The 55967-nt window shown below is 64.5% G+C and carries 52 protein-coding genes and 11 tRNA genes (2 of these 63 cut by a window edge); 9 read left to right on the forward strand and 54 right to left on the reverse strand.

The annotated features are described in order from the left end of the window. Window positions 1–612 carry the 3' portion of an AraC family transcriptional regulator gene (locus L6D75_RS19060; RefSeq protein ID WP_176512274.1) on the forward strand. The gene continues 429 nt to the left of window position 1, outside the view, so 612 of the gene's 1041 nt are visible here — the last part of the coding sequence; its start codon lies off the left edge, out of view; the stop codon is at window positions 610–612. Window positions 613–849: 237 nt separating this feature from the next. On the opposite strand, the gene L6D75_RS19065 is transcribed toward L6D75_RS19060, so the two are convergent. The 21 genes from L6D75_RS19065 to leuC form a co-directional block, all read right to left on the reverse strand. Next, window positions 850–1668: a DUF2242 domain-containing protein gene (locus tag L6D75_RS19065; protein WP_176512273.1), complete on the reverse strand. Its 819-nt coding sequence runs from the start codon at window positions 1666–1668 to the stop codon at window positions 850–852. A gap of 188 nt (window positions 1669–1856) precedes the next feature. Beyond that, window positions 1857–1933 (reverse strand) — tRNA-Asp (locus tag L6D75_RS19070). Window positions 1934–2073: 140 nt separating this feature from the next. Next, a tRNA-Asp gene (locus L6D75_RS19075) sits at window positions 2074–2150 on the reverse strand. Window positions 2151–2249: 99 nt separating this feature from the next. Further along, a tRNA-Asp gene (locus tag L6D75_RS19080) sits at window positions 2250–2326 on the reverse strand. A gap of 80 nt (window positions 2327–2406) precedes the next feature. Beyond that, window positions 2407–2482, reverse strand: a tRNA-Val gene (locus tag L6D75_RS19085). A 147-nt stretch (window positions 2483–2629) separates the two neighbouring features. After that, window positions 2630–3400 carry an SDR family oxidoreductase gene (locus L6D75_RS19090; protein WP_176512272.1) on the reverse strand — a complete coding sequence of 257 codons (771 nt, stop codon included), beginning with the start codon at window positions 3398–3400 and terminating at the stop codon, window positions 2630–2632. Continuing rightward, the gene (locus L6D75_RS19095; protein WP_176512271.1) at window positions 3400–4611 is read right to left on the reverse strand and encodes an O-succinylhomoserine sulfhydrylase; all 1212 of its coding nucleotides are present in this window, start codon (window positions 4609–4611) and stop codon (window positions 3400–3402) included. Before L6D75_RS19095 ends, L6D75_RS19090 begins: the two co-directional genes overlap by 1 nt. Before the next feature lie 15 nt (window positions 4612–4626). Continuing rightward, window positions 4627–6132 carry an amidophosphoribosyltransferase gene (purF, locus tag L6D75_RS19100; protein WP_176512270.1) on the reverse strand — a complete coding sequence of 502 codons (1506 nt, stop codon included), beginning with the start codon at window positions 6130–6132 and terminating at the stop codon, window positions 4627–4629. 42 nt (window positions 6133–6174) lie between these two features. Further along, complete coding sequence (locus L6D75_RS19105; RefSeq protein WP_176512269.1) at window positions 6175–6732, reverse strand: CvpA family protein; 558 nt, start codon at window positions 6730–6732, stop codon at window positions 6175–6177. Window positions 6733–6913: 181 nt separating this feature from the next. Further along, window positions 6914–7585 carry an SPOR domain-containing protein gene (locus L6D75_RS19110; RefSeq protein ID WP_176512268.1) on the reverse strand — a complete coding sequence of 224 codons (672 nt, stop codon included), beginning with the start codon at window positions 7583–7585 and terminating at the stop codon, window positions 6914–6916. A 4-nt stretch (window positions 7586–7589) separates the two neighbouring features. Next, a complete protein-coding gene (folC, locus tag L6D75_RS19115) occupies window positions 7590–8876 on the reverse strand; it encodes a bifunctional tetrahydrofolate synthase/dihydrofolate synthase (RefSeq protein ID WP_176512267.1) in 1287 nt (428 codons plus the stop codon). Then, window positions 8876–9769, reverse strand: coding sequence for an acetyl-CoA carboxylase, carboxyltransferase subunit beta (gene accD, locus L6D75_RS19120; RefSeq protein WP_176512266.1), 894 nt, complete (start codon window positions 9767–9769; stop codon window positions 8876–8878). Before accD ends, folC begins: the two co-directional genes overlap by 1 nt. A gap of 223 nt (window positions 9770–9992) precedes the next feature. Then, window positions 9993–10613: a phosphoribosylanthranilate isomerase gene (locus tag L6D75_RS19125; RefSeq protein WP_176512265.1), complete on the reverse strand. Its 621-nt coding sequence runs from the start codon at window positions 10611–10613 to the stop codon at window positions 9993–9995. A 60-nt stretch (window positions 10614–10673) separates the two neighbouring features. Continuing rightward, a complete protein-coding gene (truA, locus tag L6D75_RS19130; protein WP_176512264.1) occupies window positions 10674–11528 on the reverse strand; it encodes a tRNA pseudouridine(38-40) synthase TruA in 855 nt (284 codons plus the stop codon). Between the two features lie 100 nt (window positions 11529–11628). Beyond that, window positions 11629–14358 carry a FimV/HubP family polar landmark protein gene (locus tag L6D75_RS19135; protein ID WP_176512263.1) on the reverse strand — a complete coding sequence of 910 codons (2730 nt, stop codon included), beginning with the start codon at window positions 14356–14358 and terminating at the stop codon, window positions 11629–11631. 72 nt (window positions 14359–14430) lie between these two features. Continuing rightward, window positions 14431–15435 (reverse strand): aspartate-semialdehyde dehydrogenase, encoded by a 1005-nt coding sequence (locus L6D75_RS19140; RefSeq protein ID WP_176512262.1) that lies wholly within the window; start codon window positions 15433–15435, stop codon window positions 14431–14433. 170 nt (window positions 15436–15605) lie between these two features. After that, window positions 15606–16718: an aspartate-semialdehyde dehydrogenase gene (asd, locus tag L6D75_RS19145; protein WP_176512261.1), complete on the reverse strand. Its 1113-nt coding sequence runs from the start codon at window positions 16716–16718 to the stop codon at window positions 15606–15608. Between the two features lie 63 nt (window positions 16719–16781). Then, entirely contained in the window at window positions 16782–17864 is a 1083-nt protein-coding gene (leuB, locus tag L6D75_RS19150) for a 3-isopropylmalate dehydrogenase (protein ID WP_176512260.1), read from the reverse strand. Window positions 17865–17919: 55 nt separating this feature from the next. After that, entirely contained in the window at window positions 17920–18684 is a 765-nt protein-coding gene (locus L6D75_RS19155; protein WP_176512259.1) for a class I SAM-dependent methyltransferase, read from the reverse strand. A 66-nt stretch (window positions 18685–18750) separates the two neighbouring features. Then, on the reverse strand, window positions 18751–19395 hold the full coding sequence (gene leuD / locus L6D75_RS19160; protein ID WP_054885742.1) for a 3-isopropylmalate dehydratase small subunit: 645 nt from the start codon (window positions 19393–19395) through the stop codon (window positions 18751–18753). Next, window positions 19392–20825 (reverse strand): 3-isopropylmalate dehydratase large subunit, encoded by a 1434-nt coding sequence (leuC, locus tag L6D75_RS19165; RefSeq protein ID WP_176512258.1) that lies wholly within the window; start codon window positions 20823–20825, stop codon window positions 19392–19394. Before leuC ends, leuD begins: the two co-directional genes overlap by 4 nt. 130 nt (window positions 20826–20955) lie before the next feature. Here leuC and L6D75_RS19170 point away from each other — a divergent pair, with 130 nt between their 5' ends. Both L6D75_RS19170 and L6D75_RS19175 read left to right on the forward strand, forming a co-directional pair. After that, window positions 20956–21834 (forward strand): LysR family transcriptional regulator, encoded by an 879-nt coding sequence (locus L6D75_RS19170; protein WP_176512257.1) that lies wholly within the window; start codon window positions 20956–20958, stop codon window positions 21832–21834. A 58-nt stretch (window positions 21835–21892) separates the two neighbouring features. Next, on the forward strand, window positions 21893–25189 hold the full coding sequence (locus tag L6D75_RS19175; RefSeq protein ID WP_176512256.1) for a bifunctional diguanylate cyclase/phosphodiesterase: 3297 nt from the start codon (window positions 21893–21895) through the stop codon (window positions 25187–25189). 49 nt (window positions 25190–25238) lie between these two features. On the opposite strand, the gene L6D75_RS19180 is transcribed toward L6D75_RS19175, so the two are convergent. From L6D75_RS19180 to gltX, 12 genes are all read right to left on the reverse strand, one after another. Next, window positions 25239–25682, reverse strand: a complete 444-nt coding sequence (locus L6D75_RS19180; RefSeq protein ID WP_176512255.1) for an Hsp20 family protein — start codon at window positions 25680–25682, stop codon at window positions 25239–25241. A 216-nt stretch (window positions 25683–25898) separates the two neighbouring features. Then, window positions 25899–26870 (reverse strand): tRNA dihydrouridine synthase, encoded by a 972-nt coding sequence (locus L6D75_RS19185; RefSeq protein ID WP_176512254.1) that lies wholly within the window; start codon window positions 26868–26870, stop codon window positions 25899–25901. Window positions 26871–26921: 51 nt separating this feature from the next. Then, window positions 26922–27356 carry an acyl-CoA thioesterase gene (locus tag L6D75_RS19190; RefSeq protein ID WP_176512253.1) on the reverse strand — a complete coding sequence of 145 codons (435 nt, stop codon included), beginning with the start codon at window positions 27354–27356 and terminating at the stop codon, window positions 26922–26924. 43 nt (window positions 27357–27399) lie between these two features. Further along, window positions 27400–28233 carry an alpha/beta fold hydrolase gene (locus L6D75_RS19195; protein ID WP_176512252.1) on the reverse strand — a complete coding sequence of 278 codons (834 nt, stop codon included), beginning with the start codon at window positions 28231–28233 and terminating at the stop codon, window positions 27400–27402. Window positions 28234–28256: 23 nt separating this feature from the next. After that, entirely contained in the window at window positions 28257–28796 is a 540-nt protein-coding gene (locus L6D75_RS19200) for a TetR/AcrR family transcriptional regulator (RefSeq protein WP_176512251.1), read from the reverse strand. A 174-nt stretch (window positions 28797–28970) separates the two neighbouring features. Beyond that, window positions 28971–29046, reverse strand: a tRNA-Glu gene (locus L6D75_RS19205). Between the two features lie 43 nt (window positions 29047–29089). Then, a tRNA-Ala gene (locus L6D75_RS19210) sits at window positions 29090–29165 on the reverse strand. Window positions 29166–29229: 64 nt separating this feature from the next. Continuing rightward, window positions 29230–29305: transfer RNA gene (locus tag L6D75_RS19215), tRNA-Glu, on the reverse strand. A gap of 42 nt (window positions 29306–29347) precedes the next feature. Next, window positions 29348–29423, reverse strand: a tRNA-Ala gene (locus L6D75_RS19220). A 52-nt stretch (window positions 29424–29475) separates the two neighbouring features. Next, a tRNA-Glu gene (locus L6D75_RS19225) sits at window positions 29476–29551 on the reverse strand. Between the two features lie 72 nt (window positions 29552–29623). After that, window positions 29624–29699 (reverse strand) — tRNA-Ala (locus L6D75_RS19230). 325 nt (window positions 29700–30024) lie between these two features. After that, complete coding sequence (gene gltX / locus L6D75_RS19235; RefSeq protein ID WP_176512250.1) at window positions 30025–31506, reverse strand: glutamate--tRNA ligase; 1482 nt, start codon at window positions 31504–31506, stop codon at window positions 30025–30027. A 143-nt stretch (window positions 31507–31649) separates the two neighbouring features. Between gltX and L6D75_RS19240 the strand changes: the two genes are divergently transcribed. Beyond that, the gene (locus L6D75_RS19240) at window positions 31650–32705 is read left to right on the forward strand and encodes an HlyD family secretion protein (RefSeq protein WP_176512249.1); all 1056 of its coding nucleotides are present in this window, start codon (window positions 31650–31652) and stop codon (window positions 32703–32705) included. Then, a complete protein-coding gene (locus L6D75_RS19245) occupies window positions 32695–34245 on the forward strand; it encodes an MDR family MFS transporter (protein WP_476748324.1) in 1551 nt (516 codons plus the stop codon). Before L6D75_RS19240 ends, L6D75_RS19245 begins: the two co-directional genes overlap by 11 nt. Before the next feature lie 111 nt (window positions 34246–34356). Here L6D75_RS19245 and uvrB read toward each other — a convergent pair whose 3' ends face one another. Then, a complete protein-coding gene (gene uvrB / locus L6D75_RS19250; RefSeq protein ID WP_176512248.1) occupies window positions 34357–36372 on the reverse strand; it encodes an excinuclease ABC subunit UvrB in 2016 nt (671 codons plus the stop codon). A gap of 287 nt (window positions 36373–36659) precedes the next feature. On the opposite strand from uvrB, the gene L6D75_RS19255 reads away from it, so the two are divergent. Both L6D75_RS19255 and L6D75_RS19260 read left to right on the forward strand, forming a co-directional pair. Then, the gene (locus L6D75_RS19255) at window positions 36660–37856 is read left to right on the forward strand and encodes an amino acid aminotransferase (RefSeq protein WP_176512247.1); all 1197 of its coding nucleotides are present in this window, start codon (window positions 36660–36662) and stop codon (window positions 37854–37856) included. Between the two features lie 73 nt (window positions 37857–37929). Next, window positions 37930–38005: transfer RNA gene (locus L6D75_RS19260), tRNA-Asn, on the forward strand. 56 nt (window positions 38006–38061) lie between these two features. On the opposite strand, the gene L6D75_RS19265 is transcribed toward L6D75_RS19260, so the two are convergent. From L6D75_RS19265 to L6D75_RS19285, 5 genes are all read right to left on the reverse strand, one after another. Continuing rightward, a complete protein-coding gene (locus L6D75_RS19265; protein WP_176512246.1) occupies window positions 38062–38478 on the reverse strand; it encodes a cupin domain-containing protein in 417 nt (138 codons plus the stop codon). Between the two features lie 89 nt (window positions 38479–38567). Continuing rightward, the gene (locus L6D75_RS19270; protein ID WP_176512245.1) at window positions 38568–39128 is read right to left on the reverse strand and encodes a DUF1285 domain-containing protein; all 561 of its coding nucleotides are present in this window, start codon (window positions 39126–39128) and stop codon (window positions 38568–38570) included. A gap of 10 nt (window positions 39129–39138) precedes the next feature. Beyond that, entirely contained in the window at window positions 39139–39744 is a 606-nt protein-coding gene (locus tag L6D75_RS19275) for a DUF4823 domain-containing protein (RefSeq protein WP_176512244.1), read from the reverse strand. 65 nt (window positions 39745–39809) lie between these two features. Next, on the reverse strand, window positions 39810–40778 hold the full coding sequence (locus tag L6D75_RS19280) for a GTP 3',8-cyclase MoaA (protein WP_176512243.1): 969 nt from the start codon (window positions 40776–40778) through the stop codon (window positions 39810–39812). A 107-nt stretch (window positions 40779–40885) separates the two neighbouring features. Beyond that, window positions 40886–41521, reverse strand: a complete 636-nt coding sequence (locus L6D75_RS19285) for a TetR/AcrR family transcriptional regulator (protein ID WP_085675550.1) — start codon at window positions 41519–41521, stop codon at window positions 40886–40888. Between the two features lie 72 nt (window positions 41522–41593). Here L6D75_RS19285 and L6D75_RS19290 point away from each other — a divergent pair, with 72 nt between their 5' ends. Further along, a complete protein-coding gene (locus tag L6D75_RS19290; protein ID WP_176512242.1) occupies window positions 41594–42727 on the forward strand; it encodes an aminotransferase class V-fold PLP-dependent enzyme in 1134 nt (377 codons plus the stop codon). Window positions 42728–42946: 219 nt separating this feature from the next. On the opposite strand, the gene L6D75_RS19295 is transcribed toward L6D75_RS19290, so the two are convergent. The 12 genes from L6D75_RS19295 to L6D75_RS19350 all read right to left on the reverse strand — a co-directional run bounded on the left by L6D75_RS19295 (window position 42947) and on the right by L6D75_RS19350 (window position 52764). Then, entirely contained in the window at window positions 42947–43732 is a 786-nt protein-coding gene (locus tag L6D75_RS19295; RefSeq protein WP_176512241.1) for a TatD family hydrolase, read from the reverse strand. A 30-nt stretch (window positions 43733–43762) separates the two neighbouring features. Next, window positions 43763–44749, reverse strand: coding sequence for a DNA polymerase III subunit delta' (locus L6D75_RS19300; protein ID WP_176512240.1), 987 nt, complete (start codon window positions 44747–44749; stop codon window positions 43763–43765). Further along, window positions 44742–45374, reverse strand: a complete 633-nt coding sequence (gene tmk, locus L6D75_RS19305; protein ID WP_176512239.1) for a dTMP kinase — start codon at window positions 45372–45374, stop codon at window positions 44742–44744. The genes L6D75_RS19300 and tmk overlap by 8 nt, the downstream gene beginning before the upstream one ends. Window positions 45375–45383: 9 nt before the next feature. Then, window positions 45384–46529 carry an endolytic transglycosylase MltG gene (gene mltG, locus L6D75_RS19310; RefSeq protein ID WP_176512238.1) on the reverse strand — a complete coding sequence of 382 codons (1146 nt, stop codon included), beginning with the start codon at window positions 46527–46529 and terminating at the stop codon, window positions 45384–45386. 4 nt (window positions 46530–46533) lie between these two features. Beyond that, window positions 46534–47349 carry an aminodeoxychorismate lyase gene (pabC, locus tag L6D75_RS19315; protein WP_176512237.1) on the reverse strand — a complete coding sequence of 272 codons (816 nt, stop codon included), beginning with the start codon at window positions 47347–47349 and terminating at the stop codon, window positions 46534–46536. Continuing rightward, window positions 47349–48593 (reverse strand): beta-ketoacyl-ACP synthase II, encoded by a 1245-nt coding sequence (gene fabF, locus L6D75_RS19320; protein ID WP_176512236.1) that lies wholly within the window; start codon window positions 48591–48593, stop codon window positions 47349–47351. Before fabF ends, pabC begins: the two co-directional genes overlap by 1 nt. A gap of 173 nt (window positions 48594–48766) precedes the next feature. After that, on the reverse strand, window positions 48767–49003 hold the full coding sequence (gene acpP, locus L6D75_RS19325; RefSeq protein WP_008096410.1) for an acyl carrier protein: 237 nt from the start codon (window positions 49001–49003) through the stop codon (window positions 48767–48769). A gap of 203 nt (window positions 49004–49206) precedes the next feature. After that, on the reverse strand, window positions 49207–49947 hold the full coding sequence (gene fabG / locus L6D75_RS19330; protein ID WP_176512235.1) for a 3-oxoacyl-ACP reductase FabG: 741 nt from the start codon (window positions 49945–49947) through the stop codon (window positions 49207–49209). Between the two features lie 16 nt (window positions 49948–49963). After that, entirely contained in the window at window positions 49964–50902 is a 939-nt protein-coding gene (fabD, locus tag L6D75_RS19335) for an ACP S-malonyltransferase (RefSeq protein WP_176512234.1), read from the reverse strand. 124 nt (window positions 50903–51026) lie between these two features. Further along, a complete protein-coding gene (gene plsX / locus L6D75_RS19340) occupies window positions 51027–52037 on the reverse strand; it encodes a phosphate acyltransferase PlsX (RefSeq protein WP_176512233.1) in 1011 nt (336 codons plus the stop codon). A gap of 3 nt (window positions 52038–52040) precedes the next feature. Further along, window positions 52041–52223 (reverse strand): 50S ribosomal protein L32, encoded by a 183-nt coding sequence (gene rpmF, locus L6D75_RS19345; protein ID WP_003247154.1) that lies wholly within the window; start codon window positions 52221–52223, stop codon window positions 52041–52043. Window positions 52224–52236: 13 nt separating this feature from the next. Next, window positions 52237–52764: a YceD family protein gene (locus L6D75_RS19350; RefSeq protein ID WP_176512232.1), complete on the reverse strand. Its 528-nt coding sequence runs from the start codon at window positions 52762–52764 to the stop codon at window positions 52237–52239. A gap of 96 nt (window positions 52765–52860) precedes the next feature. Between L6D75_RS19350 and L6D75_RS19355 the strand changes: the two genes are divergently transcribed. Next, a complete protein-coding gene (locus tag L6D75_RS19355; protein ID WP_176512231.1) occupies window positions 52861–53439 on the forward strand; it encodes a Maf family protein in 579 nt (192 codons plus the stop codon). A 98-nt stretch (window positions 53440–53537) separates the two neighbouring features. On the opposite strand, the gene L6D75_RS19360 is transcribed toward L6D75_RS19355, so the two are convergent. The 3 genes in view from L6D75_RS19360 to rluC are tightly spaced (at most 23 nt apart) and all read right to left on the reverse strand, a layout consistent with a single transcriptional unit that may run on beyond the window. Continuing rightward, a complete protein-coding gene (locus L6D75_RS19360; protein ID WP_176512230.1) occupies window positions 53538–54527 on the reverse strand; it encodes a S49 family peptidase in 990 nt (329 codons plus the stop codon). A 23-nt stretch (window positions 54528–54550) separates the two neighbouring features. Then, window positions 54551–55210: an HAD family hydrolase gene (locus tag L6D75_RS19365; RefSeq protein ID WP_176512229.1), complete on the reverse strand. Its 660-nt coding sequence runs from the start codon at window positions 55208–55210 to the stop codon at window positions 54551–54553. Window positions 55211–55213: 3 nt separating this feature from the next. After that, window positions 55214–55967, reverse strand: the 3' portion of a protein-coding gene (gene rluC, locus L6D75_RS19370; protein ID WP_176512228.1) for a 23S rRNA pseudouridine(955/2504/2580) synthase RluC. Its footprint extends 203 nt past the window's final position; only the last 754 of its 957 coding nucleotides appear in the window; the start codon falls outside the window, past its right edge — the gene reads right to left on this strand; its stop codon occupies window positions 55214–55216.

Genomic DNA, 55967 nt, shown 5'->3' on the forward strand with positions numbered 1-55967 from the left:
CGCTTCGTGGTCGACTCGCTGCTGGCCGGCTGGCTGGCTCAACTGGGCGCACTGGCCGGTGCCCCGCTGCAGGCCGAGCGGCTGGAAATGGAGTTCGAAGCGCCGGACTACGCCAGCCATTATCAGCCGCTGTGCAGCAGTGCCGTGCAATTTGGCGCCAGCGGCAACCAGCTGCGCCTGAGCCGCGCCACCCTGGAGCTGCCCAACCCGCAACACTGCCCAAGCACCTGGCAGCACTTGCTGCAACTGTGCGAAGCAGAAATGCTCCAGCGCACGCGGGTGCGCAGCCTGGGCGAACGCATCACCCATCTGCTCGGCCCGCTGCTCAATGGCGGCCGTGAACCGGACCTGGAAGAAGTGGCGCTGCACCTGCAACTGCCCACCTGGACCTTGCGGCGCAAATTGGCCGAGGAAGGCACGCGCTTTCGCAACCTGCTCAACGACACACGGCGCGACCTGGCCGAGACCTATATCCGCGATACGGAACTGGCCTTTGGCGAGATCGCTTATCTGTTGGGGTTTGCATCGGCAGAAGCCTTCCAGCGCGCATTCAAGCGCTGGACGGGCGTCACGCCGGGGGAGTTTCGCCGCAGCCAGCGGCGGGTAGGCTAAAGCTCGGTGGCGTCGTCGGCTGGCTCCGGGGTGTCCAGCTCATAGGCCTGGTATTCGAGCAACTCTTCCTGATAGTCATCCATCGCCTGCGTCCTCTTCACGCTTTGTCTACGTTTGTCATGCCTCCACGCTAGGCGAGCGGGATGAAGGCATGATGACAAGCACACAAGTGGTAAACGTAGCAGGTGGCAGGGAAGTTATCCCCCGCTCATCTGTAACACCGGATGTTTGCGCGCTTCACGGCGAAGGTGGCGCGGCTTCGGCGGGCGGTGCGTCCTGCTGCACCTGGATCGGCGCAGCCTCCGACGGCGGCGCAACTGGCTGCGAGCCCTGGCTGTCATCCACCGCCGGTGCTGGCACTGCCTCGCTCGCGGGCGCAGCTGGCGCAGGGGCCGGCTCGGGCGCTGCGGGGGCGACAGGTGCGGGGGCAGCTGGCGCTATCGAGGCCTGCTCGGGCAAGCCCAGGTCAGGCGCAGGTTTTTCCGGTTTCGGCGCAGGGGCCTCGACCTTGGCTTTGCTGACCTTCTTCGGCTTGGGCAGGTAGCTTTCCACCAGGGCAAAATAGCGCTCGTAGAACTGCGGCGCGGTCACCGTTTCGCTGGCGACCTTGACCATGGAGTCGTCGCTGGAACCGATCGGCATCGACACCGACCCCAGAATGCCCACGCCCAAGCTGGCCGAGGTATTCGACTTCTTGAGCGCATAGCGATCCTGCAGGGCATTGGCGAACACCGTCGAGCGCTGCTCGTCGCTGCTGTCGGGTGCGCAGGTCACGCTGAAGCTGATCTGCAGGTGGTTCTCGTTGTTCTGCTGGAAACTCTTGTTACCGGCAATCTGGTTGGCGCCACTGCTGGTGATGATGTAGCCCTGGCTCAACAGCGCGCGGCGTGCGGCCTCGCAGGAGCCTGCCTCGGTGACGGGGAAACTGCGCGAGTAGGTGCCCGAGTCATCGAAGTTCTCGTGCTCGTAGATCGCCGCTTTTTTCGAGGAGCAACCGGTCACGCCCGCCAGCACCAGGGCCAGCCCGAGCGCACCAAAGACGGATGATCTGGTCATTGCCAATTCCGGGTATGTCGAGAGGTGCCTATTGTGCATCACTGCACCCGATCACTGAAACCGTTCATCAGTGAAGAGTCTGTCAGCTTCGTGTAAAAGTGGCCTGGGTGGCCCGGAAACGAAAAAAGCGACCCGAAGGTCGCTTTCTCGTTGTGCTTCGAGGCGTTCAAGGGGCCTCGAGGCGAAGATGGCGCAGCGGACGGGACTCGAACCCGCGACCCCCGGCGTGACAGGCCGGTATTCTAACCGACTGAACTACCGCTGCGTATCATCCAGGCTTGCGCCCGGTTGAAACCTGGGGCTGCCCTTGCGGCTCGATGGCCTCGGGGCAGGCACAAAAAAAGCGAAACAGGTTCGCTTCTTTTGTGTGTGCTTCAAGGCGTTCATGGGGCCTCGAAGCGAAGATGGCGCAGCGGACGGGACTCGAACCCGCGACCCCCGGCGTGACAGGCCGGTATTCTAACCGACTGAACTACCGCTGCGTATCGTTCAGGCTTGCGCCCGATTGAAACTGGGATCAGCCTCAGGCATGTTTGCCCTTGGCTTCAGACCGGTGCCAGGCACCCATCTGTTACTAAAAATGGCGCAGCGGACGGGACTCGAACCCGCGACCCCCGGCGTGACAGGCCGGTATTCTAACCGACTGAACTACCGCTGCGCAGTGTGGACTTGCGTCCTATTCCTCTCTGGCATTTGGCTTCTTGCGAAACCGCCTGCGTCAGGAACAACCTCAGGAAGTGGTGGGTGATGACGGGATCGAACCGCCGACCCTCTGCTTGTAAGGCAGATGCTCTCCCGGCTGAGCTAATCACCCTCGCGATGTTGCTTGTTGCGTTTGCTTCGCTGAGGCCGCGAAATTTACGCAGGTACCGATGCTAAGTCAATAGCCCCGTTGAATTTTTTTCAAAAAGGCTGAAAAAAGAAAAGGGACCTTGCGGTCCCTTTGCTCACAGCTGGCAACTCAGGTGTAGATCATCTTGCGGGTCATGCCGCCATCGACCACGAACTCCTGGCCAGTGACGAACGCCGCCTGGCGCGACAGCAACCAGGCGACCATGGCCGCCACATCTTCCACGGTCCCTACCCTGCCCGTCGGATGCTGGGCATGGTCGGCCTCGCTCAGCGGTTCGGCGCGGCGCTGGGACGGATCACGCGCATCGATCCAACCCGGGCTCACCGCATTCACACGAATCTCCGGGCCCAGGCTCATGGCCAGGGCATGGGTCAAGGCCACCAGGCCACCCTTGCTCGCCGCATAGGCCTCGGTGTCCGGCTCGGACTGCCGGGCGCGGGTCGAGGTCAGGTTGACGATCGCGCCATTGTGCGCCCGCAGGTACGGCGCGCAGTGCTTGGCCAGCAGCATCGGGCCATTGAGGTTGACCGCCAGCACCCGGTTCCATTGCGCCAGGCTCAGGCTTTCCAGGGTCTGGTTGTGCGGGTTGGCGATGGCTGCGTTGCACACCAGCGCGTCCAGCCGCCCAAACTGCCCGAGCACTTGCGAAACACCGGCGCTGACCTGGGCCTCGTCGGCCACGTCCATGGTGATGAACCAGGCATTGTCGCCCAGGGCCTTGGCCACCTTGGCCCCGCGCGGGCGGTCAAGGTCGCTGAGCACCACCTGCCAGCCTTCGCAGATCAGCCAGGCGGCGATGCCCAGGCCGATGCCGCGGGCGGCACCGGTGACCAGGGCAACCCGGCCATTATGGCCCGGCACACCGCCCCTGATTTCCATCACAGCACCGCCAGCCCACGGGCGAGGTCCGCCTGCAGGTCGGCCACGTCTTCAAGGCCCACGGCAACCCGGATCAAGCTGTCGCGAATCCCCGCAGCCTCACGCTCCTGCGGCGTCAGGCGACCGTGGGAGGTGGTGGCCGGGTGAGCGATGGTGGTTTTGCTGTCGCCCAGGTTGGTGGTGATGGAGATGACCCGCGTGGCATCGATGAAGCGCCAGGCGCCCTCTTTGCCACCCTTGACCTCGAAGCTGACTACCGCACCGAAACCGCTCATCTGGCGCTTGGCCAGTTCGTGCTGCGGGTGGCTCGGCAGGCCGGCGTAATGCACCTTCTCCACGCCTTCCTGCTGCTCCAGCCATTCAGCCAGCAACTGGGCGCTCTCGCAGTGGGCACGCATGCGCAGCTTCAGGGTTTCGAGGCCCTTGGTGAAGATCCAGGCATTGAACGGGCTGAGCGTAGGGCCTGCGGTACGCAGGAAACCCACCACTTCTTTCATCTGCTCGGCGCGCCCTGCGACTACACCGCCCATGCAACGGCCCTGGCCGTCGATGAACTTGGTGGCCGAGTGGAACACGATATCGGCACCGAGCTTGAGCGGCTGCTGCAAGGCCGGGGTGCTGAAGCAGTTGTCGACCACCAGCATGGCGCCGCGGGCGTGGGCGATTTCGCTGAGCGCAGCGATATCGACCAGCTCGGCCAGTGGGTTGGACGGCGATTCGACGACCAGCAGCTTGGTGTTGGCCTTGATGGCCTTTTCCCAGCCGTTGAGGTCGACCAGCGGCACGTAGTCCACCTGCACGCCAAAGCGCTTGAAGTACTTTTCGAACAGGCTGATGGTCGAGCCGAACACGCTCTGCGACACCAGCACATGGTCGCCAGCGCTGCACAGCGACATCACCACGGCCAGCAACGCTGCCATGCCGGTGGAGGTCGCCACGGCCTGCTCGGCACCTTCCATGGCGGCCAGGCGCTCTTCGAACACCCGCACCGAGGGGTTGGTGTAACGCGAATAGACGTTGCCCGGCGTTTCGCCGGCAAAGCGCGCAGCCGCATCGGCGGCCGTGCGGAACACATAGCTGGAGGTCAGGAACAGCGCTTCGCTGTGCTCTGCTTCCGGTGAACGGCTCTGACCGGCGCGCACCGCGAGGGTGTCGAAACCGACACCTTCGAGGTCACTGTCCAGTCGCCCGGCATCCCATTGATCCGTCATGCCGCTGCTCCCTGATCAGTTGTTGTAGAGGTCGATGATCGCGCTGACGGCCTGGTTCTTCACCTTGGCCAGGTCGTTACGGGCCTGCTCGATGCGATCGAGGTAGGCTTCGTCGATGTCGCCGGTGACGTATTCACCGTTGAACACCGCGCAATCGAAATGCTCGATCTTGATCTTGCCGCCACCGACCGAATCGATCAGGTCAGGCAGGTCCTGGTAGACCAGCCAGTCGGCGCCGATCAACTCGGCCACCTGTTCGGTGGTGCGGTTGTGGGCGATCAGCTCGTGAGCGCTCGGCATGTCGATGCCGTAGACGTTGGGGTAGCGCACCGCGGGGGCCGCGGAGCAGAAGTAGACGTTCTTGGCACCGGCTTCACGGGCCATCTGGATGATCTGCTTGCAGGTGGTGCCGCGCACGATCGAGTCGTCGACCAGCATCACGTTCTTGCCGCGGAACTCCAGCTCGATGGCATTGAGCTTCTGACGCACCGATTTCTTGCGCGCGGCCTGGCCGGGCATGATGAAGGTACGGCCGATGTAGCGGTTCTTGACGAAGCCTTCACGGAACTTGACGCCCAGCCGGTTGGCCAGCTCCAGCGCGGCGGTGCGGCTGGTGTCCGGGATCGGGATGACCACGTCGATGTCGTGCTCCGGGCGCTCGCGCATGATCTTGTCGGCGAGTTTTTCGCCCATGCGCAGACGCGCCTTGTACACCGAGATACCGTCGATGATCGAGTCAGGGCGGGCCAGGTAGACGTGCTCGAAGATGCAGGGCTGCAGTTTCGGGTCTTGCGCGCACTGCTTGGTGTACAGCTGGCCTTCTTCGGTGATGTACACCGCTTCGCCCGGCGCCAGGTCGCGAATCAGGGTGAAGCCGAGCACGTCCAGGGCCACGCTTTCCGAGGCGATCATGTATTCCACGCCTTCGTCGGTGTGGCGCTGGCCGAACACCACCGGGCGGATGCCGTTGGGGTCACGGAAGCCGACGATGCCGTAGCCGGTGACCATCGCCACCACCGCGTAGCCGCCGACACAGCGGCTGTGCACGTGGGAAACCGCAGCGAACACGTCGTCTTCGGTCGGCTGCAGCTTGCCACGCACCGCCAGCTCATGGGCGAACACGTTCAGCAGCACTTCGGAGTCGGAGTTGGTGTTGACGTGGCGCAGGTCGGACTCGTAGATCTCCTTGGCCAGCTGCTCGACGTTGGTCAGGTTGCCGTTGTGCGCCAGGGTGATGCCGTATGGCGAGTTGACGTAGAACGGCTGGGCTTCAGCCGAAGTCGAGCTGCCCGCGGTCGGGTAGCGCACGTGGCCGATACCCATGTGGCCCACCAGGCGCTGCATGTGGCGCTGCTGGAAGACGTCGCGCACCAGGCCATTATCCTTGCGCAGGAACAACCGGCCGTCGTGGCTGGTCACGATACCGGCAGCGTCCTGGCCGCGGTGCTGGAGGACCGTAAGCGCGTCATACAGCGCCTGATTGACGTTCGACTTACCGACGATACCGACGATGCCACACATGCGACGCAACCCCTACATTGATGAAACTTGAACGAAAGGTACTCAAGGCCTTGCAGGCCCGAGCAGCTGTTCCTTGAACGGAAGATCAGCCGGAGTGCTGATCACCCCACTGGACATCCACTGGCTGGTGAAACCCAGGATCAGGTTCTTCGACCAGTCAGCGACCAATAGAAATTGTGGTATCAGGCGCGATTCCTGCCACCAGGTATCTTGTTGCACCGGCCCCAGGCTGAGCAGGCCGATGGCCACCACTACCAGCAAGGCACCGCGTGCGGCGCCGAAGGCCATGCCGAGGAAACGATCGGTGCCGGACAGCCCGGTCACGCGGATCAGTTCTCCGACCAGGAAATTGACCATGGCCCCCACCAGCAAGGTGGCGACGAACAGAATGGCGCAGCCGGCGATGATGCGCATCGACGGGGTCTGGATATAGCTTTCAAGGTACACCGAGAGCGACCCGCCGAACATCCAGGCGACTGCACCGGCAATGATCCAGATGAGCAGCGACAGGGCTTCCTTGACGAAGCCGCGTTTCAGACTGATCAGTGTGGAAACGGCGATGATCGCAATGATCGCCCAATCAACCCAGGTAAATGCCACGGTGCTGCCTGCAGACGTTTGAGGCGGCGCATTTTACCAGAGCGGCGGGCTGGGGGTAAGCAGAATGTCAGCTCGTTTGACAGCGCCCGTTTGCGGCGCGAGCCCGCTCCCACGGGCTTTTCGTGGACTTTGAAGTCAAGAAAACCCAGCGGGAGCGACGCCGTGAAGATCTGCCTGGGCCTCAGCCGCGTTCCGGCTGGAAGCGCACCACGATACCCTTGAGGTTCTGCTGCCGATTGATCACATCGCGAAGCCTTTCAGCCTCGCTACGCTCGATCAACGGGCCGACATACACCCGATTCAGCCCACCTGCCGAACGGATATAGGCGTTGTAGCCCTGGCTGCGCAGGGTCTTCTGCAAGCTTTCGGCACCCGCCCGGTTAGACAGGCTGGCCAGCTGGATCGACCAGCTCACCGGCAAGCCGTTGGCATCGATCTTCGACGGTGCACTGGCGGTAGCCGCTGGCGCAGGCGTTGCAGCCGGCCGCGTTTCGGCCTTGGCCGCCGGCGCAGGGGTCGGCACCGGCGTCTGCGGCTTGGGCTGGACCTGTGCCTGGGTCTGTGGCGACGGGGTGATCGGCTGGCTCGGCGTGGCCACCGGTGCGTTCGATTCGTTGACCACCACCGGCGGCTGTTGCGGCTCCTCCGGCAGTGGCTGCGGCTCGGGCACGGCAACCGGGTCTACCTTGACTTCAGGCAGGCTCGGCATCGCCGGCGCCTGCGGGGCCTCGACGCGCACCTGGCGCATCTCGTCCTCGCGGGTGAACAGCATCGGCAGGAAGATCACCGCCAGCGCCACCAGCACCAACGCACCCACCATGCGCTGTTTCATCCCTTTATCCAGCACTGCCATCTACTCACCCCTCCAGGGCCTGCCGCTCCAGCCACTCCAGGGCCTGGGCGACACAGAAAAACGAACCGAACAGCAGGATCTGGTCATCCGCCGTCGCCTGCGCGCATTGCCCTTCGAGGGCGGCGTCGACGCTGGCATAAGACTTCACCGAGGCACCACAGTTCGTCAAGGCACTGGCAAGCTCAGGGGCCGGACGGCTGCGCGGCGTGTCCAGCGGCGCCACCGCCCAATCGTCGACCAGTGCCTGCAGCGGTGCGATGACGCCCTCCAGGTCCTTGTCGGCGAGCAGGCCGAACACCGCCAGGCGGCGGCCTTGCAGTGGGCGCGCCGCCAACCGCCGCGCCAGGTATTGCGCGGCATGGGGGTTGTGCCCGACATCCAGCAGCAGCTCCACCTGCTTGCCCTGCCAGTACACCACGCGCCGGTCCAGGCGCCCGGTGATGCGGGTGGCAAGCAACGCCTGGCGCAACTGCGCGGCATCCCATGGCAGCCCCATCAGCAGGTAGGCCTGCAGCGCCAGGGTGGCGTTTTCCATCGGCAGGTCGAGCAGTGGCAGGTCACGCAACTGCACCGCGGTACCGTCCTGGGTGACCCCACGCCAATGCCAGACACCCTCTGCGCTTTCCAGGTCGAAATCACGCCCGCGCAGGAACAACGGCGCAGCCAGTTCGGCCGCCTTGTCCAGCAGCGGCTGGGGCGGATCGAGGTCGCCGCACAGCGCAGGCTTGCCCGGGCGGAAGATGCCGGCCTTCTCGAAAGCCACCAACTCGCGGGTATCGCCCAGATAATCGACATGGTCGACGCCGATGCTGGTCACCAGGGCAAGGTCCGCATCGACCACATTGACGGTATCAAGCCGGCCGCCAAGGCCCACTTCAAGCACCACGGCATCCAGCTGGGACTGATGGAACAACCAGAACGCCGCCAACGTGCCCATCTCGAAATAGGTCAGGGAAATCTCGCCCCGCGCCGCCTCGACGGCAGCAAAGGCTTGGCACAGGCGCTCATCGCTGGCTTCCTGGCCGTCGATCAGCACCCGCTCGTTGTAACGCAGCAGGTGAGGCGAGCTGTACACGCCCACCTTGAGGCCCTGGGCCCGCAGCATCGACGCCACGAACGCACAGGTCGAGCCTTTGCCGTTGGTGCCGGTGACGGTAACCACACGTGGCGCCAACTTGCCCAGCGCCAGCCGGGCAAGCACCTTCTGCGAACGCTCCAGGCCCATGTCGATGGCCGACGGATGCAATTGTTCGAGGTAGGCGAGCCACTCGCCCAGGCTACGCTCCGTCATCACGCGACCGCAGCCGCCTCACGCGCCTGCTCTGGCGTTTCCTGGCCGGTCATCTGCGCCAGCAGGCGGGCCAGGCGCGGGCGCAGTTCGCTGCGCGAGATGATCAGGTCGATGGCGCCGTGCTCCAACAGGAACTCACTGCGCTGGAAGCCTTCTGGCAGTTTTTCGCGCACGGTCTGCTCGATCACGCGCGGGCCGGCGAAGCCGATCAGCGCCTTCGGCTCACCGACGATGACGTCGCCGAGCATCGCCAGGCTGGCGGAAACACCACCGTAGACAGGGTCGGTCAGCACGGAGATGAACGGGATGCCTTCTTCACGCAGGCGCGCCAGCACGGCCGAGGTCTTGGCCATCTGCATCAGCGAGATCAGCGCTTCCTGCATGCGCGCGCCACCGGAGGCCGAGAAGCAGACCATCGGGCAGCGGTTTTCCAGGGCATAGTTGGCGGCGCGCACGAATCGCTCGCCGACGATGGCGCCCATCGAACCGCCCATGAACGAGAATTCGAAGGCGCTGACCACGATCGGCATGCCCATCAGGGTACCGCTCATGGAGATCAGCGCGTCCTTCTCGCCGGTCTGCTTCTGCGCAGCGGTCAGGCGGTCCTTGTACTTCTTGCCGTCGCGGAACTTCAGGCGGTCGACCGGCTCCAGCTCAGCGCCCAGCTCGGCACGGCCTTCCGGGTCGAGGAAGATATCGATACGTGCACGTGCGCCGATGCGCATGTGGTGGTTGCACTTGGGACAGACATCCAGGGTCTTTTCCAGCTCCGGACGATACAGCACGGCCTCGCAGGATGGGCACTTGTGCCACAAGCCTTCTGGCACCGAGCTCTTCTTCACCTCGGAACGCATGATCGAAGGGATCAGTTTGTCGACTAACCAGTTGCTCATGCTTTATTTCTCCAGTATTGGCGGGCGGGGACCGGTCTGGCCGGCCAAGCCCTGCCCTTTGAGCTCAAATTCTTCTATGAAACGATGACGGCCCGGCCGCAGAGGCTGCCTGCGCAGCGCGCCGTCTTCAATGTGTGCGCTGGCTGCCCGGCACGCCGGCAGCCGCCCCGCAGGGCTGCGATAGCTATGGACGATGGCGCGCAGCCAGCCGTCACATCTGCTGTCACGCCTGTTTCACCGCGCGCATGAATGCCTCGATCCGGGCGGCATCCTTGATGCCCTTGGCCTGCTCCACGCCGCCACTGACATCCACCGCATAGGGCCTTACCTGGGCGATCGCCTGGCCGACGTTATCGGCCGACAAGCCACCGGCAAGGATGATCGGCTTGCTCAACCGCGCCGGCACCAGCGACCAGTCGAAGGCCTCGCCGGTGCCCCCCGGCACGCCGGCCACGTAGGTGTCGAGCAGGATGCCACGGGCACCGGCATAGTGCTGGCAGGCGGCTTCCAGATCGTCACCGGGGCGTACCCGCAGCGCCTTGATCCAGGGGCGATGGTAGCCCTCGCAGTCGGCCGGGGTTTCGTCGCCGTGGAACTGTAGCAGGTCCAGCGGCACCACTTCGAGAATCTCGTTCAGCTCGCAGCGCGAGGCATTGACGAACAGCCCGACGGTGGTCACGAACGGCGGCAGCTCGGCGATGATCGCCCGTGCCTGGCGCACGTCCACGGCACGCGGGCTCTTGGCATAGAAGACGAAGCCGATGGCATCGGCACCGGCTTCGGCGGCGGCCAGCGCATCCTCGATGCGGGTGATGCCGCAGATCTTGCTGCGTACGTTGCTCATGGACTGCAAACCCTGAGTGGACAGTGAAAGGCTCGATGGTAGCAAATGCCTTTTCGCCCGTCAGTCGGCCAACGCCTCGTAACCTGTCAGAAAGTGTGGGCCGATGTAACGCTGCGGCAGCTGGAATTCTTCCGGGTACTCCACCTGCACCAGGTACAGGCCATAGGGGTGGGCGGTCACCCCGCCCTCGCGGCGGTTGCGCCCCTCCAGCACTTCCCGGGCCCAGCTCGCCGGGCGTTCGCCCGCACCGATGGTCATCAGCACCCCGGCGATGTTGCGCACCATGTGGTGCAAGAACGCGGTGGCGCGCACGTCCAGCACGATCATCTGGCCATGGCGGGTGACGCGCAGGTGATGGATATGCTTGATCGGCGACTTGGCCTGGCACTGGCTGGCGCGGAAGGCACTGAAGTCATGGGTGCCGAGCAGATACTGGGCGGCCTCGGCCATGCGCTCGACATCCAGCGGGCGATGGTTCCAGGTCACCTCTTCGGCCAGGTGCGCCGGGCGGATCGGGTCGTTGTAGATGACGTAGCGGTAGCGCCGGGCGCAGGCCTTGAAACGGGCGTGGAAGTCGGCCGGCATTGGCCGCGACCAGACCACACTGATGTCGTGGGGCAGGTTGAAGTTGGTGCCCAGGGTCCAGGCGCGCTCGTCGCGCACGGCGCGGGTGTCGAAGTGCACGATCTGGCCGCAGCCATGCACGCCGGCATCGGTACGGCCGGCGCACACCACGCTGATCGGCTCGTCGGCCACTTTCGACAGCGCTTGCTCCAGGGCCTGCTGGACGCTGGGCACGCCGCTGGCCTGGCGCTGCCAGCCGCGGTAGCGCGAGCCCTTGTATTCCACGCCCAGGGCGATGCGGGTGAAGCCTGCGGCGGCGGATTCGGAGGGGGCGGTGTCGATGATGTCCAAGCGCGTGAAACCTGTGGGGCAATACGGAATGGCGGGATTATAACGACAACGGCAGCCTTGTTGGGCTGCCGTTGGTTTGGCGCGGAGGTGGAGGACGTTTTCAGACCAACCGGGAAAGCATCTCCTCGGCTTCCAGGCGCTGGGTGTCGTCGCCATCCTTGACCACTTCATCGAGGATGTCGCGCGCCCCCTGGTGGTCGCCCATGTCGATGTACGCCCGCGCCAGGTCGAGCTTGGTCGCCACTTCGTCACTGCCGGAGAAGAAGTCGAAGTCCAGGTCGTCCAGCGGCTCCGGCTCCTGGGCGGCGTCGACGGCGGTGAAGTGCGGCTCCAGCGACGGCGACTCGAGGCTCTGCGAGAGCTTGTCCAGCTCGGCGTTGACGTCATCGAGCTCGGAGGCAAAGCTCTTGGCCGCCGGCGACTCGTCGTCCAGCGACAACGACAGGTCGAAGTCTTCCGGCAGCTCCAGTTCGGAAATCGGGTCGAATTCCGGGATTGCGTCGAAAGCGGCCAGCTCGGCGGCGACGTCCACAGGCTCTTCGGGCGCTTCGACCGGGCTGACGGGCTCACCGACGTCCAGGTCGAAATCGGCCAGGTCATCGATGCTTTGCGGCTCGGCCTGGGCCTGGGCGAGCAGGGCTTCGAAATCTTCGTCAGCGTCGGTCTGCGGCGTGGCGTCGATTTCAGGCTCAGGCTCCGGCACAGGTGCCTCATCCAGCACCGGCACCTCGAGCGGGTCGGCTTCCGTCAGCTCATCGTCCAGGCTCAGGTCGAAAGCGCTGTCCAGGTCGTGGTCATCCAGCACCGAGGTCTCGACGAAGGCTTCAGCGGCCGCATCGAGGTCCGGCTCAGGCTCAGGCTCGGGTTCGAGCTCAGGCGCTTCAAGTTCAGGCTCTGGCGCGTGCTGGTCGAGCTCAGGCGCAGGGGTATCGAGCGGGGCCGGTTCAGCCTCGGTGACCGCTGGCAGCTCGGTTTCAGCCGGCGCCTCAGGTTCGTCCTGCAGCAGTTCCTGGACGTACTGGTGGTCCATTTCCGCCGCCAGCGCGGCAGCCCCCAGGCCAGCGGCAGCGAGGCCGAGCATGGCCGGGAAACGTTCCTTGAGCGTGCTGACTTGCGCAACGTTCTCTTCGCTGGCGGGCAGTTTGCGTTCCTGCTCGACGAAGGCGCTTTGATCGCCCTGACGGGCATAGACTTCCATCAGCTTCAGGCGCAGGTCATCTCGCTCGGGCTGCGCGGCGATTGCCGTTTCCAGCAGGTCGGCGGCGTGATTGAGACGCCCGCGCGCCAGGCTCTGCTCCACTTCGGCCAGCAGTTCGGCGTTGGCATCCTGCTCCGGAGCTACAGCAGCCGGGGCAACAGGTTGTTCGGCAGCGACCGCCGCTGCCGCCGAAGCGGCAACCACGGCCGGCGACAAGGTGACGCTCGGCGCGGCAACGTCCAGCTCGTCGAAGCTGCTCGGCGGCAAGTCGAGGTCAGGGCTGCGCTCGCCCTCCTCGGCCAGTGCGCGCGCCATGCGCAGGTGCTTTTCAGCTTCCTGCTGGGCTTTGCGCTTGCGGGCCAGCAACAGCAACAGCAGCAACAGCACCAGGAAGGCGGAGCCTGCGATCAGGCCGAGCACCACCGGGTTGCCCAGCATCTCGTCCAGTGCGCTGGGTTTCTGCGCCACAGGTGCAGGTTCGCTGGCCGGGGCCGCTGCAGGTGCGGTATCGGCGGCGGCAGGTGGCGGGGCAATGACCGGCTCGGCCGGTTGCGCCGGGGTATTGTCTGCCGGTTGTGCCGGGGCCGCTTCGCCCGGCAAGGTGGCTGCGGCCGGCGCCTCACCGGCCGTGCCTTGCGCTTCCAGGCGGGCAAGCTGGTCGTTCTTCAGCTGGATCAACTTCTGCAGCTTGTCCAGCTGGCTCTGCAGGTCGGTCATCCGGCTCTTGAGTTCTTCATTGTCGCGACGGCTGGTGTCCAGGCTTTCCTGGGCCACGGCCAATTTGTCGTTGATCGCCTTGGCGCCGCCAGCGCCTGCCTGGTTGCCCGGGCTGACCAGGCGCAGGTTGTCGCCCTGGGCGATACGCTCGGGCGCCGCATCGGCGGCGCCGCGGCGGGTAGCATCGAGCTGGCGGGCACGCGGGCCCAGGCGCCGGCCTTCACGCCAGGCCGCGTACTGTTCGGCCACTTCGCGGTTGGCCTCGCCCTGGGGGATGCTCTGGATCTGCTGCTGGTCGGGCAGGCGCAACACTTGGCCGACCTTCAGCTGGTTGATGTTGTTGCCGATGAAGGCATCCGGGTTGAGCGCCTGGATGGCGATCATGGTCTGCTGCACCGAGCCGCCACCCTGAGTATTGCGCGCGGCAATCTGCCACAAGGTATCGCGGCGCTTGGTGGTGTAGCTGCCGGTGACGGCCGGGGTGACATTGCCTGCCGCCGGCTGCTGGCCCTGGGCCTTGGCCTGGTCGAGCAACACGCTGTAGTCGCGCAGCAGGCGGCCCTGGGGCCACATCACCTGGACCAGGAACTTGACCACTGTGCCTGGCAGCGGCTGGCTGGAGGTGACGCGCAGCACGCTCTTGCCGTTGGGGTTGATCACCGGGGTGAAGGTCAGGTCTTCGAGGTAGGTCGGATACGCCACCCCGGCCTTGCTGAACTCTTCCGGCGGCGCCAGGCTCGGCGCCACTTCGGCAGCGGTCAGGTCGCGCACATCGAGCAATTCGATCTCGGCGTCCAGCGGCTGGTTCTGCGCCGACTTGAGCGTCAGCTCACCCAACCCCAGGGCATTCGCCATGCCAGACGACAGCGCCGACGCTGCCGCCACGGCCAGAACCAGTTTGCGAATTCGAAGCATGACCTCTTCCCTTGTATGAATCGTCCCGGAAACCTGCAGGCAGAGCGGGACAAAAGTGCTCGCCAGTATCTTTTACGCTATCTGTTTAATCAACAATTGTGCCACCTGCACGGCATTCAGCGCGGCGCCCTTGCGCAGGTTGTCGGTGGTCAGCCAGAGGTTGAGCTGTTGCTGCTCGTCAATTCCATGGCGCACACGACCAACATAGACCACGTCTTGCCCCACTGCGTCACCGACCGGTGTCGGATAGTCATCACGCTCGACCAGCTCGACGCTGTCGGCGGCCTCGAGGGCGTCGTTGACGGCGGCCAGGTCCACCGGCGCCCGGCTTTGTACCGCCACACTGAAGCTATCGCCGAAAAACACCGGGACTTGAACGCAGGTCACGGAAATCTTCAGTTCCGGCATCTCCAGCAGCACCCGCAGCTCGCTCACCAGGCGCTGCTCCAGGGGCGTATGGCCGTGGGCGTCGGCGGCGCCGACCTGGGCCAGCAGGTTGAAGGCCACCTGACGGTCGAAGAAACGCGGCTCCAGCGGGCGGGCATTGAGCAGCTCGGCGGTCTGCCGGGCCAGTTCGTTGACCGCTTCACGCCCCTGGGCAGACACCGCCAGGGCAGCCATGACCTGCACGCGCTCGATGGCCAGCTGGCCCTTGAGCGGCGCCAGGGCGACGGCCAGGGCAACGGCGGCGGAGCTGGGGCTGGCCAGGCGTGCCGGCAGCTGGAGGTTGGCAATGCGCGCGGCATTGGCCTCGGGCACCACGGCGAGGGCATCGTCCAGCCCGCCGGAGAGGTCGATGATAGTGCAGCCGGCCTGTTCGGCCTTGCTGGCGAAGCTGCGGCTGACGGCCGGGCTGGCGGCGAAGAAGGCCAGCTTGACCTGGCTGAAGTCGAAGCTGTCCACCTCGCGGACCTTGATCTTCTTGCCGGCGAACATGACGCTGCTGCCCGCCGATTCCATGCTCGCCAGAAGATGCAGGGTGGCGACCGGGAACTGCAGTTCTTCGAGGATCTGGACGAGGGTTTCACCGACGCTACCGGTAGCGCCGACAACGGCGATGTCCAAGGGTTGGGTCATGGTGGGGATCCTTTTGCTGAAACGGCGGGGGGCGGCACTTTACTTGGATTGTAGAGTTTTGTCTGTGCTGGCCCAGCTGTGTTGTTCTCAGTGCGCGAACAACGGCAAGCGCAAGCGCATAAAAAAACCCGCGCTGTCTCCAGCACGGGTTCTTGGCTAGCGCAACGCGATCAACGCTCCAGCAGAATCCGCAGCATGCGACGCAGCGGTTCGGCAGCGCCCCACAGCAACTGGTCGCCAACGGTGAACGCGCCCAGGTACTGGGAGCCCATGTTCAGCTTGCGCAGGCGGCCAACCGGCACGTTCAAGGTACCGGTCACCTTGGTCGGCGCCAGTTCCTGCATGCTGATCTCGCGCTGGTTCGGCACCAGTTTCACCCAAGGGTTGTGCTGGCTGATCATGCCTTCGATGTCGGCCAGTGGCACGTCCTTGTTCAGCTTGATGGTCAGCGCCTGGCTGTGGCAACGCATGGCGCCGATGCGCACGCAGATGCCATCGACCGGGATCGGGTTCTTGAAGCGGCCGAGGATCTTGTTGGTTTCGGCCTGGGCCTTCCACTCTTCACGGCTCTGCCCGTTCGGCAGCTCCTTGTCGATCCACGGGATCAGGCTGCCGGCCAGCGGCACGCCGAAGTTCTCGGTCGGGAACGCATCGCCACGCATGGCTTCGGCGACCTTGCGGTCGATGTCGAGGATGGCGCTGGCCGGGTTGGCCAGGTCATCGGCGACTGCCGCGTGGATGCCGCCCATCTGCTTGATCAGCTCGCGCATGTTCTGCGCGCCGGCGCCGGACGCCGCCTGGTAGGTCATGGCGCTCATCCACTCGACCAGGCCCGCTTCGAACAGGCCGCCCAGGCCCATCAGCATCAGGCTGACGGTGCAGTTGCCGCCGATGTAGTTCTTGGTACCGGCATCGAGCTGCTGGTCGATCACCTTGCGGTTGACCGGGTCGAGCACGATCACCGCGTCGTCCTGCATGCGCAGCGACGAGGCGGCGTCGATCCAGTAACCCTGCCAGCCGGCTTCACGCAGCTTGGGGAAGACCTCGTTGGTGTAGTCGCCGCCCTGGCAGGTCAGGATCACGTCGAGGGTCTTGAGCTCTTCAATCGAATAAGCGTCCTTGAGCGGCGCAATATCCTTGCCCACGTTCGGGCCCTGGCCACCGACATTGGAGGTGGTGAAGAACACCGGCTCGATAAGGTCGAAGTCCTGCTCCTCCAGCATCCGCTGCATGAGCACGGAACCGACCATACCGCGCCAACCGATCAGACCTACACGTTTCATCGCAACTACACCTTTGCTAAAAGTGGGCCGCCACCGACCAAAAACGGTGGCGGGCCAGAGAGATTACAGATTCCGCAGCGCTGCGACTACTGCGTCGCCCATTTCCTGCGTGCCAACTTTGTTACAGCCCGCCGACCAGATGTCACCGGTGCGCAGGCCCTGGTCCAGCACCAGGCTTACCGCCTGCTCGATGGCTTCGGCGGCGGCGTGCTGGTTGAAGCTGTAACGCAGCATCATCGACACCGACAGGATGGTCGCCAGCGGGTTGGCGATACCCTGCCCGGCGATGTCCGGCGCCGAGCCGTGGCACGGCTCGTACATGCCCTTGTTGTTGGCATCCAGCGAGGCCGAAGGCAGCATGCCGATGGAACCGGTGAGCATGGAAGCTTCATCCGACAGGATGTCACCGAACATGTTGTCGGTCACCACCACGTCGAACTGCTTGGGTGCGCGCACCAGCTGCATGGCGGCGTTGTCGACGTACATGTGGCTCAGTTCGACGTCCGGGTAGTCCTTGGCCACGCTTTCGACCACTTCACGCCACAGCTGGCTGGAGGCGAGCACGTTGGCCTTGTCTACCGAGCACAGCTTCTTGCCGCGTACGCGGGCCATGTCGAAGCCGACGCGGGCGATGCGGCGCACTTCGCTTTCGCTGTAAGGCAGGGTGTCGTAGGCCTGGCGCTCGCCACCTTGCAGCTCGCGCTGGCCGCGCGGCGCACCGAAGTAGATGCCGCCGGTCAGTTCACGGACGATGAGGATATCCAGGCCCGAGACGATTTCCGGCTTCAGCGAGGAAGCATCGGCCAGTTGCGGGTAGAGGATGGCCGGGCGCAGGTTGGCGAACAGGCCCAGTTGCGAACGGATCTTCAGCAGGCCGCGCTCGGGGCGGATGTCACGCTCGATCTTGTCCCATTTCGGGCCACCGACCGCGCCCAGCAGCACGGCATCGGCCTGGCGCGCACGCTCCAGGGTCTCGTCGGCCAGGGGCACGCCGTGCTTGTCGATGGCGGCGCCACCGATCACATCGTGCGCGAGGCTGAAGCCGAGCTGGAACTTGTCGTTGGCCAGCTCCAGCACCTTGACCGCTTCGGCCATGATTTCCGGGCCAACGCCATCACCTGGGAGAATCAGAATCTGCTTGCTCATGCTTTCCTCTATTCATTCAAGCGGCGCGGCCGGCTCGGCCCCACCGTAAAAAAACTCAGCGCTCGGCCCACAGCACGATGACATCGGTGCTGAACGAACCATCGGCTTCGATCTGGTAATACTCCCGCACTTCCTCGCCCATGGCCTGCTGCAACTGGCGAATCGCCACGCGCAATGGCTCGGGCGTGCGCATGCGCTCCACCCAGGACGCCCACTCCAGGCGCAGGCGCTGGCGCGAATGGCTGCGCACGTGCAGGCCGGCTTCACTCACCAGGCGCTGCCACTGGGCAGCAGAATAATCGCGTACATGGCTGGTGTCGCGCAGCACTTCCACCGACTGCAGGTAGGTGTCGAGCAGCGGGCTGCCCGGCGACATCACGTCGATGAACGCGGCCACACCACCCGGCTTGAGCACCCGGCGCACTTCGCGCAGGGCCAGGCCCACATCGCTCCAGTGGTGCGCCGAATAGCGGCTGAACACGAAGTCGAACGAGGCGTCGCCGAACGGCAGGCGCTCGGCGGCGCCGTGGGCGGTCTTGACGTTGCCCAGGCCACGCTCGGCAGCGGCGCTGGCGACCACCTCGAGCATCGCTTGCGACAAATCGTAGGCAACCACTTCGGCGACCAGCGGTGCCACGTGGAAGCTGACGTGACCGGCACCGCAGCCCAGGTCCAGCACGCGGGCGCTGCCCTGCCCTGCCAACTGCGCCTGGAGCAGGGCGAATTCGCTGCCCTGGGCATGCACGGCGCTGCTGAGGTAGGCATTGGCCTGTTCGCCGAACTGGCGTTGGACCACATCGGTATGGGTGGTGCTGGTCATGGGCTGTTCCTTCTGGTTTTGGGGTGCTGGTACGGCCGCTATCGCCGGCAAGCCCAACCACATCATTCAGGCGTCGCGAAACAGCCAAGGCTGCCCGGCGCGGTGCTTGCCTTCGAAGGCCTTGATCGCGTCGCTGTCCTGCAGGGTCAGGCCGATGTCGTCCAAGCCGTTGAGCAGGCAATGCTTGCGGAAGGCGTCGATCTCGAAATGCAGCACCTTGCCGTCCGGGCGGGTCACCGCCTGGGCCTGCAGGTCGATGGTCAACTGGTAGCCCGGGTTGGCTTCGACCTGCTTGAACAGCTCATCGACTTCCTCGTCGCTGAGGATGATCGGCAACAGGCCGTTCTTGAAGCTGTTGTTGAAGAAGATGTCGGCGAAGCTTGGCGCGATCACGCTACGGAAGCCGTATTCGTCCAGCGCCCACGGCGCGTGCTCGCGGCTCGAACCGCAGCCGAAGTTCTCCCGCGCCAGCAACACGCTGGCACCCTGGTAGCGTGCATGGTTGAGCACGAACTCCTGGTTCAACGGGCGCTTGCTGTTGTCCTGGTAGGGCTGGCCCACATCCAGGTAACGCCACTCGTCGAACAGGTTGGGGCCGAAGCCGGTGCGCTTGATCGACTTGAGAAACTGCTTGGGGATGATCTGGTCGGTGTCGACGTTGGCACGGTCCAACGGGGCGACGAGGCCAGTGTGCTGGGTAAAGGCTTTCATGCTGCGCTCCCTTGGATCAACTCGCGGACATCGATGAAGTGGCCGGTCACCGCGGCGGCGGCGGCCATCGCCGGGCTGACCAGGTGAGTACGGCCACCGGCGCCCTGACGGCCTTCGAAGTTGCGGTTGGAGGTGGACGCGCAGTGCTCGCCGCTCTCCAGGCGGTCCGGGTTCATGGCCAGGCACATCGAGCAGCCTGGCTCACGCCATTCGAAGCCGGCTTCGAGGAAGATCTTGTCCAAACCTTCGCGCTCTGCCTGCGCCTTGATCAGGCCCGAACCCGGTACAACCAGCGCCTGCTTGACGTTGGCCGCGACCTTGCGGCCCTTGGCGATCTCGGCAGCAGCGCGCAGGTCTTCGATGCGCGAGTTGGTGCACGAGCCGATGAACACGCGGTCGAGCTTGATATCGGTGATCGCCTGGTTGGCGGCCAAGCCCATGTACTTGAGGGCGCGCTCGATCGAGCCACGCTTGATCAAGTCTGGCTCGGCAGCCGGGTCCGGCACGCGCTGGTCGACCGCCAGCACCATCTCGGGCGAAGTGCCCCAGCTGACCTGCGGCTTGATCTGCGCGGCATCCAGCTCGACCACGGTATCGAACACGGCATCGGCGTCCGACACCAGGCCTTTCCAGGCTTGGGCGGCCAGCGTCCACTGCTCGCCCTTGGGCGAATACGGGCGGCCTTCGACATAGGCGATGGTGGTGTCGTCGACTGCCACCAGGCCCACACGGGCACCGGCCTCGATCGACATGTTGCAGATGGTCATGCGGCCTTCCATCGACAAGTCGCGGATGGCGCTGCCGGCGAATTCCATGGCGTGGCCATTGCCACCGGCGGTACCGATCTTGCCGATCACGGCAAGCACGATGTCCTTGGCGGTGACACCGGCTGGCAACTGGCCTTCGACCCGCACCAGCATGTTCTTCATCTTCTTGGCGACCAGGCACTGGGTGGCGAGCACGTGCTCGACCTCGGAGGTGCCGATGCCGTGGGCCAAGGCGCCGAACGCGCCGTGGGTGGAGGTGTGCGAGTCGCCGCAGACCACGGTCATGCCCGGCAAGGTAGCGCCCTGCTCGGGGCTGATGACGTGGACGATGCCCTGGCGCACGTCGTTCATCTTGAATTCGACGATGCCGTATTCGTCACAGTTTTCATCGAGGGTCTGCACCTGCAGGCGCGACACCTGGTCGGCGATGGCCTCGATGCCGCCCTTGCGCTCTGGCGTGGTCGGCACGTTGTGATCGGGCGTGGCGATGTTGGCGTCGATGCGCCATGGCTGGCGTTTGGCCAGGCGCAGGCCTTCGAAGGCCTGCGGCGACGTCACTTCATGGATGATATGGCGGTCGATGTAGATCAAGGACGAGCCGTCATCACGGCGCTTGACCTCATGAGCTTCCCAGAGTTTGTCGTAGAGCGTTTTGCCAGCCATCAGACTGTTCCTCATCAGCGTCTTTCTATGCCAAAGACCCCTTGGCTTGTACGGACGATGCTATGGCGATAGATTGAATAACTCAAATTCATAATTTTTATGCTTTGGATAACCAATAGGAATTCGACCCATGGACCTGGCCAACCTCAGCGCCTTCATCGCCATCGCCGAAACCGGCAGCTTCTCGGGCGCCGCCGAGCGCCTGTTCCTGACCCAGCCCGCCATCAGCAAGCGCATTGCCGGGCTGGAGCAGCAACTGGGGGTGCGCCTGTTCGATCGCCTGGGCCGTGAAGTGACCCTGACCGAAGCGGGCCGCGCCCTGTTGCCGCGCGCCTACCAGATCCTCAACGTGCTCGATGACACCCGCCGGGCCCTGACCAATCTGACCGGGGAAGTGGCAGGCCGCCTGACCCTGGCCACCAGCCATCACATCGGCCTGCACCGGTTGCCCCCGCTATTGCGCGCCTTTACCCGGCAGTACCCGTCGGTGGCGCTGGATATTCAGTTCCTCGACTCGGAGGCGGCCTACGACGAAATCCTCCATGGCCGCGCTGAAATTGCCGTCATCACCCTCGCGCCCGAGCCCCATCACCTGGTCAAGGCCGTGCCGGTGTGGGACGACGCCCTGGATTTCGTCGCCGCCCCCGAACACCCGCTGGCCAGCAACCAGCAGGTCAGCCTGGCCGACGTGGCACGCCACCCGGCGGTGTTTCCCGGCGGCAACACCTTTACCCACCACATCGTCCAGCGCCTGTTCGAAAGCCAGGGCCTGACGCCCAATATCGCCATGAGCACCAACTACCTGGAAACCATCAAGATGATGGTGTCCATCGGCCTGGCCTGGAGCGTGCTGCCGCGCACCATGCTCGACGATCAGGTTGCACCCATCGCTTTGCCCGGCATACAGCTGTCGCGCCAGCTAGGCTACATTCTGCACACGGAGCGAACGCTATCGAATGCGGCCAGGGCCTTCATGGCCCTGCTCGACAGCCATGCAGGGTCCGCCTGACCGGTCGTCAGCACGGCACCAACTCAAGGACGCGTCAAACGCCAAAGGTCTGGTACCAATGCCCAAATCAGCAAACCGCTTTCCGCGCCTGCCGCGTATCCCGGCGGCCGACCCCCAGGAGTCCGAGCAAGCCTGGCAGAACGCCCCGCAGCTGCTGGCGGCGCTCAACGGCGCGCGCCTGGGGGCCTGGCTGTGGGATATCGAGACCGGCCGGATCAGCTGGTCGCGGGGTACCCAGGCGCTGTTCGGCTTCGACCCGCAGCGCCCGCTGCCCAACGACATAGACTACCTTGACCTGCTGCCCGAAGAAGACCGCGCCCGCACCCGCCAGCTGTTCCAGGCGGTGGTCAATGGCGAACCGGTGGAAAAGGCCATGCGCCACCGCATCCGCTGGCCGGACGGCAGCCTGCACTGGCTGGAAATCAACGGCAGCCTGACCCACGACCGCCACGGCAGGCGCCAGATGATCGGGGTGATCCGCGAAATCACCCGCCAGCGCGAGCGGGAAACCGCGCTGATCAACTCGGAAAAGCGCTTTGCCACGCTGTTTCACTTAAGCCCCAATGCCATTTTGCTGACCCGCCGCCACGACGGCATGATCTTCGAGGTCAACCAGCACTTCGAAGACATGTTCGGCTGGCCCGGCAGCTACGTGATCGGCAAGACCAGCCTGGAGCTGGGGCTGTGGGAGCACCCCGAACAACGCCAGCAGATACTTCAGGCAACCCGCGCCAACGGCGGCCCGCTGACCATGGAAGTGCAGTTTCGCGCCAGCAACGGCAAGCTGCATGACGGCATCCTGTGCACCCAGGGCATCGAACTGGAGGGGGTGACCTTCCTGCTCAGCACCTTTGTCGACACCTCCGAACGCAAGCGCGCCGAGCAGGCGCTCAAGGACAGCCAGGAACGCCTGGACCTGGCCCTGGATTCGGCGCAACTGGGCACCTGGGACTGGCACATCCCCAGCGGCATGCTCTATGGCTCGGCGCGGGCCGCGCAATTGCACGGGCTGGACCCGATCCCCTTCCACGAATCGTTCGACTCGTTCTTCGAAGGCGTGCCGGAAGAAGAGCGCGATGCCATGCGCCAGGCCTATCGCAGCCTGCGCGAGGGGCCGGCCGGCAACTACCAGATCACCTATCGGGTGCAGCTCGAAAACGGCACCTCGCGTTATATCGAAAGCCGCGCCCGCCTCTACCGCGACGAGCACGGCACGCCGCTGCGCATGGCCGGCACCCTGCTCGACATCACCGAACAGGTGGAGCGCGAACTGCGCCTGAGCGCCTCGGAAGAGAAGTTCGCCAGCCTGTTCCAGGTCAGCCCCGACCCGATCTGCGTCACCCGCCAGGACACCGGGCAGTTCATCGAGATCAACCCGGCCTTCACCCAGACGTTCGGCTGGGGCGCCGACCAGGTGATTGGCCGCACGGCCGAAGAAATCGGCCTGTGGGCCGAATCGATCGAACGCGCCCGGCGCATCGAGCAAGTCATCCGCGAGCAGGCCCTGAGCAATGTCGCCGTGGTGGTCAACCACCGCAATGGCTCGCCGCTGACCTGCGTGATCGCCAGCCGGCTGATTACCGTCGACAACCAGCCGTGCAGCGTCACCACCTTGCGCGACATCACCCAGCAGCAACGAGCGGAAGCGGCGCTGAAATCCAGCGAGGAGAAATTCGCCAAGGCATTCCACTCCAGCCCCGACGCCATCACCATCACCGAGCGCCACAGCGGCCGCTACGTGGAGGTGAACGATGGTTTCTGCCGCCTCACCGGCTACAGCAGCGCCGAAGTGGTGGGCCGCAGCGTCTTCGAGCTGGGCATCTGGGCCGACGACAAGCAGCGCAGCGCCCTACTCGCCGAGCTCAAGGAGCGCGGCCGGGTGCACCACCGGGAAATGCTCGGGCGCAACAAGCGCGGCGACATCCTCACCGTGGAAGTGTCGGTGGAGCCGATCAGCCTCAACGAAGTCGACTGCCTGCTGCTGACCGCCCGCGATGTCAGCCAGCTGAAGAACGCCCAGGCGCAGATTCGCCACCTGGCCTACCACGACCCGCTGACCAACCTGCCCAACCGCGCCCTGCTGATGGACCGCCTGAGCCAGCAGATCGCCCTGCTGCGCCGCCACAACCTGCGCGGCGCCTTGCTGTTCCTCGACCTGGATCACTTCAAGCACATCAACGACTCGCTCGGCCACCCGGTGGGCGACACGGTGCTGAAGATCATCACCGCACGCCTGGAAGCCAGCGTGCGCCTGGAAGACACCGTGGCGCGCCTGGGCGGCGACGAGTTCGTGGTATTGCTCAGCGGCCTGGAAGGCAGCCGCGAGTCGGTCGAGCAGAAGGTCCGCGAGCTGGCCGACACCCTGCGCGAGCTGCTGGCCGAACCGATGTCGCTGGATGGCCAGCGCCTGCAGGTGACGCCAAGCATCGGCGTGGCGCTGATCCCCGACCACGGCGCCACCCCGGCCGACCTGCTCAAGCGCGCCGACATCGCCCTGTACCGGGCCAAGGACTCGGGGCGCAACACCACACAGCTGTTCCACACCACCATGCAAAAGGCCGCCAGCGAACGCCTGCGCATGGAAAGCGACCTGCGCCTGGCCTTGGCCCGCGGCGAGCTGGCCCTGCACTTCCAGCCCCAGGTGGATGCCCGCGACAACCGCATCGTCGGCGCCGAGGTGCTGCTGCGCTGGCACCACCCGCAACTGGGCCAGCAACCGCCCTCGCAGTTCATCCAGGTGCTCGAAGAAAGCGGCCTGATCCTCGAAGTAGGCAGCTGGATACTCGACGAAGCGTGCGATGCCTGCGCGCGCATGCTCGAAGACGGGCTGATCGATGCCGATGACTTCAGCCTGTGCGTGAACATCAGCCCGCGGCAGTTTCGCCAGAACGACTTCGTCGAGCGGGTGTTGCGCAGCCTGGACGATTACCGCCTGCCGCGGCACATGCTGAAGCTGGAGATTACCGAAGGCATCGTGATCCAGAACCTGGAGGACACCATCAGCAAGATGCGCGAGCTCAAGCGCTACGGGGTGAGCTTTGCCATGGACGATTTCGGCACCGGCTATTCATCGCTGACCTACCTCAAGCGCCTGCCGGTGGACGCCTTGAAGATCGACCAGACCTTCGTGCGCGATGCCCCGCAAGACCCCAACGACGCCGAGATCGTCCGCGCCATCGTGGCCATGGCGCGCAGCCTGGACCTGGCCGTGATCGCCGAAGGGGTGGAGCTGACCGAGCAACTTGAGTTCCTCGAGCAGCTGGGCTGCCACCTGTACCAGGGCTACCTGCACAGCCGGCCGCTGCCGCTGCCGGAATTCAGGCAGATGCTGCTGGAGGCGCCAGCGGATTACTGAACGAAAAAAGGGCACCTTCGCAGGTGCCCTTTTTCGTATCACGCCAAACTCAGTTCAGCGCTGGCTTGTCGCCATTGATCGGAATGCGCTTGGCCTTGGCTTCTTCCGGCACGATACGCAGCAGGTCGATGCTGAGCAGGCCGTTGGCCAGGCCTGCGGACTTGACCTCGATATGGTCGGCCAGGCGGAACGACAGCTTGAAGGCGCGCTGGGCAATGCCCTGGTGCAGGTAGGTCACTTCCGTCGCGCTGTTTTCGCGCTTGCCGCCGATCACGGTCAGCACGCCTTTTTCGACCTGCAGGTCGAGGTCCTGCTCCTGGAAGCCGGCTGCGGCAACCACGATGCGATAGTGGTCATCGCCATGTTTTTCCACGTTGTAGGGAGGGTAGCTGCTACCCGCCTCGTTACGTGCCGCGGACTCGAACAGGTCGTTGAAACGGTCGAAGCCAACGGAATGGCGGAACAGTGGAGCGAGAGAGAAAGCACTGGTCATGGTCATAAACTCCTGAAATTCAGCAAGTAAGTCATTACGCGACCCGACTTCGGCATCGCGTACTGAATAAATAGGGGTCAGGAGAAGGCTTTCAAGAGGGCACGCGAAAATTTTTTTACTTGCAGGGAGTTGGTGGCTCCATCGCTGGCAAGCCAGCTCCCACAGGTATTTGCGCAGGTCACCTGTGGGAGCCGGCTTGCCGGCGATGGGGCAGGCTCAGGCCACACATTCCTCGAATGCGTGCACCTCAACCCCAAGCAACCGGCTGATCCGCGCGCAGTCATCTTCCCTGCGCAGCTCAGCGAACAACACCACCGCCTCGGGATAACTGCGCGTCAGCATCGCCAGCCACTGCTTCATCCGCCCCGGCGCATAACGCGGCGACAGCTTGGCCTGGGCCTGGCGCCAGAACTCGCGCAGCAACGGCAGCAACGCCTCCCAGCTCAGCGGCTGGTAGTCGCGGCCATCACGCGCGGCCGCAATCTGCAACGCCAGGTCCGGGCGCGACACCAGCCCACGGCCGAGCATGATGTCCTCGGCGCCGCTGACCTCACGGCAGCGCCGCCAGTCGTCGACGGTCCAGATCTCGCCATTGGCGAACACCGGCACCTTGACCACGTCCTGCACCCGAGCCACCCATTCCCAATGCGCCGGCGGCTTGTAGCCCTCGACCTTGGTCCGCGCGTGCACCACCAGGTGCGCCGAGCCTCCTTCGGCCAAGGCCGTGGCGCAGTCCAGCGCGCCATCCGGGCTGTCGAAGCCCAGGCGCATCTTCGAGGTGACCGGAATATGCGCCGGCACCGCCCGACGTACCTCACGCACGATGGCGTGCAGCAACTCCGGCTCCTTGAGCAGCACCGCCCCGCCCCGCGACTTGTTCACGGTCTTGGCCGGGCAGCCGAAGTTCAGGTCGATCACCGGCGCCCCCAGCTCGCAGGCCAGCGCCGCGTTTTCGGCCAGGCACACAGGGTCCGAGCCCAGCAATTGCACGCGCATCGGCACGCCGGCGGCCGTGCGCGCGCCCTGGCGCAGCTCTGGGGCGAGCTTGTCGAACGAGGAGGCTGGCAGCAGGCGGTCACAGACGCGGATGAACTCGGTGACGCACCAATCGATGCCGCCCACTCGGGTCAGGACGTCGCGCAGGATGTTGTCGACCAGCCCCTCCATGGGGGCCAGGGCAATTTGCATTTCGGGGACTCGGCGAGAAAAGCCGGCAGTCTAGCAAAAATTGCTGCCGGTTCAGGCACCGATCAGCGCCGGGCCGTATCCGTCGATGAATTCGGCCGGCATGCGCCTGGGCTTGCCGCTGGACAGCTCGATGCAGGCGAACGTGGTCTGCGCACGCAGCAGGGTCACGCCGTCGCGTGGGCGCTTGAGCTGGAAGCGCCGGGTCATGCGCAGGCGCTGGTCCCAATCGATGATCCAGGTGGCCAGCTGCAGCTCGTCATCTTCGTAGGCGGCGGCGAGGTAGTCGATCTCATGCCGCACCACCGCCATCGCCCGGTCCAGGCGCCGGTATTCCGCCAGGTCCAGGCCCAGGCGCTGGGAGTGGCGCCAGGCGCAGCGCTCGAGCCAGGTAACGTAGACCGCGTTGTTGGCGTGGCCGAGGCCGTCGATGTCCTCGCTGCCGACCCGCAGGTCGATGATGAATGGCGTTGCCAGGTCCCAGCTCATGCCCGCTCCCCAAGTCAGTGAAGGGGCAGAGTGTAATGGAAGTTCAGGCGCTTTGCCGGGCCGGGGCACTGCTGCTGGCCAGCAGTTCGAGCACGGCCTGGCTCAGGCGCGGGTCGGCCAGCACGCGCTGGTGGCCTCCCCCTTCCAGCAGCAGCAGGCGGCTGTCGAACCAGGCCTTGTGAATCAACTGGGCCTCGCTGGCGGCCACCAGCTGATCATCCGCCGCATGCACGACCAGGCCCGGAATCTCCAGCTGGTAGCCACTGACATCGAGGCGGGCGACCTGAATGCCGACATCCCGCTCGACCTGGCGGATGAACGCTGCCCTGGCCCGCGCCGGCATCCCTAAGTGCTTGGCGAAGCCGCGCAACACACCCAGCAGCTGCGCCGGTGCGGCGATGCTGACGGCGGCCTCGGCGCGCAGCCCCATTTGCAGCGCCAGCATGACACTGGCGCCGCCCATGGAGTGGCCGATCACGGCTCGCAGCGGCGGCAATTCGGCGGCCGCCTCCAGTAGCGCGCGGGCAAACAGCACCACGTTCGCCTGCTGCCCGGGGGAACGCCCATGGGCCGGGCCTTCCAGGGAAACCACCGTGTGCCCGGCCTGCACCAGGGTGTCGATCAGGGCGGCAAACTGGGTGGGGCGCCCTTCCCAGCCATGCATCAACAACACCGTCGGCCCCTGGCCCCAGCGCAAGGCGGACAGCCCGAAACGCAAGGTGATGCGCTCGGCGCTCGCCAGCAATGGCAGCTCCCACTGCCGCGGCGGCAGATTGCGCGGTGTCATGAACGCCCGGCGCATCTTGCCGGCGACATGCTCGGGGGCCAGGTGGCCGAGGGTGCCATTGACGCCACGAATCCAGCTCAAGGTAGTCATCGCCTTGCTCCAAGGTCACAGGTTCAGATAACCGCCGATTTGGCGGCGCGCAGAATGCGGTCGGACAGCTCGCCGGCGCCCAGGGCCCGGGCCAGCGCCAGGCCGCCGATCATCAGGGCCAGGTCGGCCAGGGCCTTGTCGGCATCCTCGGGGCGATCGACCATCGCTGCAGTCATCAGCTCGATGTGTTCGGCCAGCACTTCGCGAAACGCCTCGGGCAGGCGCTGCATCTCGCTCAGCGCACTGGGCAGCGGGCAGGCATGCACCTCGGCGTCGCGGTGCTTGCGCGACAGGTAGAAGGCGCCCGCCAGGGCTCGCCGCCCGGCGCCATCGAGGCAGGGGTCAACCTGCGCGAGCAAGGCCCGGCGCTCGCCGAGCAACTGGCGGAAGGCTTCGAGCATCAGCTCGTCCTTGCTCTCGAAGTGCGCGTAGAAGCCGCCGACGGTAAGGCCGGCGGCGCCCATCACCTGGCTGACACTGGGTTCGGCCGGGCCATGCTGGATCAACGCACTGCGTGCAGCTTCAAGGATGCGTTCGCGGGTTCTGCTCTTCTTGTCGCTCATGGCGGCATTTACCGATCAAAATATGATGATCGAAATATTATATGAGTAATATTTTTATGCAAGCGAAAATGCCTGCCGCCAATCGGCGCAAAAATTTTGAGGGGAGCAGAAAAAACAAAAGGCCCATTCAATAAGCGAATGAGCCTTTAAAGTCCCGCAAAACGCGGGTAAAAGTGGCGTCCCCTAGGGGACTCGAACCCCTGTTACCGCCGTGAAAGGGCGGTGTCCTAGGCCACTAGACGAAGGGGACGTAAACCTTCGCGAAAGTCCGCTTATGCGAACCCTGGCAGAATTGGTGGAGCTAAGCGGGATCGAACCGCTGACCTCCTGCATGCCATGCAGGCGCTCTCCCAGCTGAGCTATAGCCCCGAAAACAAAAGGCTCATCCAAAACCGAATGAGCCTCTTCAAGCCCCGCAAAACGCGGGTAAAAGTGGCGTCCCCTAGGGGACTCGAACCCCTGTTACCGCCGTGAAAGGGCGGTGTCCTAGGCCACTAGACGAAGGGGACATAACCTTCGCGAAGATTCACTTGAGCGAACCCTGGCTAAATTGGTGGAGCTAAGCGGGATCGAACCGCTGACCTCCTGCATGCCATGCAGGCGCTCTCCCAGCTGAGCTATAGCCCCGGATTTCTAGCCTCTCGGCCCAGCGATGCCATCGACATCACTTGTGCAAAACTGGCGTCCCCTAGGGGACTCGAACCCCTGTTACCGCCGTGAAAGGGCGGTGTCCTAGGCCACTAGACGAAGGGGACGAACCTTCTTACCTTCAAGACCCGGCTGCTGGACCCGGTCTTGCTTGCCAGCCTCGGCTGCCAAGCGGAATTTGGTGGAGCTAAGCGGGATCGAACCGCTGACCTCCTGCATGCCATGCAGGCGCTCTCCCAGCTGAGCTATAGCCCCACAATGTCGCTTTGAACCGAACCACCGGCTGGGTGCCTGGCGTTTCGTTTTCGTTCATCGCTGTGGACGGGGCGCATATTAAGATCGGATTGCACAGCTGTCAAACAAATTTTCGAAAAAATTCAAAAGTTTTTTCACAGATAACAATCACTTACCGCCCTGCCCCTGCTATTCGCGGTGCGCATGCCCCTTGTAGGAGCGGCCTTGCGTCGCGAAAGGGGCGCAAGGCGCCCCCCAGCGGTGGTGCGAACTTATCGATCGTGGGGCCGCTTCGCGCCCCTTTCGCGACGCAAGGCCGCTCCTACAGACGATCAGCGGCGCTGGATCAGGCGATGTTCGCCAGCAGCTTTTCCCATTCCTTGTTTTCTTTCTTCGACACGCCACCCAGCAGGTCCAGGGCCTGGCGCAGGCGGTAGCGGGTCAGGTCCGGGCCGAGGATTTCCATGGCGTCGAGCACCGACACCGAGCTGGCCTGGCCAGTGATGGCGGCGAACATCAGCGGCATGGCATCACGCAGCTTGAGCTCCAGCGACTCGACCACAGCCTGGATGCAGGCGGTGATGCGGTCTTTTTCCCACTGACGCAGGCTTTCCAGCTTCCACAGGATCAGCTGCATCACCTGGCGCACCTGGTCGGCCGACAGCTTCTTGCTCTCGAACAGCTTGGCGTCGAGCTTCAACGCGCCTTCGAAGAAGAAACCACCCAGCGGGGCGATCTGGCTGAAGGTTTCGACCCGGCCTTGCACGTGCGGGGCGATCTTCATCATGTAGTCGCTATTGAAAGCCCACTTCTGCACCCGCGCGGCAAACTCCTGCACCGGCAGCTCACGCAGCCACTGGCCGTTCAGCCACGACAGCTTCTCGATGTCGAAGATCGGGCCGCCCAGGGAAATGCGCGACAGGTCGAAGTGCTCGACCATTTCGGCCAGGGAGAACTTCTCGCGCTCGTCCGGCATCGACCAGCCCATGCGGCCGAGGTAGTTGAGCATCGCCTCGGGCATGAAGCCCATGCGCTCGTAGAAGGTCACCGAGGTCGGGTTCTTGCGCTTGGACAGCTTGCTCTTGTCCGGGTTGCGCAGCAGCGGCATGTAGCACAGCTTGGGCTGCTCCCAGCCGAAGTACTCGTACAGCTTGATCAGCTTGGGCGCCGACGGCAGCCATTCTTCGCCGCGCAGCACGTGGGTGATGCCCATCAGGTGGTCGTCGACCACGTTGGCCAGGAAGTACGTCGGCAGGCCGTCGTTCTTCATCAGCACCTGCATGTCCATGCGGTCCCACGGGATTTCGACGTCGCCGCGCAGCATGTCCGGGACCACGCAGATGCCTTCGCTCGGCACCTTCATGCGGATCACGTGGGGCTCGCCCGCGGCCAGGCGGCGTTGCACTTCCTCGTCGCTCAGCAGCAGGGCACGGCCGTCGTAGCGCGGTGTCTCGCCACGGGCCATCTGCTCGGCGCGCATCTGCTCCAGCTCATCGGCGGTGCAGAAGCAATAGAAGGCGTGGCCGGCATCGACCAGCTGCTTGGCGTACTTGGCGTAGATCTCGCCGCGCTCGCTCTGCCGGTAAGGGCCGTGCGGGCCACCGACATCCGGGCCTTCGTTCCATTCGATGCCCAGCCAGCGCAGGGCGTCGAAGATCTGCTGTTCCGACTCGCGGGTGGAGCGCAGCTGGTCGGTGTCTTCGATCCGCAGGATGAACTCACCGCCATGCTGCTTGGCGAAGCAGTAGTTGAACAGGGCGATGTAGGCGGTGCCGACATGGGGGTCGCCAGTGGGCGATGGCGCGATACGCGTGCGAACGGTGGTCATGGAGAGTCTCGAACGAAAGATGAAACAAAGGCGGGATGTTAGCAGGGAGCAGGCATCGGGCTCCAGCAATGGCGCTAACGACACTTGTGGACAGACCGTCTGTCGCTGTTAAATTTGTTTACATTTCTGGAACGATAGTCCCCATGCCTGCTCAACTCAAACGCCGCCTGCTGATCTTCTTCAGCCTGGTGGCCATCATCGCCCTCGCCTTCCTCGCCCACTGGTACTTCAAGGGCCGCTTCTTCGAAAGCACCGACAATGCCTACGTGCAGGGCGAAATCACGCGCGTGTCCAGCCAGCTCGGCGCTCGCATCGACGAGGTGCGGGTAGACGACAACCAGCACGTGAACAAGGGCGACCTGCTGGTGCGCCTGGAAGTCGCCGACTTCCAACTGGCCGTGGACCGAGCCCGCGCCGCGCTGGCCACACGCGAGGCGGAATATGCCCAGGCACAAAGCCGCCTGACCCAACAAGGCAGCCTGATCGCCGCCGGCCAGGCCCAGGTATCGGCCAACCAGGCGACCTTCGACCGCTCGCGCCTGGACCTGAGCCGCGCCGAAAAACTGCGCAAGCCTGGGTTCGTCTCGGAGGCGCAGGTCACCACCCTGTCGGCAGACGCCCACGTGGCCGGCTCCCAGGTCGATAAGGCCCGCGCCGACCTGCAAGGCCAGCGCCAGCAGGTCAGCGCACTGAACGCCGACCTCAAGCGCCTCGACGCGCAGATCGCCAATGCCCGTGCCGACCTGGCCCAGGCCGAGCTGAACCTGACCCGCTGCGAGATCCGCGCGCCCCTGAGCGGCACCATCGGCCAGCGCAATGCGCGCAATGGCCAGGTGGTGCAGGCCGGCGCCTACCTGCTGTCGATCGTGCCCGACGAAGCCATCTGGGTGCAGGCCAACTTCAAGGAAACCCAGATCGGCCACATGCAGCCTGGCCAGCGCGCCGAACTGCTGTTCGACAGCTACCCCGACACCCCGATCGAGGCCCGCGTCGACAGCCTGTTCGCCGCCTCCGGCGCGCAGTTCAGCCTGCTGCCGCCGGACAATGCCACCGGCAACTTCACCAAGGTGGTGCAGCGCATCCCGGTGAAGCTGACCTTCGCCGCCGACAACCCGCTGCACGGGCGCATCCGCCCCGGCATGTCGGTAACCGCCACCGTCGACCTGCGCTCCGCGGACGAAGGCCACGATGGCCGGTGACACGCTGGCGCGGCCGACCGCCGAACCCAGCCGGCGCGACTGGATCGCGGTGATGAGCGTGATGCTCGGCGCCTTCATGGCGGTGCTGGACATCCAGATCACCAACTCCTCGCTCAAGGACATCCAGGGCGCGCTGTCGGCAACCCTGGAGGAAGGTTCGTGGATCTCCACCTCCTACCTGGTGGCGGAAATCATCATGATTCCGCTGACCGCCTGGCTGGTGCAGCTGCTGTCCGCGCGGCGCCTGGCGGTGTGGGTGTCGGCCGGGTTCCTGTTCGCCTCCCTGCTCTGCTCGATGGCCTGGAACCTGGAAAGCATGATCGTGTTCCGCGCGCTGCAGGGTTTTACCGGCGGCGCGCTGATTCCGCTGGCCTTCACCCTGACCCTGATCAAGCTGCCCGAGCACCACCGCGCCAAGGGCATGGCCATGTTCGCCATGACCGCCACCTTCGCCCCCTCCATCGGCCCGACCCTGGGCGGTTGGCTGACCGAGAACTGGGGCTGGGAGTACATCTTCTACATCAACATCCCGCCTGGGCTGGTGATGATCGCCGGCCTGATGTACGGGCTGGAGAAGAAAGAAGCGCATTGGGAGCTGCTCAAGAGCACCGACTACGCCGGCATCCTCACCCTGGGCCTGGGCCTGGGTTGCCTGCAGGTGTTTCTCGAGGAAGGCCACCGCAAGGACTGGCTGGAGTCGAACCTGATCGTCGCCCTGGGCACCGTCGCCCTGATCAGCCTGATCACCTTTGTGATCCTGCAGTTTTCCAAGCCGCACCCGCTGATCAATTTGCGCATCCTCGGCAACCGCAACTTCGGCCTGTCGAGCATCGCCAGTTTGGGCATGGGCGTGGGGTTGTACGGGTCGATCTACCTGCTGCCGCTGTACCTGGCGCAGATCCAGGGCTACAACGCCCTGCAGATCGGCGAGGTGATCATGTGGATGGGCGTGCCGCAGCTGTTCCTGATTCCGCTGGTGCCGCAACTGATGAAGGTGATCTCGCCCAAATGGCTGTGCGCAGCAGGCTTCTGCCTGTTCGGCGCCGCCAGCTTCGGCTCCGGCGTGCTCAACCCGGATTTTGCCGGGCCGCAGTTCAACCACATCCAGATCATCCGCGCCCTGGGCCAGCCGATGATCATGGTGACCATCTCGTTGATCGCCACGGCGTATATCCAGCAGCAGGATGCAGGGTCGGCTTCGAGCCTGTTCAACATCCTGCGCAACCTCGGGGGCGCCATCGGCATTGCCCTGTTGGCAACGTTGCTGGATGCGCGGACCAAGGTGTATTTCGACTACCTGCGTGAAGCGGTGGTGCCGAACAACCCGCAGGTGGCCGAGCGGCTGGCGCAATTGACCGAGCGGCTGGGCAACGAGGGGGCGGCGCTGGGCAAGTTGAGCGAGATTACCCACCAGCAGGCGCTGATCATGGCCTACAACGATGCCTTCCATTTTGTCGGGATCGGGTTGGCGGTGAGCATGGTGGCGGTGTTGTTGACGCGCAAGTTGCCAGAGGGGTTGAAGGCTGGCGAGGCTCACTGAAACCGTACTGGCCCTATCGCCGGCAAGCCGGCTCCCACAGGTACAGCACAGCTATTTGAAACTGTGCGGACTTTGTGGGAGCCGGCTTGCCGGCGATAGGGCCCGTGAAGGTCAACTGCTAATCAACCGCTCACGCAGCTGGGTGATCTCATCGCGCAACTGCGCCGCCGCTTCGAACTCCAGGTCACGGGCAAACTGCATCATCTTCTCTTCGAGCTGCTTGATGCGCTTGGTGATCTCACCCGGCGTACGCAATTCGGCCTCGTAGCGGGCAGCCTCCTCCGCCGCCTTGGCCATGCCCTTGCGCTTCTTGCTGCGCGCTCCAGGCACGGTGGCGCCTTCCATGATGTCGGTGATGTCCTTGACCACGCCCTTGGGCACGATGCCGTTGGCCTCGTTGAAGGCCACCTGCTTCTCGCGCCGCCGCTCGGTCTCGTCGATGGCCCGCTGCATCGACCCGGTGATGTTGTCGGCGTAGAGAATCGCCCGGCCATTGAGGTTGCGCGCGGCGCGGCCGATGGTCTGGATCAGCGAGCGCTCGGAGCGCAGGAAGCCTTCCTTGTCGGCATCGAGGATCGCCACCAGCGACACCTCGGGCATGTCCAGGCCCTCGCGCAGCAGGTTGATGCCCACCAGCACGTCGAAGGTACCCAGGCGCAGGTCGCGGATGATCTCGACCCGCTCCACCGTGTCGATGTCCGAGTGCAGGTAGCGCACCCGCACATCGTGGTCGGCGAGGTAGTCGCTGAGGTCTTCGGCCATGCGCTTGGTCAGCGTGGTGGCCAGCACCCGCTCGCCGAGGTCGACGCGCTTGCGAATCTCCGACAGCAGGTCGTCGACCTGGGTCAGCGCCGGGCGCACCTCGACCTGTGGGTCGACCAGGCCGGTGGGGCGCACCACCTGCTCGACCACTCGCCCGGCGTGCTCGGCCTCATACGGCCCCGGGGTCGCCGAGACGAAGATGGTCTGCGGGCTCACCGCCTCCCATTCGTCGAAGCGCATGGGCCGGTTGTCCAGCGCCGAGGGCAGGCGGAAGCCGTACTCCACCAGGGTTTCCTTGCGCGAGCGGTCGCCTTTGTACATGGCGCCCACCTGCGGCACGCTGACGTGGGATTCGTCGATCACCAGCAATGCATCCGCCGGCAGGTAATCGTACAACGTCGGTGGCGGCGCGCCGGCCGGGCGGCCGGACAGGTAGCGCGAGTAGTTCTCGATGCCGTTGCAGTAACCCAGCTCGAGGATCATCTCCAGGTCGAAGCGGGTACGCTGCTCCAGGCGCTGGGCTTCCACCAGCTTGTTGGCCTTGTGCAGGTACTCCAGGCGGTCCTTGAGCTCTTCCTTGATGCCCTCCACCGCCTCCAGCAGGGTTTCGCGCGGGGTGACGTAGTGGCTCTTGGGGTAGAAGGTGAAGCGCGGCAGCTTGCGAAACACCTCGCCGGTCAGCGGGTCGAAGGCGGCGATGTTCTCCACCTCGTCATCGAACAGCTCGATGCGGATGGCTTCGAGGTCCGATTCGGCCGGGAAAATGTCGACCACATCGCCGCGCACGCGGAAGGTGGCGCGGGCAAAGTCCATTTCGTTGCGGGTGTACTGCAGGTCGGCCAGGCGGCGCAGCAGCGCGCGCTGGTCGAGCTTGTCCCCGCGGTCGACGTGCAGGACCATCTTCAGGTAGGTCTCGGGGCTGCCCAGGCCATAGATGCACGACACCGTGGTGACGATGATCGCATCGCGCCGCTCCAGCAGCGCCTTGGTCGCCGACAGGCGCATCTGCTCGATGTGGTCGTTGATCGAGGCGTCCTTCTCGATGAAGGTGTCCGACGACGGCACGTAGGCTTCGGGCTGGTAGTAGTCGTAATAGGAAACGAAGTACTCCACCGCGTTGTTCGGGAAAAACGCCTTGAACTCGCCATACAGCTGCGCCGCCAGGGTCTTGTTCGGCGCCAGCACCAGGGTTGGGCGCTGCACCTGCTGGATGACGTTGGCGATGCTGAAGGTCTTGCCCGAGCCGGTCACCCCGAGCAGGGTCTGGTGCGACAGGCCGGCATCGATGCCTTCGACCATCTGGCGGATGGCCTCGGGCTGATCACCTGCCGGCTGGAAACGGGTGACGAGCTGGAACTCGGACATGACGGACCTCGCGACGCTGCAGCAACTGTAAATTTAGCCAGTAGTCTATACCCAAATGCGCCCGCCCGGGGCCGGATTCAAGGCCCGCCTGCGAGCGCCTACTGCGATGGACCTGGCAATTCGACCAATGGTCGAAAAATATTTGCGCAAATCCTCTGAAAAGCCGCGACACAGTGTCGCCGTGACCGATCGGTATCACTATACTGACTCCCCGTTTGTGCACCGCTTCAGTGCATTCGGCTGGAGCGTGTACGTCCTATCACTCTCCAATCAGAGCCAAGGTAACAATGAGCCTGTTTTCCGCTGTAGAGCTGGCACCCCGCGACCCTATTCTGGGCCTCAACGAAGCATTCAACGCCGACCCGCGCACCGACAAGGTGAACCTGGGCGTGGGCGTCTACTGCAATGAGGAAGGCCGCATTCCGCTGCTGCGCGCCGTGATCGAAGCCGAAACCCAGCGTGCCGCCCAGCACGCCTCGCGCGGCTACCTGCCGATCGACGGTATCGCCAGCTACGACCAGGCTGTACAGAAACTCATCTTCGGCGCCGAATCGCCACTGCTGGCCGCTGGCCGCGTGGTCACCGTGCAGGCCGTTGGCGGTACCGGTGCTCTGAAAATTGGCGCCGACTTCCTCAAGCGCCTGTCGCCCAATGCCGTGGTGGCCATCAGCGACCCGAGCTGGGAAAACCACCGCGCGCTGTTCGAGACCGCCGGTTTCCCGGTGCAGAACTACCGCTACTACGACGCGCCGAGCAATGACGTCAACCGTGCCGGCATGCTCGAAGACCTGAACAACCTGCCGTCCGGCTCGATCGTCGTGCTGCACGCCTGCTGCCACAACCCGACCGGCGTCGACCTGGGCCTGGACGACTGGAAAAACGTCCTGGAAGTGGTCAAGGCCAAGGGCCACGTGCCGTTCCTCGACATGGCCTACCAGGGCTTTGGCGCCGGCATCGCCGAAGACGCCTTCGCCGTGCGCCTGTTCGCCGAATCGGGCCTGGAATTCTTCGTTTCCAGCTCGTTCTCCAAATCGTTCTCGCTGTATGGCGAGCGCGTTGGCGCCCTGTCGATCGTCACCGCCTCCAAGGACGAAAGCACCCGCGTGCTGTCCCAGGTCAAGCGCGTGATCCGCACCACCTACTCCAACCCGCCGACCCATGGCGCCACCATCGTCGCCACCGTGCTCAACAGCGACGAACTGCGCAACATGTGGGAAGCCGAGCTGTCGGAGATGCGCCAGCGCATCCACGGCATGCGCCAGCAAATGGTCCAGCTGCTGGCCGAGTACGGTGCCAAGCGCGACTTCAGCTTCGTCGGCCGCCAGGCCGGCATGTTCTCCTACTCGGGCCTGACCGTGGAGCAAGTGGCTCGCCTGAAGAACGAGTTCGGCATCTATGCGCTGGACACCGGCCGCATCGCCGTTGCCGCACTGAACCAGAGCAACATCCACGTGGTCACCAAGGCCATCGTCGAAGTGCTGTAACTGCTTGATTCGTATCTGAATTGCCGAGCGGAAGCTTGACTTCCCCTCGGCAATCATTAAGATACGCGCAGATTCCGCGATAGCTCAGTCGGTAGAGCAAATGACTGTTAATCATTGGGTCCCTGGTTCGAGTCCAGGTCGCGGAGCCAAACACTGAAAAAGCCCCCGGGTGCGCAAGCACCGGGGGCTTTTTCGTTGTGGCCGGTTATTTTGCCAGCGGTTCGGTCACAGGCTTGCCCTCGTCCACCAAACTCCAGACCAGCAACTTGGCCGGCTTCTTGTCACTGGCGTTGCGCGACACGCTGTGCACGGTGCCAGGCGCTTCGTACCAGAACTCGCCGGCCTTGTAGGTTTTCTCCGGCTCATCGTTGAGCTTCGAGACCACTGCGCCTTCCAGCACATAAGCCATCACCGCACCGGGGTGCTGATGAGCGGGCGAGGCCTGCCCAGGTGCATAGCTGACGGTCAGCATCACGGCGTTCTTGCCGGGTGCGTTCGAAGGCTGCTTTTCCTGCAGGACCTTGACCTGATCAGCTGCTTCGCCATGCGCCCAGGCGGCAGGCTGGCCGGCGAGCAGGCCGGCACTGAGGAGCAAGGCAAGGGAAAGGTGGGCAGTTTTCATGGGGCGTCTCCTGATTGGCGATTGCCTGCAGGTTAGGCCCCTGGGGGTTGGCGGCAAACGGCCAATTCAGTGAAAAAGCAGGAGGCCGCTCAGCTGGCACGCCCGATCGGGTAGAACTGGCCATGGCTCCATACCCCGAGCCACTCCTCGCCCTCGGTCACCCGCGGCACCGCCAGCTCGACCAACTGATAGAACACATTGCGGTGGATCAACGCCTCGAGGTTGCTACGCATCAGCACATAGGGCGCCGGCTCCTGGGTGACCGGGTCGATTTCCACCCGCAGCGGGTGATCCGGCCCGGCTTCGGCTTCGTCCTCGACGTTGCTGGTAAAGCGCAGCACCTGCTGCTCGCCACTGCCCTGCACATCCAGGGCCACGGCAACGAATGGCGCATCGTCGACCCGAATGCCGACTTTCTCCACCGGCGTGATCAGGAAGTAGTCGTCGCCATCGCGGCGCATGATGGTGGAAAACAAGCGCACCATCGGCTTGCGCCCGATCGGCGTGCCCAGGTAGTACCAGGTGCCATCACGGGCGATGCGCATGTCGATGTCGCCGCAGAAATCCGGGTTCCACAGATGCACCGGCGGCAAGCCCTTGTGCTTGGGAATTTGCGCCAACAGGTCATTGGCCTTGCCGGAATCGCTCATCGCGTTTGCCTCACTCACTCATGCCCAGGAGGCTACGAGCGTACTCGCGCATCGGGGCGGCAAGCAAATCCCGGGGCGAGTTGTCGTGGAACGTCAACAAACCGCCACGGCTCTTGATGCGTGCGGTGTCGATCAAGTAGCGGGTGTTGGTTTCGATGAGCATCATCTGCACCACGCCGGTATCCCAGCCCAGGCGATCGACCGCCTGCTCGTCGTACCACTCATCGCCATTGCCGATGCGGTCGTCGGTACGCGCGAAGCGGGTGTACAGCACATAGTCGGCGCCCACCGAACGCGCCTGGGCAATCGCCTCCTCCAGGCCCAACGGCCCCTGGGCGCGACGCACCAGCGGGAAGTACTCGACAAAGCTCTTGAACGCTTCCTCTGCCACCGCGTTCTGCTGCGGCAGCGGCCCTTTGCCCGGCGGCATGAACGCGCCCTGGCCGATGAAGATGAACGAATCGGGCTGCAGGCGGATCGACAGGCTGCGGCGCGTATCGCTGTGGTCCAGCAGGCCGGCATCGCTCATGTGGTAACGGACGCCCTCGCCCATATCGCTGACATTCATGCAGCCACCCAGCGCCAACAGCGCCAGCGGCAAGACCAGGCTACGCATCTTTCCTCCAATGGCCGGCGACGAAAAACCGGCGAATAGCCGGCGGATGCAGCTTTTGCGCCAGATCAGCCGCCAATCACCTTCATCACCATCACATCACCGGAAAACGCCAGCGCCTGCTTGTCGGCCAGGGCCTTGACCAGCAGGCGCTGCAGCGCCGGCAAGGCTTCGTGGCGCGGCTTTTCCAGCAGGTCACCGACAAAGTGGCGATTGCTCGACGACAGGCAGCCATGCAGCCAACCGGTGGATGACAGGCGCAAGCGCGAACAGCTGCGGCAGAACGGCACGCTTTCGTTGGCAATCACGCCGAAATGGCCCTTGCCGGGGATGTGGTAGCGCAGCGCAGTCGCGTCCACCGGCGCCTGGGCCTGCTGGTAGTCATGCGCCTGGCCGATCACCGCCAGCAGATGGTCGAGGCCCACGAACTGCTGGAGGAACGCATTGTGGTCGCGGGCCAGGTGCCCCATGCGCATCAGCTCGATGAAGCGCAATTCATAGCCGCGCTCGAGGCAGTAATCGAGCATCGGCAGCACCTGGTCCAGGTTCTGCCCGCGCATCGGCACCATGTTGACCTTGATCCGCATGCCCATGCCCTGCGCCTGGTCCATGCCGGCCAGCACGCTGGCCAGGTCGCCACCGCGGGCAATGCGGCGAAATGCCTGTGAATCGAGGGTATCGAGGGAGACGTTCAAGCGGCGGATGCCGGCGGCGTGCAGTTGCGGCAACTTGCGTGAAAGCAGCTGGCCGTTGGTGGTCAGGGAAATGTCTTCGAGGTCGAGCCTGGCAACAGCGGCCAGAAAGGCGTCCAGCCTCGGGCTGACCAGGGGCTCGCCGCCGGTGATACGCAAGCGCTCGATGCCGGCGGTTTCGATCAGGTAGGCCACGCCACGCGCCAGGGCTTCGGCCGACAGCTCGTCCTGGGCCGCCACCAGGCGCTTGCCGTCAGGCACGCAATAGCTGCAGGCATAATTGCAGGCAGCCGTCAGGCTGACGCGCAGGTTGCGAAAACGCCTGCCTTGACGATCGACGATCATGGGTGACTCCGGCATGGATGAATCGGGGCCGGCAAAACCTGACTCAAAATTCAGGTTTTTGCAAGCCCCTGCTCCATGCCGCGTTCAACGCGAAGTGGCGGATGCCTTCAGTTGGCCGCTTCCGGGTCGCGCTTGCGCTTGTTGCCCATGCGCACGCCGATGTCCATGAGGAACTGGAAGAAGCCTTCCTGATCTTCCAGCACATTGCTCCAGAACGGCGAGTGATACAGCGCCACGGCGCCATGCACCAGTGCCCAGGCGGCGCAATAGTGGAAGTACGGCGGTACGTCTTCGAGCTTGCCTTCGCTGATGCGGCCCTTGATCAGCTGGGTCAGGCGATCGAAGTTGGAGGCGCGGATGCTGTGCAGCTCCTCGACCATCTCCGGCACCTGGTTGCCCTTGACCACCTTCTCTTCAAGGCGGTCGAACAGCCGGTAGCGCTGCGGGTCACGCATGCGGAACTCGAAGTAGGCGCGCGACAGCGCCTCCTTGTCACGGTCGACATCGGCCGAATGCAACAGCGCGTTCAGGTCGCGCTCGTAGTCGAGCATCAGGCGCAGGTAGATCTCCGCCTTGGACTTGAAGTGCTTGTAGATCGTGCCTTTGCCGATGCCCACGGCATCAGCGATCATCTCGACGGTGACGCTGTCTTCACCCTGTTCGAGAAACAGCTTGAGTGCAGTGTCGAGGATTTCCTGTTCGCGACGGCGAAACTCACGGACCTTACGAGGTTCTTTCTGCATAGGAAGGACTGGATGACAATCGAAGCGGTTTATTATGCCTAACTTGCGGCAAATTGCACGGATCTTCCAACCATGTCTATGTTTCACGATGAGTTCGAGCAAGCCCCGGGGCTGCGCTACCTGAACCACGCCGCCATCGCCCCCTGGCCGCGGCGGGCCAGTGAGGCGGTGGCGCGCTTCGCCCGTGACAACGTCAGCCTGGGCGCCAGCGAGTACCCGGTTTGGCTGGCCACCGAACGGCGCCTGCGCGAGCGCCTGGCACGCCTGCTCAACGCCCCTTCGCGCGGAGATATGGCGCTGGTCAAGAACACCTCCGAAGCCCTCTCGCTGGTCGCGTTCGGGCTTGATTGGCAGCCAGGCGAGCAGGTGGTGATCAGCGACGAGGAGTTCCCCTCCAACCGAGTGGTCTGGGAGGCCCTGGCCGATCGCGGGGTCGAGGTGTTGCAGGTGAGCCTTGCCGGGCCCGACCCCGAGGCCTCGCTGCTGGCTGCCTGCACCGCGCAGACGCGCTTGCTGGCGGTCAGCGCGGTGCAATTTGGCAGCGGCCTGCGCCTGGACCTGGCGCGCCTGGGCCAAGGCTGCCAGGCGCGCAATGTGCTGTTCTGCGTCGACGCCATCCAGCAGATCGGCGCACTGCCCTTCGATGTCCAGCAGTATCAGTGCGATTTCGCCATGGCCGACGGCCACAAGTGGATGCTCGGCCCCGAGGGGCTAGGCGTGTTCTATTGCCGCGCCGCGATACGCCCACGCCTGAAGCTGCACGCCTATGGCTGGCACATGCTGGAACAGCTGGGCGACTTCGAGCGCCGCCAGTGGCAGCCCGCGCGCAGCGCACGGCGCTTCGAATGCGGCAGCCCGAACATGCTTGGCGCCTGTGCGCTGGAGGCGAGCCTGTCGCTGCTCGAAGAGGTCGGCATGGACGAGGTGGCGCGGCAGTTGCAGCAGCGGGTGGAGCAGTTGCATCAGGGCCTGGCCAGCATCCCCGGCGTGCGCCTGCACAGCCCCGCCGCCGCGCACAGGCGTGCAGGCATCGTCAGTTTCAGCATTCAAGGGCAAGCCAGCGGGGATGTTTACCGGGCGTTGTCTTGCGAGCGCACGATCTGCGCATTACGCGGGCCTGGTGTGCGCTTTTCGCCGCATTTCTACACCAGGGAGCATCTGATCGACGAAGCTGTGCAGCAAGTGCGGCGACTGGCCATACGCTGAGGAAGGAACGGAGGGCGGGCGTATTCCAAATCTGTTTAAAAAACGACCAACAGGCACTGGCACTGCGCCAAACCTGACCAATACTTGAAGTGTTGGCGCGGCGCATCCCCCCCAAGTGGCGCGCCAATAAAGGTGCTCAGGGACCGCGTACCTTTTGTTTTACTCCTAATGGTCTTAACCCGGATTCCCCCCCCAGAACCCGGGTTTTTTTTGCCCGCCTTAAGCCGCTACGCGGGCAAGGGGGAACAAGCGCTTGAAGTTGTCGGTGGTCTGGCTGGCCAGCTGCTCGTAGCTGACCCCGCGCAAGGACGCCACGTACTCGGCCACCTCGCGCACGTACTGCGGCAGGTTCGGCTTGCCGCGGTGCGGGATGGGCGCAAGGTAGGGCGAATCGGTTTCCACCAGCAGGCGGTCGACCGGCACCTGGCGCGCCACTTCGCGCAAGGCATCGGCGTTGCGGAAGGTGACGATGCCCGACAACGAAATGTAGTAGCCCAGGTCCAGGGCGGCCTTGGCCATGTCCCAGTCCTCGGTGAAACAGTGCAACACGCCCGCCTGGGGCAGGTTGGCCTCGCGCAGCAGCGCCAAGGTGTCGGCCCTGGCAGCGCGGGTATGCACGATCACCGGCTTGCCGGTCTGGCGAGAGGCTTCCAGGTGCAGGCGGAAGGAGGCCTGCTGCAGTTCTGCAGCTTCTGGCTCGTAGTGGTAGTCCAGCCCGGTTTCGCCGATCGCCACCACATGCGGGTGCGCCAGTTCGCGCAGCAGCCATTCCAGGGCCGGGGTTTCGCCGGGCGCCAGGTCCAGCGGGTGCACCCCCACCGAGCAATCCACATCGGCGTACTGCTCGCTCAGGGCCTTGACCGACCCGGCGTTCTCGGCGCTCACGCCAATGCACAGGAAATGCCCGACACCGCGCTCCCGGGCCGCCTGCAGGGCGGCATCGAGGGAACCCTGGTGGGCGCTCAGGTCAAGACGGTCGAGGTGGCAATGGGAATCTACGAGCATGGGATACGACACACATGAGGAAATGAAAAATCAGCGAGCGCCCGGCAACTGCTGCCAATGGGCCAGCAACGCTTCCAGCAGCAGCACGCGATTGAGGTTGGCCTTGCCCAGCACCTTCTGGCGCTGTTCGAGGATCCACGCCTGAACCTCGAGCACCTTGCCCTGGCGGCTCTTCTGCGCCAGGTACTGCACGACCTTGCGCATATCGGCCAGGCCCAGCCCTGCTTCGTCCTGGCTCAGTTGGTAGCGCAGGATCAGGTGCGACCAGTCGAAGAACCAGTCGAACAGCAACAACAATGGCACACCGCTCCAGGCCTCGGCCAGCTGGCTGGGCGATTGCTGCTGCTTGAGCAGCTTCTTCACCCCTTCGGTGACCAATGCGCGCTGCTCGCGCACGCCCTGGGCCTGCAGCTTCACCGCCGTCAAGGGCGAGCCGGCCGCAAGCGTCAGCAGCTCATCGCGCTCGGCTTCGTCGCTGTCGGGCAGCGCCGCGGCCAGCCACGCCTGGCTCTGGGCCAGGCTGGGCTGCGGGCAGGTCACCTGCTGGCAGCGGCTCTTGATGGTCGGCAGCAGGCGGCTGGGCTGGTGGCTGACGAGCAGCAGCACGGTATCGCCGGAGGGCTCCTCGAGGCTCTTGAGCAAGGCGTTGGAGGCGTTCACGTTCATCGCCTCGACCGGCTCGATCAGCACCACCTTGCGGCCACCGAGCTGCGCGGTCTGGACCACGAAGGACACCAGCTCACGCACCTGGTCGACCTTGATCGGCTTGTCGGCCTCTTCCGGCTCCAGCACGAAGTTGTCCGGGTGGCTACCGGCCCTGAGCAGGTGGCACGCCTTGCACTGCCCGCAGGCATCGAGCCCCTGCGGTTGCTGGCACAGCAGGCGCGCCATCAGGCGCTCGGCCAGGGCACGCTTGCCGATGCCCTGGGGGCCGTGCAGCAGGTAGGCATGGGCATGCCGGGCGCGCCCGGCCAACTGCTGCCACAGCGCCTGCTGCCAGGGGTAGGCCTCAGCCACGGCAACGCTCCACGATGGCCGGCAGCAAGGCGTCGATGGCACGCTGCACGCCAGCCAGTGGCTGCGCGGCGTCCAGCAAGGTGTAACGCTGCGGCTCGCGCTGGGCGCGCTGCAGGTAGGCCTGGCGCACGGCCTCGAAGAAGGCTTGGCCTTCCTGTTCGAAACGGTCCAGGCGACCGCGCGCGGCGGCGCGGGCCAGGCCGACTTCCACCGGCAGGTCGAAGACCAGGGTCAGGTCCGGGCGCAGGTCGCCCTGGACGAATTGCTCCAGGGTGGCAATGCGCTCGACCGACAGGCCGCGGCCGCCACCCTGGTAGGCATAGGTGGCATCGGTGAAGCGATCGCACAAGACCACCGCGCCCTTGGCCAAGGCCGGGCGGATCACCTGCGCCAGGTGCTGGGCACGTGCGGCGAACACCAGCAGCAGCTCGGTGTCGGCCGCCATTGCTTCGTCGCTGGGTGCCAGCAACAGCTCGCGGACCTTCTCGGCCAGCGGGGTGCCGCCCGGCTCGCGGGTCAGCACCACGTCCAGCCCCTGTTCGCGCAGGCGTGCGGCCAGGTAGTCGCGGTTGGTGCTCTTGCCCGCGCCTTCGGGGCCTTCAAGGGTAATAAACAAGCCGCTCACAGGCAGTCCTTAATGTTGTTCGTCAGGCGCCGGCGCTTGCGCCGGTGCAGGTTCGCTGGCCGGGGCCGGCTCCTGCGCCTCGGGCTCATCCGCCGCGGGTTGATCGTCGGCAGGCGCGGCCTGTGGCCCGGGGCTGGAGCGGTAATCGGCACGCCGCTTGAGCTGGAACTCGCGCACCGCCGAGTTGTGGTTGTCCAGGTCGTCGGAGAACACGTGGCTGCCATCGCCACGGGCGACGAAGTACAGGCTGGTGCCATCGGATGGATTGAGCGCGGCGTGAATCGCCTCGCGCCCGACCATGGCAATCGGCGTCGGCGGCAGCCCGCTGATGGTGTAGGTGTTGTAGGGCGTCGGCTCGCGCAGGTCGGCGCGGGTGATCCTGCCGTTGTAGCGCTCGCCCATGCCATAGATCACCGTGGGGTCGGTCTGCAGCATCATGCCCAGGCGCAGGCGGCGCACGAACACGCCGGCGATCTGCCCGCGCTCCTGGGGAATGCCGGTTTCCTTCTCCACCAGCGAAGCCATGATCAGCGCCTGGTAGGGGTCGCGATAAGGCAGGTCGGTGCTGCGCTCAGCCCACTCCTTGGCCAGCACATCGTCCAGGCGCATGTAGGCCTGCTGCAGCAACTCGGCGTCGCTCATGCCGCGCACGAAGCGGTAGGTGTCAGGGAAGAAGCGCCCCTCGGGGAATACCCCGGTGTGGCCCAGCTTGTCCATCACTTCGGCATCGGACAGACCGTCGAGGGTGTGCTTGAGCTTTTCGTGCTTGGCGATCGCCGAGCGCACCTGGCGGAAGGTCCAGCCTTCGACCAGCGTCAGGTTGTATTGCACCACATCGGCCCGGCGCCAGGCGTCGAACAGGTCTTCGACGGTCATGCCGGGGGTGAGGCGGTACTCACCGGTCTTGAGGGGCACATCGGCCATGTTGAAGCGCCAGTACAGGCGCAGCCAGACGGCGTCATCGAGCAGCCCCTCGTGCTGCATGCGGTAGAACATGCGGTTGGGGTTGGTGCCATTGGGCACGTCGAGCAGGCGCTCCTGCGTCACGGCCAAGGGCTGCTCCAGCACCGAGTTGAGCTTCCAGGCCGACCAGCCCAAGGCCAGGCCTGCGAGGATCAAACCCATTTCCAGCAGCAGCAGGAATTTGCGTCTCACGAATTCAGGTATCCAGTAACGTACGGGCAACGGCCTGCAGTTTACGGGTGAGTGGGCCCGGCGACCAGTTCAGCGCGGCAATTGCCCGCACCGGCCAGACGCCGTAGACACTGTTGCAGACGAACACTTCATCGGCCTGTTCGAGCTCGTCGAAGGCCAGGTCGCGCACCTGCAACGGGATCGACAGCGCCTGCGCCTGCTCCAGCAACGCGCCGCGCATCACCCCGGCCACGCCGCAACGGCTGAGGTCGGCGGTGAGCAGCTTGCCATCGCGCACCAGGAACAGATTGCTGTACACCCCTTCGATCACCCTGCCCTGCCCATCACGCATCAGGCCTTCGGCATGCTCGCTGTCCTGCCATTCGGCACGGGCCAGCACCTGCTCCAGGCGGTTGAGGTGTTTGAGGCCGGCCAGCAAGGGTTGTTCCCCAAGCCGGGTCTGGCAGGGGAACAAGCGCACGCCGTGCTCGGCATGTTCGACAGGATAGCTGGGCAGCGCGCTGCCCTGCAGGATTCGTCGCGGTGCGACACCCACCGCCGGCGCATAGCCACGCTGGCTGTCGCCACGGGTGAGGATGAGCTTGGCGACACCGTCGCCCAACTGGCTGGCATAGCGCTGGATTTCATCGCGCAGCAGCGCCAGGTCGCCAGCCAGTGCCAGGCGCTGGCAACCCAGCGCCAGGCGGGCCATGTGGCCGTCCAGCAGGCTGGGCCGGCCGTTGCGCACGGCGATGGTCTCGAACAGCCCATCGCCGTAGGCCAGGCCGCGGTTCTGCAGGTTGACCGCAGTCGCCGGCTGGCCATCGATCCAGCTTTGCATCAACCGGCGAACCGGCGGAACACCAGCGAGCCGTTGGTGCCACCAAAGCCGAACGAGTTGGACAGCACCACATCGATCGGCATGCTGCGCGCCACGTGCGGCACGAAGTCGAGGTCGCAGCCTTCGTCCGGCTCATCGAGGTTGATGGTCGGCGGCGCCATCTGGCTGTTGATCGCCAGCACGCTGAAGATCGCCTCTACCGCGCCTGCGGCACCCAGCAGGTGGCCGGTCATCGACTTGGTCGAACTGACCGCCAGCTTGTAGGCGTGCTCACCGAAGACGCGCTTGATCGCGGCCACTTCAGCAATATCGCCAGCCGGCGTCGAGGTGCCGTGGGCATTGATGTAGCTGACCGCTTCCGGGGCGATGCCGGCATCGCGCAGGGCATTGGCCATGCAGCGCGCCGCACCTTCACCGCTGTCGGGCGGCGAGGTCATGTGATAGGCGTCGCCGCTCATGCCGAAACCGACCAGCTCGGCATAGATGGTCGCGCCACGGGCCTGGGCATGCTCCAGCTCTTCGAGCACCAGGGCACCGGCGCCGTCCGACAGCACGAAGCCATCGCGGCCCTTGTCCCACGGGCGGCTGGCCCGGGCCGGCTCGTCGTTGCGGGTGGACAGCGCGCGCGAGGCGCCAAAGCCGCCCATGCCAAGGCCACAGGCCGCCATTTCGGCGCCACCGGCGATCATCACGTCCGCCTCGCCATAGGCGATGTTGCGCGCGGCCATGCCGATGCAGTGGGTGCCGGTGGTGCACGCCGTGGCGATGGCGTAGTTCGGCCCCTGCAGCCCCAGGTGGATCGACAGGAAGCCGGAGATCATGTTGATGATCGAACCGGGCACGAAGAACGGCGAAATGCGGCGCGGGCCCTGCTCGTGCAGGGTACGGCTGGTTTCTTCGATGTTGGTCAGGCCGCCGATCCCCGAGCCCATGGCAACGCCAATGCGCTCGCGGTTGGCGTCGGTGACTTCCAGGCCGGCATTACGCACTGCCTGGAAACCGGCCGCCAGGCCGTATTGAATGAACAGGTCAAGCTTGCGAGCTTCCTTGGCCGACAGGTATTGCTCGACCTCGAAGCCCTTCACCGAGCCGCCAAAACGGGTGGAGTAGGCAGACAGGTCCGTGTGTTCGATCGGACCAATGCCACTGCGGCCAGCCAGAATGCCCTGCCAGGTGCTCGGTACATCGGTACCCAGTGGCGACAGCATACCCATACCGGTGACCACGACGCGTCTACGCGACACAGTACTCTCCTTTTCTAATATCAGAGTCTCTTGCCATTGCATTCAGGCAATGGAATGAAATGGCAACAGGCTCTCGGTGCGAGCGGATCGACGCCAGCGTTTCGCAAAGAAAAAACCGCACGCCGGCAAAGGCAGTGCGGTTTTTCTCGTCAAGAAGCGACGACTACAGCGTCTTAGGCCTTGTGGCTGTTGACGTAGTCGATGGCAGCTTGAACGGTAGTGATCTTCTCGGCTTCTTCGTCAGGGATTTCGGTCTCGAATTCCTCTTCCAGAGCCATCACCAGCTCAACGGTGTCAAGCGAATCGGCACCCAGGTCATCGACGAAGGACTTCTCGTTGGTCACTTCCTCTTCCTTGACGCCCAGTTGCTCGGCGACGATTTTCTTGACGCGTTCTTCGATGGTGCTCATACCTAGTTTTCACTCCTAATGGACATATGTCAGGCAGCTGGCCGGTGACCAAGTTTATAGAAAGACGTTCGCTTTTCAAGCGGAACGCACCTTCGAAATGGTTACCTAACCCTCTGCCTGGAATCTGGTTGCAGCTTTATAACGGATTTTAGGCTCGCAGTATGACTCTTTTTTGAAGCAATCCGTCACATTGAGTTGCAGTTTTACATGTACATCCCGCCGTTGACCGGCACGGTAGCACCGGTAACGTAGCCTGCGCCGTCGGACGCCAGGAACGAAACCACCTTGGCGATTTCGTCGGCCTGGCCCAGGCGGCCCAGCGGAATCTGGGTTTGCAGGGCTTCGCGCTGCGCTTCTGGCAGTTCGCGGGTCATGTCGGTGTCGATGAAGCCTGGGGTCACCGAGTTGACGGTGATGCCACGCGAGCCCACTTCACGCGCCAGGGCGCGGCTGAAGCCTTCAAGGCCGGCCTTGGCGGCCGCATAGTTGGCCTGGCCAGCGTTACCCATGGCACCGACGACCGAGCCGATGCTGATGATACGGCCCCAACGCGCCTTGGTCATGCCACGCAGCACGCCCTTGGACAAACGGTAGAGGCTGTTGAGGTTGGTGTCGATCACGTCGAACCACTCGTCATCCTTCATGCGCAGCATGAGGTTGTCGCGGGTGATGCCGGCGTTGTTGACCAGGATGGTCGGCGCGCCGAACTGCGTGCCGATGGCGGCCAGTACCGCTTCCACGGACTCGGCGCTGGTCACGTTCAGCTCCATGCCGGTACCGGTGATGCCGTGCTCCTTCAGGGTGGCGGCAATGCGCTCGGCACCGGATGCGGAAGTGGCGGTGCCGATCACGGTCGCGCCCTGGCGGCCCAGCTCGAGGGCGATGGCCTGGCCGATACCACGGCTGGCGCCGGTAACCAGTGCAACTTTACCTTGCAGGCTCATGCAAGCTTCTCCAAATTCAGGCCAGCGCCGCGCGGGTGGCGGCGACGGCATCGGGGGTATTGAGGTTGTAGGTGGTGACGCCGTCGGCGCAACGCTTGTTCAGGCCGGCCAGGACCTTGCCCGGGCCGCACTCGACCAGGTTCACGGCACCGTTGGCTGCCAGGGTCTGCACGCATTCGACCCAGCGCACGGGCTGGTACAGCTGTGCAAGCAGGTCATGCTTGAGCGCATCGAGGTCGGCGGCGATGGCTGCGGTGACGTTCTGCACCACCGGAATCTGCGGAGCCTTCCACTCGATGGCGTTGACCGCTTCGGCGAAGCGCTCGGCGGCCGGCTTCATCAACGCGCAATGCGACGGCACGCTGACCGCCAGTGGCAGGGCGCGCTTGGCACCGGCCTCTTTGCACAGCTCCATGGCACGATCCACGGCAGCCTTGTTGCCGGCAATGACCACCTGGCCTGGCGAGTTGAAGTTCACCGCGCTGACCACTTCATCTTCGGCAGCCTTGGCGCAAATCTCGACCACCACGGAATCGTCCAGGCCAAGAATGGCAGCCATGGCGCCGTGACCGGCCGGCACAGCTTCCTGCATCAGTTCGCCACGGCGCTTGACCAGCTTCACCGCATCTTTGAGCGACAGGCTGCCAGCAGCGACCAGGGCGCTGTATTCACCCAGGCTGTGGCCGGAAACGAACGCCGGCTTGGCGCCGCCCTCTTCCAGCCACAGGCGCCACAGGGCGATGGAGGCGGTGAGGATGGCCGGCTGGGTCTTGTCGGTTTGGTTGAGTTGTTCTTCCGGGCCTTCCTGGACCAGTTTCCACAGGTCGTAGCCCAGAGCCTCGGAGGCCTCCTTGAAGGTCTCAACGATCACCGGCTTTTCGGCGCCCAGTTCCTTGAGCATGCCCAGCGATTGGGAACCTTGACCGGGGAAGACGAATGCGAGGGATGCAGACATTGAACAAGCCCTTATGATCTTGTCGAATGGGGTGCGCCGAGCCCTGGGCTAGACGCGGAATTTGAAAACTTGGATGGAGACGCAGACCAAGCGGTCACATTTAAGCACTTCATCGGCGAAATACCTAAGGCAACAGGTCTTCGAGGCGGCCGTGCAGGCGTTGCGGCAGGTTCTCCTGAATCTCGATCAGCGCCCGCTGGATCGCACTCTGGAAGCCTTCCACCCCGGCCGACCCATGGCTCTTGATGACGATACCCTGCAGGCCAAGGAAGCTGGCGCCATTGTGCCGCGCCGGGGCCAGGTCGGCCTGCAGGCGCTTGAGCAGCGGCATGGCCATGGCACCCGCCAGCCGCGCCAAGGCACCACCCTTGAACAGCCGCTCGATGCGCGCGCCGATCATGGTGGCCAGGCCTTCGCTGGATTTGAGCAGGATGTTGCCGACAAAACCGTCGCACACCACCACATCCGCCTCACCGCGATACAGCCCGTCACCTTCGACGAAGCCGACGTAATTGAGGCCGCGGGCGTTTTGCAGCAGGGTTGCCGCCAGCTTCACCTGCTGGTTGCCCTTGATGTCCTCGGTGCCGATATTCAGCAAGGCCACCCGCGGGCGATGAATACCCAGGGCCTGGGCGGCCACCGAGCCCATTACGGCGAACTGGTAGAGGTTTTCGGCGCTGCAATCGACGTTGGCACCCAGGTCGAGCAGCTGGCAGTAGCCTGTCTGGGTGGGGATCGCCGCCACCATGGCCGGCCGATCGATGCCCGGCAGCGTCTTGAGCACGAAGCGCGACAGCGCCATCAGCGCGCCGGTATTGCCGGCACTGACGCAGGCCTGGGCCTTGCCATCACGCACCAGTTCCAGGGCAATGCGCATCGACGAGTCCGGCTTGCCACGCAACGCCTGAGAGGGCCGCTCGTCCATACCGATCACCTCGCTGGCGGCGACAATCTGCAGGCGCGCGCGATCCGCAGCTGGCAAGCCGCTGACGAGATCTTCAAGGAGGGAGGGTTGACCGACGAGGGTCAGGTGCAGCGAGGGGGTAGCACTAAGGCAGGCAATACTGGCCTGGACAATGCTGCGGGGACCGAAGTCCCCGCCCATTGCGTCGATCGCGATGATCTGAGCGGACAAGGATTACTCGTCAGCGCCCTTGTCGACCACTTTGCGACCACGGTATACGCCTTCTGGCGAAACGTGGTGGCGCAGGTGAACTTCACCGGTGGTTTTCTCTACCGACAGCGCGTTTTCCGACAGAGCGTCGTGCGAACGGCGCATGTCACGGGCAGAGCGGGATTTTTTGTTCTGCTGAACAGCCATAATTGATTAACTCCTAAACGTTTGGGTCACGCTTTAACTGCGCCAAAACACTGAACGGGTTGGACCGCGATACCTCGTCCTTGCTCGAGTCGGGCTCGTCTGCGCCCGCCGGCTGCTGGCATTCTTCCGGATGATGAGCAGGCACGATGGGCAAGGCGAGCAGAAGCTCCTCCTCGATCAAGGCCTGCAGATCCAAAGGATCTTCGCCCAGTTCCAGCACGTCATAGCCTTTCGGCAACGACTGGGTATTCGCACCCTCCTTCACCACAGCGTATGTACATTCGCTATGGATCGGCAGGGTGACCAGCTCAAGACAACGCTGGCAAACCATTTTGACTTCGACGTCCAGCTCGCTGTGGATAACCACCACGTGCTGTTCATCTCGTTCAAAATCGAACTTCGCCTGCACCGTACCGACATTGTCGGAAAGCGGGTCGCAGAGTCTTTCCAAATCAGCGAGTTGCAGCGAACCGTTAAGGGTTACGCCACGATCGGCTAATTTGCGCGGGTCAACGTGAGGTGGAATCGGGTCATTCAACATAGGCGCAGCATTCTAGGGATGCCCCCCGCCCCTGTCAAAGGAAATTCGGCGGCATCTCGCATGTTAGAATCGGGGACAACTGACCAGGAGTCTACCATGCTGCCTTTGTTGCTGGCTTCCAGCTCTGCCTATCGGCGCGAACTGCTTGCGCGCCTGCGCCTGCCCTTCACCTGGGCAAGCCCCGATCTAGACGAGCGGCGCCTGGATGACGAACCCGCCGCGGCGCTGGTGCAGCGCCTGGCCAGGCAGAAAGCCGAAGCACTTGCCGCCAGCCACCCTGGACACCTGATCATCGGCTCCGACCAGGTCGCCGTGCTGGGCGAACAGATCCTCGGCAAGCCACACACCTTCGAGCGCGCCTGCGAACAACTTCTGGAGGCGAGCGGGCAACAGGTGGCCTTCCTTACTGGCGTTGCGCTGCTGAACACCGCCACAGGGCATTGCCAGGTCGATTGCGTGCCATTCACCGTAACCATGCGGGAATTGGACCGGGCGCGCGTGGAGCGCTACGTGACGGCGGAGCAGCCGCTGGATTGCGCGGGCAGCTTCAAGGCGGAGGGGTTGGGGGTGAGCCTGTTCCAGAGCACCCACGGGTGCGATGCGACCAGCCTGATCGGGCTGCCGCTGATTCGGCTCGTGGATATGCTGAGCAAGGAAGGGGTGGTGATCCCCTGAGGGAATGCGTCGACCCCATCGCCGGCAAGCCGGCTCCCACAGGTAGAGCGGTGTGCTCGTTGCGGGAGCCGGCTTGCCGGCGATGAGGCCGGAACTGATCAGCGCAGAACAGGCCCCTGGAAGCCCATCCACATGGCCAGGCGCTCAGCCACGCTGGCACCGATGCGCTTGGAGAAGCGATCGAACGGCGATTCCTGGACGGTGAAGTCCACCAGCTCTTTCTCGCCAACGATCTCCCGCGCCACATAGCTGGCACTGCCCAACCCGTCCACCAGGCCAAGCGCCTTGGCTTGCTCGCCCGACCACACCAGGCCACTGAACAGCTCCGGATGCTCCTTGTCCTTCAGGCGATCACCGCGGCCTTGCTTGACCATGGCAATGAACTGCTGGTGCGTGGTGTTCAGCACGCCCTGCCAGAACGCCCGCTCCTCGGGCTTCTCCGGCGAGAACGGGTCGAGGAAGGCCTTGTGCTCGCCTGCGGTGTAGGTACGCCGCTCGACACCCAGCTTCTCCATCGAGCCCACAAAGCCATAACCGGCCGCCGTCACGCCAATGGAGCCAACCAGGCTGGCCTTGTCGGCATAGATCTCGTCGGCTGCGCTGGCGATGTAATAAGCACCGGAAGCGCCCAGGTCGGTGATCACCGCATACAGCTTGGTATCAGGGTATTCAGCGCGCAGGCGGCGGATCTCGTCATACACGTAACCGGCCTGCACCGGGCTGCCTCCCGGGCTGTTGATGCGCATGATCACCGCTTTGGTCTTGGGATCCTTGAAGGCCTCGCGCAGGCTCTTGACCAGGTTGTCGGCACTGGCGGCCTCCTGGTCGGCGATCACCCCGCGCACCTCCACCAATGCGGTATGGCTACCGCTGCGTGACGCGGCCTTGTCCATGTCCATGAACGGCAAGAACAGCGCAAGCAGGCCGAACAGGTAAACGAAGGTCAGCAGCTTGAAGAAGATCCCCCAACGCCGCGCTCGGCGCTGTTCCTGGACACCCGCCAGAAGCGTCTTCTCCAACAACTGCCAGCTTTTGCGCTCTTCGCGCTCGTCAGGCTCGGATTCTGGTGCTTTCCACTCGTCAGCCATGCTCACCTACCTTGGAATTGGAATTACCTGCTACCTGCCAGCCACTCGCGCAGCTGGGAGAAATGATCGATGCACACTTGCGGGCCGAATTCGGCCAGCGCCTGCAGCGGCATGGCACCGTAGCCCACGGCCACCGAGTGCATGCCGGCATTGCTGGCCATCTGCAGGTCGAACGCCGAGTCGCCGACCATCAACGCACGCCCGGCTTCAACACCGCAATGGCCGAGAATCTCCTCGAGCATCAAGGGGTGCGGCTTGCCGCGGGTTTCGTCGGCGGCGCGGGTGATGTCGAAAAACTGCTCCCAGCCATTGGCCTTGAGCACCCGATCCAGGCCACGGCGCGCCTTGCCGGTCGCCACCGCCAGACGATAGCCCTCGGCCCGGAAGGCATCCAGCGATTCGACCACACCTTCGAACAGCGGCGAAGGCTGCTGGTCGAGCGCCATGTAGATGTCGGCGTAGTGCTGGCGAAAACGCTGCACCTGCACAGGCTCAAGGTGCGGATACAGCGTCGAAATGGCCTCGTCCAGCGCCAGCCCGATGATGCCCTTGACCGCCTGCTCGTCACTTTGCGCCTCACCGGCGCGGTCGGCGGCCGCATTCATCGATTCGACGATGCGGCCGATGGAATCGGCCAGGGTGCCGTCCCAATCGAAGATCAGCAGCTCATACGCCTTGCTCATAGATCACGACGCACTCAGGCGCTCCACGGTTTTCGCCCAGACCTCATCCACCGGCGCCTCCAGCTTGAGCTCACCGCCATCGGGCAGCGGCACGGTCAGGGCGTAGGCATGCAGGAACAGGCGCTTGCCGCCCAGGTCGCGAATTTCTCGGCTGAAGTCTTCGTCACCGTACTTGCTGTCACCGGCAATCATGTGCCCGGCGTGCAGGGTATGTACGCGGATCTGGTGGGTACGCCCAGTGATCGGCCGCGCCTCGACGATGGTGGCGAACTCGCCGAAGCGGCGCAGCACGCGGAACAGGGTCAAGGCCTCCTTGCCCTCCTCGTTCACCTCGACCATGCGCTCGCCCGAGCGCAGGTTGCTCTTGAGCAACGGCGCATTGACCTGTTTCTTGGAGGTCGGCCAATGGCCGCGCACCAGCGCCATGTAGCGCTTGTCGACACCATCACCGCGCAGGGCGGCATGCAGGTGGCGCAGCATGCTGCGCTTCTTGGCGATCATCAGCAGGCCCGAGGTATCGCGGTCCAGGCGGTGCACCAGCTCCAGCTCCTTGGCGTCCGGGCGCAGCTGGCGCAGCGCCTCGATCACCCCGAAGCTCAGGCCGCTGCCGCCATGCACGGCGATGCCGGCAGGCTTGTTCATCACGATCAGCGCCTTGTCTTCGTAGACGATGGCCGCTTCCAGGCGCTGCAGCAGCCCCTGGGCGACCGGCGCCGGCTCGTCACGCTCGGGCAAACGGACCGGCGGTACGCGCACG

The sequence above is a fragment of the Pseudomonas faucium genome, from assembly GCF_021602585.1.
Classification (GTDB): Bacteria; Pseudomonadota; Gammaproteobacteria; order Pseudomonadales; family Pseudomonadaceae; genus Aquipseudomonas; species Aquipseudomonas faucium.

Bases quoted from the DNA above. Each gene is read 5' to 3' on its own strand.
- L6D75_RS19110 (WP_176512268.1), bottom strand. From the start codon at position 7,585: ATGGCAGTGCTGGATAAAGGGATGAAACAGCGCATGGTGGGTGCGTTG.
- L6D75_RS19090 (WP_176512272.1), bottom strand. From the start codon at position 3,400: ATGGAAATCAGGGGCGGTGTGCCGGGCCATAATGGCCGGGTTGCCCTG.
- L6D75_RS19285 (WP_085675550.1), bottom strand. From the start codon at position 41,521: ATGCAGAAAGAACCTCGTAAGGTCCGTGAGTTTCGCCGTCGCGAACAG.
- L6D75_RS19190 (WP_176512253.1), bottom strand. From the start codon at position 27,356: ATGAGCTGGGACCTGGCAACGCCATTCATCATCGACCTGCGGGTCGGC.
- L6D75_RS19155 (WP_176512259.1), bottom strand. From the start codon at position 18,684: ATGACCAGCACCACCCATACCGATGTGGTCCAACGCCAGTTCGGCGAA.
- uvrB (WP_176512248.1), bottom strand. From the start codon at position 36,372: ATGTCCGAGTTCCAGCTCGTCACCCGTTTCCAGCCGGCAGGTGATCAG.
- leuD (WP_054885742.1), bottom strand. From the start codon at position 19,395: ATGAAAGCCTTTACCCAGCACACTGGCCTCGTCGCCCCGTTGGACCGT.
- acpP (WP_008096410.1), bottom strand. From the start codon at position 49,003: ATGAGCACCATCGAAGAACGCGTCAAGAAAATCGTCGCCGAGCAACTG.
- L6D75_RS19265 (WP_176512246.1), bottom strand. From the start codon at position 38,478: ATGAAAACTGCCCACCTTTCCCTTGCCTTGCTCCTCAGTGCCGGCCTG.
- L6D75_RS19245 (WP_476748324.1), top strand. From the start codon at position 32,695: ATGGCCGGTGACACGCTGGCGCGGCCGACCGCCGAACCCAGCCGGCGC.
- L6D75_RS19140 (WP_176512262.1), bottom strand. From the start codon at position 15,435: ATGACCCAACCCTTGGACATCGCCGTTGTCGGCGCTACCGGTAGCGTC.
- L6D75_RS19275 (WP_176512244.1), bottom strand. From the start codon at position 39,744: ATGCGTAGCCTGGTCTTGCCGCTGGCGCTGTTGGCGCTGGGTGGCTGC.
- L6D75_RS19065 (WP_176512273.1), bottom strand. From the start codon at position 1,668: ATGACCAGATCATCCGTCTTTGGTGCGCTCGGGCTGGCCCTGGTGCTG.
- L6D75_RS19135 (WP_176512263.1), bottom strand. From the start codon at position 14,358: ATGCTTCGAATTCGCAAACTGGTTCTGGCCGTGGCGGCAGCGTCGGCG.
- gltX (WP_176512250.1), bottom strand. From the start codon at position 31,506: ATGACCACCGTTCGCACGCGTATCGCGCCATCGCCCACTGGCGACCCC.
- L6D75_RS19280 (WP_176512243.1), bottom strand. From the start codon at position 40,778: ATGATCGTCGATCGTCAAGGCAGGCGTTTTCGCAACCTGCGCGTCAGC.
- L6D75_RS19295 (WP_176512241.1), bottom strand. From the start codon at position 43,732: ATGCTCGTAGATTCCCATTGCCACCTCGACCGTCTTGACCTGAGCGCC.
- L6D75_RS19125 (WP_176512265.1), bottom strand. From the start codon at position 10,613: ATGAGCAACGTACGCAGCAAGATCTGCGGCATCACCCGCATCGAGGAT.
- L6D75_RS19350 (WP_176512232.1), bottom strand. From the start codon at position 52,764: ATGTTGAATGACCCGATTCCACCTCACGTTGACCCGCGCAAATTAGCC.
- fabG (WP_176512235.1), bottom strand. From the start codon at position 49,947: ATGAGCCTGCAAGGTAAAGTTGCACTGGTTACCGGCGCCAGCCGTGGT.
- L6D75_RS19270 (WP_176512245.1), bottom strand. From the start codon at position 39,128: ATGAGCGATTCCGGCAAGGCCAATGACCTGTTGGCGCAAATTCCCAAG.
- purF (WP_176512270.1), bottom strand. From the start codon at position 6,132: ATGTGTGGCATCGTCGGTATCGTCGGTAAGTCGAACGTCAATCAGGCG.
- fabD (WP_176512234.1), bottom strand. From the start codon at position 50,902: ATGTCTGCATCCCTCGCATTCGTCTTCCCCGGTCAAGGTTCCCAATCG.
- leuC (WP_176512258.1), bottom strand. From the start codon at position 20,825: ATGGCTGGCAAAACGCTCTACGACAAACTCTGGGAAGCTCATGAGGTC.
- L6D75_RS19255 (WP_176512247.1), top strand. From the start codon at position 36,660: ATGAGCCTGTTTTCCGCTGTAGAGCTGGCACCCCGCGACCCTATTCTG.
- asd (WP_176512261.1), bottom strand. From the start codon at position 16,718: ATGAAACGTGTAGGTCTGATCGGTTGGCGCGGTATGGTCGGTTCCGTG.
- pabC (WP_176512237.1), bottom strand. From the start codon at position 47,349: ATGCAAAGCTGGATCGATGGCCAGCCGGCGACTGCGGTCAACCTGCAG.
- leuB (WP_176512260.1), bottom strand. From the start codon at position 17,864: ATGAGCAAGCAGATTCTGATTCTCCCAGGTGATGGCGTTGGCCCGGAA.
- L6D75_RS19195 (WP_176512252.1), bottom strand. From the start codon at position 28,233: ATGACTACCTTGAGCTGGATTCGTGGCGTCAATGGCACCCTCGGCCAC.
- L6D75_RS19360 (WP_176512230.1), bottom strand. From the start codon at position 54,527: ATGGCTGACGAGTGGAAAGCACCAGAATCCGAGCCTGACGAGCGCGAA.
- L6D75_RS19365 (WP_176512229.1), bottom strand. From the start codon at position 55,210: ATGAGCAAGGCGTATGAGCTGCTGATCTTCGATTGGGACGGCACCCTG.
- L6D75_RS19175 (WP_176512256.1), top strand. From the start codon at position 21,893: ATGCCCAAATCAGCAAACCGCTTTCCGCGCCTGCCGCGTATCCCGGCG.
- rpmF (WP_003247154.1), bottom strand. From the start codon at position 52,223: ATGGCTGTTCAGCAGAACAAAAAATCCCGCTCTGCCCGTGACATGCGC.
- accD (WP_176512266.1), bottom strand. From the start codon at position 9,769: ATGAGCAACTGGTTAGTCGACAAACTGATCCCTTCGATCATGCGTTCC.
- L6D75_RS19240 (WP_176512249.1), top strand. From the start codon at position 31,650: ATGCCTGCTCAACTCAAACGCCGCCTGCTGATCTTCTTCAGCCTGGTG.
- L6D75_RS19290 (WP_176512242.1), top strand. From the start codon at position 41,594: ATGTCTATGTTTCACGATGAGTTCGAGCAAGCCCCGGGGCTGCGCTAC.
- L6D75_RS19180 (WP_176512255.1), bottom strand. From the start codon at position 25,682: ATGACCAGTGCTTTCTCTCTCGCTCCACTGTTCCGCCATTCCGTTGGC.
- L6D75_RS19170 (WP_176512257.1), top strand. From the start codon at position 20,956: ATGGACCTGGCCAACCTCAGCGCCTTCATCGCCATCGCCGAAACCGGC.
- folC (WP_176512267.1), bottom strand. From the start codon at position 8,876: ATGACGGAGCGTAGCCTGGGCGAGTGGCTCGCCTACCTCGAACAATTG.
- L6D75_RS19200 (WP_176512251.1), bottom strand. From the start codon at position 28,796: ATGAGCGACAAGAAGAGCAGAACCCGCGAACGCATCCTTGAAGCTGCA.
- L6D75_RS19355 (WP_176512231.1), top strand. From the start codon at position 52,861: ATGCTGCCTTTGTTGCTGGCTTCCAGCTCTGCCTATCGGCGCGAACTG.
- L6D75_RS19185 (WP_176512254.1), bottom strand. From the start codon at position 26,870: ATGCAAATTGCCCTGGCCCCCATGGAGGGGCTGGTCGACAACATCCTG.
- L6D75_RS19095 (WP_176512271.1), bottom strand. From the start codon at position 4,611: ATGACGGATCAATGGGATGCCGGGCGACTGGACAGTGACCTCGAAGGT.